The organism is Vibrio kasasachensis (assembly GCF_050337565.1).
Taxonomy (GTDB): Bacteria; Pseudomonadota; Gammaproteobacteria; order Enterobacterales; family Vibrionaceae; genus Vibrio; species Vibrio kasasachensis.
In genome coordinates, this window is sequence record NZ_JAKJTB010000010.1 from 1 (window position 1) to 57671 (window position 57671).

Genomic DNA, 57671 nt, shown 5'->3' on the forward strand with positions numbered 1-57671 from the left:
ATTTTGTAAGGCATGATTTCGATATCACGCTGAACTTCTTCGTCTTCGAAACGACGACCGATAAGACGCTTAATTGCATATAGCGTGTTAGTTGGGTTTGTCACTGCTTGGCGTTTAGCCGGTTGGCCTACTAGCGTTTCGCTGTCTGTGTAGGCTACAACAGATGCGGTTGTACGCTCGCCTTCCGCGTTTTCAATTACGCGTGGCTTGTTGCCGTCTAAAACAGCAACACAAGAGTTAGTAGTACCTAAGTCAATACCAATGATCTTACCCATCAGGCTATCTCCGAATAAATTCTAATTTTATTTTGCTCTATCCCATATGTGGGGGTAGAGCATTGGGTTTCAACCCTTGCTCACAAACAAACATTTTTATGTTTGCTTCTTGTATGCACCATAGATAAGGGCGCTAAATAACATTTCAAGGGAGTAAAACAAAAAAAATCGTTTTTTTCGCCATTATTTTATTTATGCGCCTATATTGAGATGACCCTCTCGCACTGAAAGCACGCGTCATTTCAATTTTTGCACTATCGCGGCAAAAAAAACGCCCCATCTAAAGACAGAGCGCTGCTTTCTCACACCCTAACAGGGACTGTCGCAATTACTTTGCAACCATCACCATCGCAGGGCGAATCACACGACCGTTTAGCTCATAACCTTTTTGCATTACGAACATCACAGTGTTTGATTCATGATCTGGGCTTTCTTGAATCGACATCGCCTGATGGAATTCAGGGTTGAACGCTTCACCCTCAGGGTTAATTTCTTTTAGACCGAATTTCGCAACTACGCTTGAGAACGTTTTGTGAGTCAACTCGACGCCTTCTAGAAGCGATTTCACAGCTTCGTTTTCGCCATCAGCCGCTGCAATTGCACGTTCTAGATTATCGATAACTGGCAGTAGCTCTTCCGCAAACTTGTTTAAAGCGTATTTACGCGCTTTATCAACTTCTTGCTCTGAACGACGACGCATGTTTTCTACTTCGGCTTTCGCTCGCAATACGCCCTCTTGCTGATCTTTGATTTTCGCTTCGCTTGAAAGTAGAGCCGCTTCTAATTGAGCAATCTTCGATTCTTGCTCATCACGTTCCATCTCTTCATTCCATTCAATATCAGCATCTGTCCCTACTGCTTCTACGTCAGACTCAACCACATTTTCTTGTGATTGCGGTTCTTCTTCTTGGATTTTTTTCTCTTCGTTACTCATGATGTCTCCAGAATTCACGTATTTGTGCCGTAAGCGTGTCACGAATACACGCTATAAATACACAAAAATTCGCATATTTAGCTAACTTGCCATTATTATGGGGATGAAGATTATCGATTCAAGCCTATTTCTGCCGGAAAAGCCATGAAAAAACCTTTTGAAGTGATCGCCATCATTGGTAAACCTCGTGATCAGCAAGCAATTCAAACTCACAAAGAGTTGTATATTTGGCTAATAGCCGAAGGTTACAGCGTGTATATCGACGATCGTTTAAGCGATATCCTCAACGATATCCCCAATGAACATTTTGCGAGCTTAATCCAACTTGGCAAAATTGCTGACCTAGCCATTGTCGTTGGCGGTGATGGCAATATGCTTGGCGCGGCGCGAGTACTCTCAAGATTCGACATTTCAGTGATTGGGGTAAACCGTGGCAATTTAGGCTTTCTAACCGATCTAGACCCTGAAGACTTCCAAACCACCCTAAAAGCAGTTCTTGATGGTGAATTTATCGAAGAGGAACGTTTTCTACTCGAAACTGAAATTCATCGCCACAAACAGATTAAAAGCCACAATACCGCACTAAACGAAGCCGTGCTGCACCCTGGACAAGTCGCCCGAATGATTGAATTCGAAGTGTATATTGATGATAGCTTTGCATTTTCTCAGCGTTCGGATGGGTTAATTATTTCAACGCCAACAGGCTCTACTGCGTATTCGCTATCTGGCGGCGGGCCTATTTTGTCGCCGAGCCTCAATGCTATCTCGCTTGTACCAATGTTCCCCCACACTCTTTCCAGCCGTCCTTTGGTCGTTGACAGCAAGCGCAGAATTAAACTACTCGTCTCGCCTGATAATCGCGGCACGCAAGAGGTAAGCTGTGATGGGCAAGTTTCTTTACCGGTTTCACCGGGAGATGAAATTCATATCTATCAAAGCCCGAATTTTTTGAAACTGATCCATCCGAAAGACTACAGCTACTACCACGTTTTAAGAAATAAACTTGGTTGGTCAAGCAAACTGTTTTAATGTTCGAGCTTAGTTGAAAAAGCAAAAGGGCTGATTTATATCAGCCTTTTCATGCTTAATTCGCTAAATTATCGCTCGCCTAGCACTTCAAAATCATCACTGACTAATCTAGCTTTACCATCATCGTCCACTTGCCATACTTCTTTATGTACAACACCAAAAGCTTGATTCATTGTCCACTTAGCAGAAAGGATATAAGCATTCTCTCCGTGTGCTAACCACTCCACGTCCGTATAGGCAACCTCTTTGAATCCCTTATCCATAATGCCTTGCCAAAATTCTTGGATATGCGCTCTGCCTTCAAATGTGCCGAACGGGCGAGCATGCATAACACAATCTGCGCTGTACTGCTCCGCGCATCCTTTAGTATCTTGATTATTAAATGCCGTTTTCCAATCTTCGATGCCTTTTTTACAAGCAATCAGCACTGCGTTATCTGACATGTTGAACTCCTACTATTTCTATCTGGAATGATGATTAGATTACGCATATTTATTACAATGAAATATAGAAATAATAGAACTCACTGTTTAGATAAAGAGAACAATAGATGAAGAGATTAAGGCAAATGTCGATCTTTGCTCACATTATTGAAGAGGGCTCAGTTTCGGCTGCTGCTGATAAGCTCGATCTATCCAAGTCTGTCGTCAGCCAACACTTAAAAACGCTTGAGCAAGATTTAGGCGTAACATTATTAAAAAGAACAACTCGACGCCAAACTCTCACTCAAATGGGCGAGCAATTTTACTTAAGTTGCAAAAATATCAACTCAATTGCTACTGTGGCATGGGAGACAGCACAACAAAACCAGGCTGAGCCCCAAGGGCGCATTCGAATTACTGCACCACACGCCTTAATGGACACATTAGTCGCTCCGGTCATTGCCGACTTGATGCGGCAATATCCCAAACTCCAACCAGAATTAATCAATGATGATCAACACCTCGACGTCATGGAGCATGATATTGATCTCGCCATCAGAGTTGGGGCATCACCCGATAGTAATTTAAAACAAAAACGTATTGGCGAGTTTCGTGATGTGCTCTGTGGCACCGCTGAAATGCAATATCACGACATCAGTTCGCTGCCCTATATTGCCAACTCATGGCAAGGAAAAAGCTTTGAACATAAGTTTCACTCAAACAATGGCTCGCAATTACTTTTTACTAGTGAAGCTAACTGCATCAGCAACTCTTTCCATAGTTGCTTAGCTCTCATTCAAGCAAGTGCGGGCATTGGCATAATCCCCGATTTCTATTTGGCACAAATGAGCCCGAAACTTATTAACTTGATGCCAGAAATGTCACTGCCACTTAATACCGTTTATGCACTGAATTCGTTTTCAAACCATCCGCCATTGGTGATTCAGATTTGTGTCGAAGCTCTAGCATTACGGCTAACAAACAACGACTTGCATCAATAATGTTCAATTTAGGCAATAACCTATGTAAGCAAAGCAGATAAAACTCAACTTTCCTCACAAAAATATTATCACCCACCTTTACTGTATAAAGAAACAGTATATACTGAATCTATATACAGTATTGTTCATTTAGACAGGTAATTAAAATGCTGGCTCATCTGAGTGTGAATAATTTCGCTATTGTTAAATCGTTGCAGCTCGAACTTTCCAAGGGTATGACCACCATAACCGGTGAAACAGGCGCTGGTAAGTCCATCGCTATTGATGCCCTTGGGCTATGTTTAGGCGGTCGCGCTGAAGCCTCGATGGTACGTCAAGGTGAAGAAAAAACCGAAGTGAGTGCCGCTTTTTCACTCGATAACAATATTCACGCCACTCGTTGGTTAGAAGATAACGACCTACTAGATAGCAATGACTGCATTTTGCGTCGCATCATTAGTAAAGACGGACGCTCGCGCGCCTTTATTAACGGTAGCCCCGTCCCCCTCTCACAACTCAAATCTTTGGGGCAACGGCTGATCAACATCCACGGCCAGCACGCACATCACCAGTTAATGAAAAGTGACTATCAGCTTGCGATGCTCGATCAATATGCTGGGCATCTCAACCTACTGAAAAACACTCGTAACGCTTACCAAACGTGGCGTCAAGCAGATAACAATCTAAAGCAGCTGCGAGAAAATAGCGCTCAGAATCAGGCACAAAAACAGCTATTGGAATACCAAATCAAAGAACTTAACGAACTTTCGCTTGGTGGGGAGGAGTATGAAGAACTCGAACAAGAGCACAAACGCCTGTCCAATAGCGGCGAGCTTGCCTCCACCTGCCAACAAGCTATCGAGCTTATTTACGAAGGTGAAGAAGTTAATGCGCTTGGTATTTTGCAATCAGCCAATAACTCCCTAATTCAACTCGCAGAATTAGACGATCAACTGACAGAACTGCCTAAGATGTTGGCAGAAGCCATCATTCAGATTGAAGAAGCGAATAATGAACTGCGCATTTATCTTGAGAATATCGACGTTGATCCTTCTCGAATGGCATTTGTAGAGGAGCGTTTTTCTAAAGTGATGGCAATCTCACGCAAGCATCAAGTGCTTCCTGAAGAGCTATACCAACATCACCAAGATTTGTTGGCACTGATTGAACAACTCGATTGCTCTGACGAAAAACTCGAAGAACTGGCACAAAGTGTTGAAGCAAATTATCAGGCATTTCTCGCGAGTGCAGAAAAACTGCACAAATCTCGTCAACGCTATGCGAAAGAGCTCAATAAATTGATCTCAGCCAGCATGCATGAATTAAGCATGGAAAAAGCACAATTCAGTATTGAAGTGAATAACGAAGGTACTCATCCATCACCATTGGGGGTAGATAGCGTGTGCTTTATGGTTTCAACCAATCCAGGCCAGCCAATGCAGCCAATTGCTAAAGTAGCGTCAGGTGGTGAACTATCTCGAATTTCTCTGGCTATTCAGGTAATCACAGCACAAAAAGTTGATACACCTAGCTTAATTTTCGATGAAGTTGACGTGGGCATCAGTGGACCAACAGCAGCCGTTGTTGGAAAAATGCTGCGCAAGCTTGGCGAATCAACTCAGGTATTGTGTGTCACGCATTTACCGCAAGTCGCAGGTTATGGGCATCAGCAGCTATTTGTAGCAAAACAAACCAAAGCAGGTAAAACCGAAACGCAAATGAACCAGCTCGGTGAAGACCAGCGCGTAGCAGAACTTGCTCGCCTACTTGGCGGTAGCCAGATAACGGAATCAACATTAGCCAATGCACGTGAACTGCTTGTTGCTGCATAAATACTTTTTTTTTGATAATTACGTATCGACTTTGCAACCTAATTCAAAATTCATGGTCTGAAATAATTCAAAACAAGATGAGCTTTTTACATTAGGCGCAAGCTTGTTTATTATCAGCTCAGTTTAAATGGACAGTTACAAGAATTTGAGTATGCAATTGAAAAAGTGGCTTATCGCAATACCACTCGCCATGACGATGCTGACAGGGTGTTCGTTAATAGAGAAGTTGGTGTATCGTATTGATATCAACCAAGGCAACTACGTCGAGCAGGAAGCCGTAAATAAGTTGAAGTTTGGTATGAGCAAAGAGCAAGTGCGCTTCGTACTGGGCTCGCCGATGTTAGTAGAAAATGGGTACCCAGATACTTGGTATTACATCTACCATCATACCGACGGTCACAAAGAATCAATTCAGCGTAACCTGATTGCAGACTTTGATGAACAAGATCGCTTGGTTGAAGTGACAGGTGACTACCCTTTAAGTGATGCCTTTTTTGAAAGCATCAATTAGTCTCCGTTCCTGCTATGAATCAAAAAGGCTCGCATAATGCGAGCCTTTCATATTTTTAAGCCAACTAACTAGCCATTTTTACGCATGGCATTGGGCTTACCACCGGTAACCGGATCAGCCCCGCCAGTTGCTTTTGCTTGTTCGGCGCGCTTACGGCGAATCTCTTTGGGATCAGCTAACAGCGGGCGATAGATTTCAATTCGGTCGCCATCACGAATCGTGGCGTCTAAACGCACATTGCGGCTATAAACCCCCACTTTATTCACTTTTAAATCAACTTCAGGGTACAGCTCTAGTACACCTGACTGCGCAATAATGGCTTCTACCGTCATCGCCTTATTCACGACCAAAGTAAACACTCGCTGCTCTAGTGGCAATGCATATACCACCTCAACATGAATCATATCCGACTCAATACTCATAACACTCGTACACCTGTTTCGCGCGTTTGGTAAAAGCGTTAACCATGTTGCCGGTCAACTCATGGAAAATTTTGCCAAAAGCCATTTCAATCATCTTGCTAGAAAATTCAAACTCCAACTTTAGCTCAACTTTACAAGCTTGCTCATCAAGTGCCGTGAAGAACCAACCGCCCCTTAGGGTTTTAAACGGACCATCGACAAGGCTCATTATAATCGCCTCCCCTTCTACCAATTCGTTTGATGTAGTAAAGGTCTTACTGATCCCGGCTTTAGAGACATCTACCGAAGCAACCATACCAGCCGCGCTCGCTTCAAGAACTCGCGAACCCGAACACCCAGGAAGAAATTCTGGATAACTGGCAACATCGTTAATTAGATCAAACATCTGCTCAGCACTAAATGACACCAACGCAGAACGAGTGACTTGCTTCATATATTCTCCTACTTCACCAACAACCTGGCACTTAACTTTATGCAATTTTACTTTTATTTGCGGTTAGCGCAAATAAAGGGATATGCTAACCCCATTGTGCACCGTATAATGTAGCGATTATGGCAAAGAAAAATTCAAAACAAAAAGCGGGTAGCAATACCATTGCGCTTAACAAGAAAGCTCGCCACGAATACTTCATTGATGATGAAATTGAAGCTGGCTTGGAGCTACAAGGCTGGGAAGTAAAAGCACTTCGCCAAGGAAAAGCTAATATCGCGGAAAGCTACGTGTTCATGCGAAACGGCGAAGCCTTTATCAGCGGAATGTCTATCATCCCTCTCAATCAGGCATCAACTCATGTTGTCGCTGACCCTACGCGTGTACGTAAGCTATTGATGAGCCGTCGTGAACTCGACAACCTAACAGGTCGTATTAACCGTGAAGGTATGACTCTGGCTGCTTTGGCGCTTTACTGGGTTAACTCTTGGGTAAAAATCAAAGTCGGCGTAGCAAAAGGTAAAAAACTGCACGACAAACGTACTGATCAGAAAGAAAAAGATTGGGCTCGTGAGAAATCTCGCGTAATGAAGAGCTCATTGCGTTAAACTTGACCACTTAGACGCAGAGTACTAGACAGGTTCAACTTTTCTGATACTATGCTCAAACACTTGGGGCTGATTCAGGATTCGACGGGAATTCAGAAGTCTGAGGTGCATGCCGAGGTGCGGTAGGCCTCGTTAATAAACCGCAAAAAAATAGTCGCAAACGACGAAAACTACGCACTAGCAGCTTAATAACCTGCCAAGAGCCTCTTTGCCCTAGCTTCCGCTTGTAAGACGGGGAACAACAAAGAGTCAAACCCAAACTAGCTAGATCGGATTCTCCCGCCTGAGAGATGAAGTTCGAATTATAATTCAGGATAGTCATTTACTAGCGTGTCGGTTCGCAGGTGGATGGTGAATTTAAAGATCGACTAAGCATGTAGTACCAATGATGAAAGGTTTTCGGACGCGGGTTCAACTCCCGCCAGCTCCACCAAACGTTTGGAAAAGGCGGTAAATCACTGATTTACCGCCTTTTTTATATTTTCAAGTTAGCTTTTTGACTGTTTGGTACTAAAACTAGGTACTAAAACATGCGTGGTCTAAAAATATCAAAGACTGGTAACTGGCTATTCAGATATCAAATTCCTCTACGCCATCGACACCTTTTCAACGACAAGTACGAAATTAAGCGCTCTCTTCGTACATCCGACAAACAAGTTGCATTAGTTAAAGCATTACAACTAGAGCTAGAAATCCGCATTTCGATACAGAACAGCACGCCTCTATCTACACCTAAAACAGAATCTCATATACCTGAGAGACCTGCATCACCTGCATTTTTAATTCCGAAAGCAAAAACAACATCACGAGACCCTTTCAAGTGTCTCGAAAAGTACAGAGATTCCAAACAAGACCTCGTTAACCCGAAAACAATTGATATGGCTTATGCGAAGTGTCATATCGTGCTGACACTACTCGGAACTAAGGGCATAAAAGATATCCGTCGACTTCAGGCGGAAGAAGCACGTACCTTACTGAGCCAATATCCGGTCAACGCGACCAAACATAAGCAATTTAGTGGGATGAAAGGTCAGCAGCTAATAGAAGCTAATAAAAAACATAAACTCCCAACCCTAAGCACTGAGAGCGTCAAAGATTACATACAAAAATGTTCGTCGTTTTTTGAGTGGTGTTTGCAGATGGAAATGACGGACATCAACCCATTTAAGGGAATGAGATTCAAGAAAACCCGCAAGGACAGCGAAGCCAAAAACGCCTATAGCCATACTGACCTTAAGAAACTGTTCAACACAGAGATCCATACCCAGAAGAAGTATAAACATCCTCATTACTACTGGCTGCCACTTCTGGGCTTATACACTGGCGCACGTTTGAACGAGCTCTGTCAGCTCTACCGCCAAGATATATGTAGCAAAGAGGGGGTATGGGTAATCAAGATTGACGATAAGCTTGAGGGTCAACGACTCAAAAACAACAGTAGCCGAAGATTGATCCCAATTCATCACAAGCTTTTAGAACTTGGTTTTATTGACTTCATCAACAGCGTACAACATGAACGTATCTTCCCTGCTTTGAAACAAGAACGTGATGGTTTTGGCACAGCAGCTTCCAAATGGTTTGGGCGCTTTAAAAGCAAGCTAGGATTTGAACGAGGGTATGACTTTCACTCATTTAGGCACACAGTCGCAACTCAACTAAAACATGCCGAAGTTTCTTCCGTTCTCGCTGGTGAGCTTCTAGGACATTCTCAAAACAACATCACTTATGATAGATATGGCAAAGGTATGAATCTTAAAAAATTAAAACAGGCAATTAACATGATTAGGATCCCAAATAACTAATTTTTTTGTCCATTTTGCATTATCGCCAATTATTGGCTCAATTGTAGTTGAACACGAAACATTCGCGATTCAAACGCTCCAACAAGTACCTCACTCGTATTCATAGATTTTTTAATATCAACTTTTGTGTGATTTAGAACGGTGCAGCCAAATATCAACTCATGCTATTATATATATATATAGTTGATTTTATTGATAATATTGATAATTACTCGAGTGAGTAAGCATCTTCTACAGGCCTACAGCTTAAAATAATAAAGGAAAAGAATGAGAGAACTTCTTGCTCACCCAAGTTCTGAAGAGTTTACTCAAGGCAGTATCTTTGAAGGTCTAAACCTAAACCAAGATCATTCACATGGCATAGTTGTCACAGCGAGATGTGACATCGCGAATGGTAAGGCAAGGAACATATTATGCTTACCTGTCTATAAAGCTGAAGATTGGATAAAGAATCAAGGCAATGAGATAATTTATAGAAAACTTGAGAATAAACTTGAAAATAAACTAAAAACTGAGTTTTCTAATTTTAAAATTTCTATTGAGCTCTTATCAACCTATCCGATAACAAGCATAAAAGGCGTTATCGATGATAATAAAGGAAAAAAAAGCACCGAAGATGTATATAAATTACTTGATATGTATGAGAAAAAATCTTGCGATTACTCTTTAAAGTTTGTTTCAGATGAGAGAAATAACCTTGTTTCATCCATAATAAAAAACCAAGAAGCATCTATTTACTTCTTAGAACAGATTGAATTAGATAAAGTTCTTGAACCTTATATTGTTGATCTATCAGATCCAGTTTCCATACCATTTCCTGTAGCAATAAAACTACTACGTGGCATAAATAAGAAGTCTATCGATAATACTATCAGTCAGTACTTAACTGTTTACAAAGGTGAAATCTCGTACATATCAGAATTGAAGTCACCATATATTGAGCATCTACTACAAAAATTTTCAACGTTCTATAGCCGAATCGGAACAGAAGATATAGAAAAAGACGCTGAACAAATTTTAAAGGAAAAATTAAATGACATATGATTTCATCTGCATTACACACAATGCAACAAAGTCAATTATTCAAGCTCGAGATCTACAGAGTGTAGACTTTGATAGTTCATCCTTTATTGTAGATATTGCAAATGGTGTTTTTCCTACGGTTATTGATGACAACTTACCTATATACTGTGTTATTGAAAATAAAGGCATCTATATTATCCATGACGAAGACACATATCTACCAGAAAGAAACACCGTCACTCTAGATTTCAAGACTCTTTCATTTAAAGACATAGATGACAATATGAAAATCACGTGCATTCAAAAAGCACTGAGATTTTGCATAAAATATTGGGATAATTTGTCTTATAGTTCATCAGAGATGATACCTCTAGATTCAACTAAAGGGGTAATTTTTCCATTCCCAACTAAGAATGGTAGTGCATACAAAATCATTGCTGAATTAGCACCTTTTAAAGACAAAGCTAATAAAGAGAAAAAATTTAAAGGCAAACATATTTGCTTCTATAAATTTGACCAAACCTCGGGGGCTAAACGAAGAGACGAATGCGAGGTTGGGAATCTTAAAAAAGCGTTGGATGGTATATTTAATGTAGGTACTTTCAAACAACTAAACAAAGAAAAAATTCAGAACAATATAGACAACATCGGGGCAATTGCTCTTGATGAAAAAGAATTAGTTAATACGACAGCACTATTAGGAAGAGAAAACCCGTTTGAGTACCTATCTGACAAGCAGCTATCTTTCGTCGAAGCGGATTGGAACCACCCAGCCAGAGTTCATGGTCCTGCAGGGACAGGAAAGACTATATGCTTAGTATTAAAAGCTCTAAAAACTGCATCTGAAGGTGGAGATAAGTTAAAAATACTCTTTATAGTGCCAAGTACATCGGTAAGAAATACAGTAGAGTACTTCCTAAAAGTAACTGCAAGTTCTTCTAAAATTTTTAGTACATCATCAATATCCAAAATAAAAGTAAGAACTATACAACAAGTCTGTATGGATTTGTTAGGTAGTGACATTAGTGATACTGAGCTACTCGATGAGGATAGCTATGAAGCTAAGCAAACTCAGTTAATTTATATTATGGAAATAGTTGATAATATAAAAACAAATCTAAAATCGCACAAACAACTGATATCTAGTGAGCTTTATTCAATATTTGAAAACGAGGATGTGCTAGCTCTTTCTGAATTGCTTATGCATGAGTTTGGCGTAGCAATAAAGGGAAGATGTAACAGTTTAAAAGATGAGTACATTAATAAGAAATGTGAACACTTCTGCCTGCCAACAAGTAATGACAATGACAAATACTTTATATTTAAATTATTTGAAGAATATCAATTAAAGTTAGATCAGCTTGGGCAATTTGATCCTGATGATATAGCCATTTCTGCAATTGGAAAGCTAGAGTCACCTCTTTGGAAAAGACGAAGAAATACCGAGGCCTACGATTTCATATGTGCTGACGAACTGCATTTATTAAATTTTAATGAGCTAAGTATTATTCACTTCCTAACAAAAAACGTGAATAGTGCTCCAATATCATTTGCGGTAGATGCTACGCAAGCAATTGGAGACATTGCTTGGAAAAATGAATCTATTCTGAGGTACTTAAGCATTGAAAAATTTTCTAACACAGAAGAACAAGCTAATCTTACAGCAGTATTCAGATGCTCAGCGAGCATTACAAGGTTAGCCTCAATGATTACAAGTTCTGGTACATCCCTATTTACAAACTTCATTGATCCATTAGCACACGCATCTGAAATCCAAAATGAGTTAGAGGAATATCATCCAGAATATATTTTATATGATGAGTCGAGTTTATCTTTGCATCACAAAGCTATTAATTTAGCAAATGGCATACAAAGTGAACTGAACTGTATGAAGCATAAAATTGTTATTATTTACTTTGACCGTTTACTTTTTGAAGAAGCTAAAGAAGAGTTTAATCGATGCAATAAAACCGTTAGCTGTTTGCTTGAGAGGGGAGACATTGAGGTCATCGAACAGGCAAAGAAAAAGAATGATTTTGTTATGGCAATGGCTGATTATGTCGGTGGTCTTGAGTTTGATGCGGTAGTCCTAGTTGGTGTCGACCAAGGGCGTTTGCCAAGAGAAGATCGTGCGGTTAGCAGTACTAGTAAAACTTTCCAGAACTATACTGCTCACAATAGAATGTATGTAGCAATCACTCGAGCAATGAAAGTTGTTAAAGTGTTAGGAGATTCACGCAGAGGTGAAAGCTCAATACTTTCTAGTGCTATCAAAGAAAATGTAATTACTGTGAGCAGTTAATTTTCTTTCTAGATGCCCGCATGTAGAAATGACAACGCCTGCGGCAGCTATATGAAACCTAACCCATCTTTCGATGGGTTAGATTAGCCCTAAAAACGTCTCAAATCTGGCTTTGGTGATGCAGCTACCAATTTGAGAACAATACTTTCTAGTATTTGTTTCGCTTTAGCCTCATTATCATCTTTTATCATTTCAGAATTCATAGGAATATCATTCCCGTCTATTTGATCCGTTAACATAATAGCTGTTAAATGAATATCAACCACCAGACACAACCACTTATATTTATTTGCCCGATCTTTTACATCTTGCTCATTAATAAAACCAACATTTTCACAGTGTTGAATAATTATTGATAATATATCTTTATAGCGGCGGTCCCTACGAGCTAATTCTTTAGCTTCATCTAACTTTACATCGTCGATGGTTGAATTTAACTTATCTAAAAAATTCATAATATTTATTCAGATAATAGTTATTCTAAAAGGCTAAATCAAGGGGCTTGGGGATATTTCCCCAACAAGTGGATCAATAGCGAAGCAATTGTCCTATCTTGAACTCTAGTGCAGTAGATATATTTGATTTTCATTTTCACAGTTAATATAACTAAAATAAAATCATGATAAAAAACTGGACAGTAGTCACTCAAGCTGTGAAGTATGGAAGTAAGGGTGTCGCTTGCAGAGAAAGATATATCACATCAACAAAACATCCAAATCATGCAAATACAACCGAAATATTTTCAATAATTGGGAATGAGCATACATCTAAGTATATAGCACTTATCGGTGAGCAATATCGATTGCGCCAGCAAATGGGTCATAAAGCGGGTCGTCACCTGTCATCATATGCCATGGAATACTGCTTAACTCTGCCTAAGGGCGTTGAACTATCCAACGAACAGTGGGGGGAAATCATCGCGTACTGTTGCAAATCAATATTTCAACTTTGTGATTTAACTAATGAAGACGAGTTTTATTTCAAGAAAAACATTAGAGCTGTTATACACCGACAAAACCAAGAAAACAAAATGGGGAGTGGTGATCATGTCCATTTAATTGTTGGGAAAGTTATAGCGGGGAGGAACACCAGAGTATTAAAAGAACTTCAACAGAAAAAAGCAACCAAAGTATTAAAGACCGCTTTCAACATCGCCGTATTAAAACATGCTGGATTAAATTGTCGTGATTACACTCCATCCGAAATGAATAAATCAAAAAAGCTTGAGACTTGGAAGTATCACTATAATAAAAACTTAGAAAATGAAAAAACGATCGTTAAGATGCAAAGCCAAATAGATAAATGGTTCATTGCCCACAATGAAAATAACAGTCGACAACTAAATCGCCAGTTTAATCGTATAACTAAAACCTATTTAACGTTAAATAAGTCAAACCTAGCTAACATAGTAAAAATAGAAGATAGCATTAGAACCATTGAAAAGATCTCTAATAGAAAAATAATTCACTAAATATAAACCTGCAACACCTGTATCAAGATCTTGCAGGTATTGCAGGTTGCTTTTGTTACTTAACAATACTCTGGATGAACTAGATATATTTTTCGAGGTTGTAAAACTAGCTTAATATACCCTTTATTTTCTAACTCCAGTAGAGCTCTATCACGATCATTCCGATTGGTCAGTCCTTTCCAGCATTTTTGACTCAACTGTTGCTTTGTAAACGATCCGTCAAACTTAGACAGGTTAGCTAGTAAGGAACTTACACTTGCATCGCCCTCTCCTTGGGTCAGTGAACGTATTTTACGGGAGTGTGATCTTAGATATCTCAACCACTTAAACGCCATTCTTAAGGCTTCTTGATCGACTAGTGATTTTCCAACTAACGATGCATCAGGGTCTTGTTCTCCATTGATGGCAACTTGAAGAACAAGAGCAATCTTAGCTACCATTGCAGGATACTTAATCTCAATTGATTGCTCTTCGCTTGAAAGCTCTCCCATCGACGAATAGAAGTTTTCAGACCATTTATCCCATAGTTCCTGAGCTTCTGGAGCAAAGTTGAAACAATGATGCTCATCTTCCGCTAACTTTGCCACACGAGAAAAAAGCTCATTTACAATATCTTTTGACTCTGGCGATACAGATAAATCTGTATATTCTGTTTGACCATCATCAGGCCAAACTGCAAGTTGAAATCTCTCAAACAGACCATCATCAACACGCCCGCTTTCCCGATCATGCAGAATAGGTAAAAGAACCTTAGGTTGAATAGCACCCAGAATATTTAAGTGTACACTTTCTAGTACTACTTTCTCTCTGCCGACTCTTTCTTGTGTGTATGGTGAACCTGAAGCATTAAATCCCTCAAGAAACAACGCTCGCTCTTGCTCTCGCCCTTGTTTATTCATCGAAGCAAAGAATCCTGATAGTTCATCTCTAAATTGCAGTACGCCTAAATTATTGTCCGCAAGCCTAATTAAGAGTGCTTCAGGTGTCGCATCATTAACGATCACATCTCGTTTCGCTATATTCATTCTAGTAAGTGACGCAATCTCTTCGATCAGCATTTCTGCTGTTTTTGAATCATTCTCTTCTAAAGCTTCACTAAGTTGAGCTTTTAAATTAGTTTCCTTTTTATCAACAATTTCATTCAATGCATCTTGCTTCTTTTGATTTTTTAAGTTTGTCACATTGATTACTTTTTGCTGAGCATAATACAAGGGCTCCATCCCCCTATTCATCATCGGTGTTTTATATCGAGATGGTCCACCAATAATCATCCCCCATAAAGTTGGCTTAACTTTCCAACCTTTATCATTTTTCTTTGGTGCAATAGACATTGTACCTCCAATTAAACTAGCTAAAGCGACAACCAAAGAAACAGCCAAATAATCTAATGGCGAGTTGTTCAACGATTTAGAAAATTCATGGATGTATTTCCATAGACTCGATGGAACCATTCCTTTATCAAACTCTATTGGTGAAAATCTCTTCAATGTAACGGGTTCAGGAGTATGCCATTCAACAATAGAATCTGGGCTATCATTTTGACAACTCCCCTGAACTGGCATAGACATAACACGTTTATTGAGATAGTTCATTTCTTCATATTCATATAACTCTTTCTGTTCTTGAGTATAATATCTCAGCATTTCTTCTTCTGGATATTCACATTTAACATCGCGTGTGATTTTTTCATTTTCTTCTGAATTTGTTTCACAAGGAATTACAGTCGTTGACTTTAAAATAAACGAATTACTGCCAGCAGTAAAAATTGAACCTTTTAGAAATTTAAAAATGTTAATAGCACACCTCATGTTTTAGTACGTAAAAATAACCATACAAATATTTAAACTCCTAGATTAACTATAAGCAATTAAGTTTTTAAATATATTGCAATGAAATTTTGGGTGTAATAATCCACAGGAGTTACACCCAAAAGAAATAAATTTAAATATTTATCGAGAGAGAATTTTGGTTAACTTTTTAAACCTGTATTTAATGACCATCTTTTTCACTGACTTAGAAGAATGCTTATCCATTAGATTTTTTACTGTCTTCACTGACATACTTCCCCCATAACGACCATAAGTTTCTTTTTCATATCCATGCCCAACAAGTTCAGCAGTAATGAATTCTTCAACTTTAGCTTGTTTCATTTTGTCGATGAAATAATGTCTAAATGAATGAAAGTCTCTATCTTTACCAAAGTCCCATTGTTTTTTATAGCCTGAAAACCATTTAGAAACATTTCTTGAATAACCATCCAATTCATAGTATTTCAACTCAGGAAATAAGCGCTCATTGCAAGATTCAACATACTCAATGAACCCTAGCTTAATCAACGTTTTCGGAATAGGAATAGTTCTAGGTGCATTTTTGTTTTTTAGCCTCTGGTCACTCCGATCACAAGACACGTCAATACACCAAACACCGTCATTTCTTACTATATTGCTTCGGTAAAGTTGAGAAATTTCATTCTGTCTCATTCCCATCTCAATCGCGATTAACACGATCCATTTTAAGTAGTTATGATTATCTTCAAATATGTCACTTCTTAAAACTTCCTTAATCTGCTTCTCACTAAAAGGAATTCGTTGCGCATTGTCCTTTACACCATTTTTTTTAGGTTTTAATTCTTTAAAGTAATCATGCTTAATTAAACCTTGTGAGTGCAACCACCCAGAAAAGTTCCTAATGCTTCTAACATATCTTTCAGCAGTTGATTCACTAATTCTATCCACTCCAAGTAAGTCCGCTTTTTCTAATAACTCTTTACCATTTAAACCATAGAACATTTTATTTTTCGTCAAATTTTTAGGTAATGAATAGATCGCATAATAAACTTCTCTACAGTCATTACTATTCCAAAGAAAGAAATTTTTTTTACTCAACCTAACTGCATTTCTTATTGCAGCCCCTAAAGAATTCACAGTCTTTTTATTTACACCTTGGAAATCTTTATAAGCTACAAAAATATCAAGGTACTCATCTATGTTTTTATTAATCATGTTCAATCATCCAATGTCTCTTGGGATGAAATAATACGTATCAAAGATTTATGCGCAAGCGTCAAAAATTCATAATATTGTACAAACAATGCGCAAATATCACATTTTCAATTCTTAACCCTCTATTTCGATAAGGAAAAATACATCTACTTTTCAAGGTGGAAACTTACCATAAATGTGATGCATATCACGTTCGATATTTCTATAACGCCATGAAAATCAACAACTTATTACCACAATGAACAAAATGGTAAACACTTTTTCTTTTCCTCGTTACTCTTTCATGTCTAAGTGCAAGATTTTCGTGAAACTCAAAACCATCAACCTGCATAACCTGCCACACAGGGAGTTGAACTGGCGTCGAGAGTTTTATTGAATGGGGTGGTATCGAAATACTTCATAGAGGCGTCGTATGACGCCTATCATTTGGTAGTTTGGGATTGTAGACTCTTGAAAACAGTGCTAGATTTAGGCACTAAATATGGCTTTACCATCCAGTTAAACCGTTGATTTAAAAACAATTTGCTAGAGATTGGCGACTCCCGCCAGCTCCACCAAACGTTTGGAAAGGACCAACTCGAAAGAGTTGGTCCTTTTTTATGCGTCATACCAAGCTGAACGCCATTTATTTCTCTTCAAACTCCCCCACGCAGAAAGTCGATGTATGATATTCATCACATAGAAAGCGTACCTCTCAATGGTAAAATACATAACGTCGAAAACAGGCTGTTTTTTACGCCTAGGATCATATCCACTGTCGCTGAGGGAGTTATATGGGAACCTATACAGAAGTACTTTTACGTACAAAGTTAAAATACAACCTCGAAAGTGATATCGAAAGCGTGTTCAATTTTTTGTTTAATAATGGTGATAAACCTACTGCCATACCAAATCACAGCTTCTTTGAGTGCAGGAATTGGCAGAGGTTTGGTCGATGCAGCTACTCTAATTTCCAAACATTTAGCTATATCAATGATGGGTATCTTTGTAGCAGATTTGACGTAAAAGTAGTCGCTCAAGATATACATAAATTTCTCGACTGGATCGAACCATACATTGATAAAAATGAACAAGATTATGTTTGTATTGGCTGGTACTGGTATGAGGAAGAACAGCAACCCGAGCTGGTTTTTGTATAAATGATGGTGCCCAAGTTACTTTACTAGTTTTAATATTAATCAAAGTAAATTGAAAACAATTGTCTCGACTACAACCGGGTAGCAAATGCAGCCTCGGTAGTCTCTCCTCCTCATCAACATTGCTTGAAAAAATCTAGCACTCACACATCACACAAAGTCGAGACAACTTAGGTAGCATTAGAACTACACTAGTTAAGACGCATTAAATTAATAAACCGAACTGGCTATCGGTAGCTCATCACAATCATTTCTAACAACATAAATTAGTAAAGGATGCCATTTTGCTAGAGCACCATATTCGCAATTATATTGCAGAGAAACTCTCAGACGTAGGCATTAGCAGCGATCCTTATGGTATTGAATTAACCAGTGTGTTTGTACTAGCAGTGCTGGCTATGGCTGCGGTGAGTTACTTCGTTGTTCACCATGTCATTGTTCGTTCCGTTAAGAACGTATTGCAGAAAACCAATAAGCCGTTGGCTGAAAGCTTAGCCAAATACGATTTATTGGGGAAAATATCATTGCTGGTTCCGGTGATGATATTGGATATAATGATCCCTATTGCCGTCGGGCATTACAGCTTACTGGCTAGTGTTCTTGATAGGCTATTAAGCATACTGATTTTATTTATGGTCACTTGGGTCATTTTTGCTCTTTTAGATGCGCTCAACGACATTGCCACGTTTAAAGGCATTACTCGTAAGATGCCAATTAAAAGCTTCGTACAGCTCATCAAATTGTTCACTTTCTTTATCGGCTTGGTCGTTTTCGTTTCTATCCTTGCCAACGAATCTCCTATTATTTTTCTATCTGGTCTTGGCGTTGCTACCGGTTTTGTCATGTTGGTATTTAAAGACACCATACTCGGATTTGTTGCTGGTATTCAGCTTTCTGCCAACCGAATGATCAGCCTTAACGACTGGATTCAAATGAGTGCTTATGGGGCGAACGGTACAGTAGAAGAAATATCTTTAACCACAGTTAAGGTAAGGAACTTTGACAATACGGTGAGTATGCTACCGGCCTATGCCTTAGTACAAAACGCCTTTATCAACTGGCAAGGCATGTCGGATTCAGGAGGGCGGCGCATTGAACGCTCGGTAAATATAGATGTAACGTCGATTCGTTTCTTAAGTGATGATGAAATTGAGTCGATGAAAAAAATCCGTATTCTTCGTGAGTATATCTACGAGAAATCACGCGAAATTAACGAATACAACGATGGACTAGAAGAAGGCGATTGTGAAATTGGTAACATTCGAAAAATGACCAATTTGGGGTTGTTCCGTGCTTATGTAAATGCCTATCTGCGCGCGAATAAAGACATTCATCAATATATGTTAATTATGGTTCGACAGTTGCAACCCACTGTCGAAGGTATCCCTCTGCAAGTTTATGCCTTTAGCAATAACGTTGATTGGGCTGTATATGAAGGCATACAAGCAGATCTGTTCGACCATATCTACTCAATGATGCCAATGTTTGGCTTACGCCCTTATCAAGCTCTAAGTAGCAACGACGCGATGAATATTGGATTCACTCGGTAACACAAAGCATTGATTTAATTCCCTTGAATTAGGAAACAAAGCCACATTAACCCGCAATGGTTACAGACAGAGCATACGCGACACAAAACGCCCAAAGTACAAATGTAACGGCCCAGCATTTTGCTACCGTACCACTAATAGTCGTTTTAAAATTTGGCGCTGCACGAAAGACACAGGTTGAGCTATATATGGCAAAAGTTGGCAATGCAATAATTTTGATCACCACACCGATTGTTTCCGGCCACAAATACTTGCTCGACTCCAAAGCAAATAATAAACCGTAGGTTCCGAACATCTGCAATAACAATACAGATTTCCACAGTTGAATTTCACCTCTAAACCATCGAACAAAGCAGTTAGAAGATTTCATCATTGAAGGGGTTGCCGTTGCGATTGTCATAACATGCCTCACATAGTCATAAAATGGCGCACCTTACTACAAGGTGCGCGACTATTGGCCACTTCATACGTCATGGCCCAATACTTAGTAACGTTACGCTGGTGCTAGTTCACCTTCTGGGTTTTCCAGCAGGTTGGCTATAAACTGAGCCTTAGCACCAAGGATAATTTGAACCCCATTGGAGCCGACCTTCACTATACCCATTACGCCTAGCTTCTTGATTTCCTCTTCATTAACCAGTGACATATCGTTCACTTCCAAGCGAAGACGAGTAATACAAGAGCCTATCGATGTAAGATTACCTCTCCCACCAACATGGCGAAGGATAGCAGCCGCCAAGCTTTCATCATCGAGTGTGATTTGCGCTGTTTCTTCTTCGCGACCTATCGTTTGGTAGTTGAACTTACGAATCACAACACGGAATACAGTGTAGTAAATTGCCGCATTCATCGGTCCCCAGATGAAGAGTTTCATCCAGTTTGTTTCGTAACCTTGTAACCCTGGTAACACTCCAAAAACTACATAATCAATAATACCCGCTGAGAATGTTTTACCCATCTGCATATCAAGAGCATAAGTCACCGAGTAAGAAACACCAGCCATGATGGCGTTGAACACATAAAGTACTGGTGCAGTAAAGACGAATGCGAACTCTACAGGCTCTGTAATACCGGTAACAAAAGAGGTTAGTGCGGCAGAGCCTAATAGACCAGCTGCAATTTTCTTGTTCTTAGTATGCGCTTCTTGGTACATAGCCAAACAAGCCGCAGGGAAAGCAAACATGTAGATAGCAAAGTTACCAGAAAGGTAAGCACCGGCATTACCGTAACCACCACCTTCAAATGAATGCACACCATCAGCAAACATACGGAACCAAATTGTATGAGCGCCATTTACGACTTCGCCATTAACCGCTGTATATTCAAAGAATGTGTACCAGTAAGGGTTGTAGAAGATGTGGTGCAAGCCTACTGGAATCAACGCACGTTCCATAAAGCCGTAGAAGAAGGTAGATACATACATATTGCCTTGGCTAAGAGTCGTTGATGCCGCAGCGATAGCTTCTTGTACGTAGTGCCAGAAATATGGCACAAGCAAACCCAAGCAGAACGCTGAAAATGCTGTCGCAATCGGTACAAACCGTTTACCTGCAAAGAAGCCTAAAAACTCAGGTAACTGAATGTTGTAAAAACGGTTGTACATATATGCAGCCAATAAGCCCATAATCATGCCGCCAAGAGGGCCCATTTGCATCGACTTAATCCCAAGCACTTCCACATAAGCATGAGAATTCGCCACCATTTCATCAGTTATGCCGTAGCTCAAGCCGATGGTCATGTGCATGACTAGAAAGCCAGCAACAGAAGCTAATGCTGCGGTTCCTGAATCTTTGGTTAAGCCAACCGCTACACCAATACAGAACAGTAAATGTAAGTTTTCAAAAAGGACTTGCCCAGCCATTTGCATTAATGGCCAATTAAGTTGGAAGCCAAATGCTAGCAATAAGCCAGCCGCTGGCAACATAGCGATAGGCAGCATTAGTGCTTTGCCTAGCACTTGTGCTTTGGTCATTGTGTTTTGTAAGAAACTCATATTGTTCTCTCAATTAAAATGTTAAGAAAAAGGTTAACTTCCATGAGATTTAGAAAGCTCATATAAGAGTTTAAAAAATTATCAGCATCTGAAGGTTACAAATTAAATGAGATTTGTAAGTGAAAACCCTCCTTTGTAAGCAAGCGGTTACATTCCAATTGAATGGCAGAAAAGCCCCATAAGGAGCTTTTTATTAGGAGGGGGGGAAAGGTGACTAACCTTAGATATATAGCGACCAAAATAGCGATATTACAGTTAGCCACTCTACTTCAATTATTGGGTGTGAACGTTACAAATTGCTATGTTTTTGTAACGACTCACTTACACTGCTCATCCATTATATCGCTGAAGCACTATTCGCTTACTCAAGGTGAGTAAAGTTAACCTAAGCACACCTATATTTGGCTAAACAGGAGAAATTTCAGACAGCGGTAAACGCCCTCGTCTTCACTTAATATCGAAGCAATGAAGCAATAAATATTGAGTTCAGTCAGTGCTGCGAGCGGTATGTGGTTTTCTAAAGGGATTCCGCAATTTTGCTTAACCAATACTGATACGCTATTTGTTTTGTTCTCTTGATTCCTTTCGAAACGTTAACGGCGTCAAACCATACTTTCGACGAAAGGCATCACAAAAATAGGCTGCGCTACTAAAACCCGTTCTTTGACTTACTACCGATATAGGCAAGTTACTGAAAGTTAGCAAATTCAATGCTAGCCCCATCCTAACCTCCAAAACTAAATGACTAAATACGACATCCTCTAACTTCAGCCTCCTACGTAACGTAGATTGGGTCGTAAACAGCAAGTTCGCCACCCTTTCAAGATCCCACTTCTTTTGCGGTTCATCCATGATTAAACGAGCGATAATCGGTCCCCATTCAGAATCAAACTCAACATTTAATAAACGGTGTAAGTCTATAAACTCTTGTGAAAAAGCCTGTAAAATAAAATAAAACGATTGATATAAGATTTGTCCATCCAATTTTAATGACTGATCGTTTTTTATACATTTCAACATATAAAAATTTGAAGCTACCGACTTCGGAGTTGTAATACCAAAATAACTATCGGTATGATATTCACTCACTGGAGGGGGGCTGAGTTCTGAGAGAGCTTGACTACATTCATTAAAGGTAAAAGTAATAATATCAACAATCAGGGTCTTGCCATTACTTGATTCTATATGACAAGACAAAGTATTCATCCTGGGAATAATTATCGTTTCATCACCCTGAATATCAAATTTTTTACCATTCACATATACTGAACCAGTTCCGTTGACAATTCGAACCAGCATATTAAAATCAGTATGAAATGTTTTCAAAACAAGAGACTTTCTTGGTCTTAGACAACTATACTTCACGATCCCCTCGATAATTAACATCAACTATTGAACATAATTACATCAACATTATGTAAAAAGCTAGCAACAACATAAAACCTATACGATATGAGCAGTAATCTAAACTACTCACATAATTTAGAATCAATTATTTTTTGATCCCAGATATTTGCCCAATCAGATAGCGATAAAATATGCATCGGCTTTGCTATATAATATCCTTGCCCCAATTGGCACCCCATCGAGCGAAGTTGATACCAAGAATCTTTTGTTTCAATACCCTCGGCGATAGTTCCGATAGAAAGCCTATTACCGAGTAGCAGGCAGGCTTCGATTATTGCCAAAGATTTTTCGTGTTTTATGTTTTTAACAAAACCTTTATCTATTTTCAAAGACTTAAACGGCAATTGGTCCAACTGTTTAAATGAAGAGTGTCCTGTACCAAAATCATCTATAGACAAGTCAATACCGTGCATTGAAAATCTTGACGCTACTTCTAATGCTTTTCCTACCTCACCAATGATGTCAGATTCAGTAATTTCGAAATACAATATAGAAAACACGTTTTTTTTGTCTAATATTAATTTTTCTATATGTCTGATAAATTCAAGATCAACTAATGTGTTGGCACTAATATTCAACGCTACCCTACAGCCTTTGAATGAAGATAGATTATCTACGATAAAGTTAACATTACTAATCGCTAATTTTGTAGACAATCCAAGACATTCAATATGCTCAATATAATCTCCTGGCATTACTATCCCTAGCTTAGGGTGGGGCAAACGGCTCAAAGCCTCGTAGCCAAAAACAGCCCCATTATCAATAGCGACGATGGGTTGGAAATGTAATATGAAGCTTCCATTTTCTAAACAAGAAATTATCTCATTTTTATCAATGAAACATTTCAGTGATGTATTCTCTGAGATATTGCTTTTATTTCTATTTTGCTTTCTCTTCGTATCTAACAACAATCCGAATTCAGTCAAGCAGAACGGCTTAGGAAGTATTCCCAAAAGATCAATTTTGTAGGAGTTACACATTTCCCGTACAGTATCAAGAACAGCTACTGAAGTGGCACTCACTATAATAACACTAGGTGAGCTATCGATTTCAGACAAATGAGATAAAAATGAAATCCCATCCATTTTAGGCATATACAAATCACAAATAATAAGCTCTGGAACAGAATCCTTAATTTTCTCTAATGCTTCATTTCCGTCACAAGCCAACATAATATCATAGTCATTATGTTTTAAAATTAGCTTTGACATATAGCTTCTTTGAAAGCTCTGATCTTCTATTATTAGAACCTTCACTCGTAACCCTCTATCTCAAGTTTTAGTTGTTCCAATTGTCTAGAAATTTCAATACAACTCTCTTTCATGTCTATATGTCCATTCTCAGAGTAGATGTCTTCGTAATATGCCAATAATGTTGATAGCTGATTAAACTCTACCATTCTCGACGCACCTTTCATTTTGTGAACTATCATAAAAAACTCGTCTATATCATGCTCAGTATTTGCTGCTTGTAGATCGTTGAAATCTAATAATGTTGAGGATAAATACTCATTCACTAAGCCAATACACTCTTCTTCGCTGCCGAATATCTCTTTCAATTCATCGATGTCGATCAATCTAACGTGCGCAGTACTTTCACTGTCAGTTGAGGAAATGTATTTATCAATCACAGTAGCTAAATGATCTGCTCGAATCGGCTTAGTTAAAAAGTCATCCATCCCTAGTTCCAAGCAACGCTCTCTTTCTCCTGATAGCGCATTAGCAGTCAACGCAACGATTGGCAGACGAGTGTCTGTACTTTGTTTCTTCTCTTTCTGACGAATGGCTTTAACTAATCCATATCCATCCAAGTTTTTCATATGACAGTCAGTAATCAACAAGGCATATTGTTTGTTCTCAAGAGCTCGAAGAGCAAGTAGTCCATCGCTTACTACATCAACTTTGTAGCCCAATCTTTTAATTTGCTCTCGTATTATCTTTTGATTTATAACGTGGTCTTCAGCTACCAAAATAGACTCATTTCGTGTAATGATTTCTATTTTTTTATTTGGATTGACTGCATAGCTTTCCGACGCTATTTGGGACATATCATCACGATCATAAGTAAAACATTTATATAGTAATTCAGGGTTTAGTGCATTTACTGAAATGGTAACGTATGATGGTGAAACTTCGTTAGATAATAATGTTCTCGTTGTTGTTTTAATCAACTTCAAATCGGAAAATTCGTCAACCAATGATAAGTTGGTTTCTTTTGCCCAATTGTCATCAACAATGACAGTATCAACATTGCTAGATCTAACAACTGTCAGAACATCTTCTGCGCAATACGCATTGACAAACAATGTATTCACTCCCCAAAAATCAAGGTAAGAAGAGAGTGCTATATCATTTTTTAAACTAGAATTAACTACCAAGCATTTGGTATGTAATTTAGCAGGGTTATACGGTTTGCAAACTTGTAACGATAAAGAAAAAGAGAATTCAGAACCTTTTCCTAGTTTGCTGGTTACCGATATTTTGCCCCCCATAACATTCACAATTTGTTGGCAAACTGATAAACCAAGTCCAGTTCCACCAAACCTTCTATCTGAATTAGAATCAAACTGCTCAAATGGTGTAAAAAGAGACTGTAAAAAATCTTCTTCGATTCCAATTCCGGTGTCAGATAAAGAGAACACAATCGATTGATAGCCATCGCATTCACTATCAAGTTCAACCTTTAGCGTAATCAAACCTATTTCTGTAAATTTAATTGCATTATTTACTAGATTATTAAGCACTTGCTTAATTCTTAGGTCATCAACTAACAGTATTGATGCTATGTTGGGATCTATATAGATATTCATCATGACACCCGTAGAACTCATATGTATGATGTGAGGTTGGGTTAGGTCTAAAATCAAAGTTCTTAGGTTTGTTTCAACATTCTCTAGTTTGAGTTTCCCAGCTTCAAGCTTAGAAAAATCAAGAACATCATTTACGATTGTGAGTAAGTTTTCCCCAGATCTGTTTAAACTTTCGAATATATCCGTTGCGTCCTTACTTTTCATATACGGCTTGAGCAAATCGATCAAACTAATTATTCCACTTAATGGCGTTCTAATCTCATGGCTCATCATCGCTAAGAATCTAGATTTAGTCTCAATAGCTGCAAGTGCATCTTTTTTTGTTTCATCAATATTTATTTCGTAATATTTTATTTTTGTTATATCTATAACCAATGTATTCCAAATATAATGGTCATCTACTTTAGATATCTGACTCCTTATCTGGAACCATTGAGTTTTTTCCTTCTCTTTATTTATTTCTAAATCGTAAATAAATGTACCATTGTCCAAAGCTGAATTTATGCTTCCTAAAATATCTTCGACATCATCTCTTCTACAAATTTCTCTTTTTAATAACTTCGCGTTTGAAATGATATTGCTTACTTCAATTTCACAGAATCGATCGATACTATCACTTACAAATAGCACTTCAATATCAAAAGGGTCAGATGACAATTGTTTATGTTGTATCAAAACACCATCGAAATTATTTGTGATATAGTTAATAATTCGATGATGCTCAATTGCATCACCTTCTTTCTGCATTTGTTCAGATACATCTTTGAATGTAGTTAGCACTTCAAAATTGCAACTATTACACCTTGATATTCTACTTTTCGTTACCAATATCGTTGATCGCTTACCTCCGCAGTCCATTTTAATCAATTCAGACTGTTGACTATCACCCAACAATATCCTTTCAAACATTGAATCCATCAATGCTCTACCATCATAATTTAGTATCTGATGTAATTCAAAATTTACATCTTCACCACTAGCATGCCTGTCTATGCCACTAAACATATTAACTAAATTTTCATTAAAATTAATTACCATACCTTTTTGGTTTCTTATCAATACACCTTCTGGAAGCAAGTCGATTATGTTACTTTCTATTTTACGAATTGATTCAGTTTCAACATCCCTAAGCGATGGATATTTTTTTCTTTTTCTTACACCTATAATGACAGACAAAAGCATAGCAATTAGCACAAAGCATAAAAATGCAATTAGATATATAACACCTGAATCTACAGTCAGTTTTTCTCGGAAATTAATGGTTCTCCATCTATCTCCAACCAAACCTAATTCATACTCAGAGTAACTATTAATCATCTTGACAATAATTGAAGATAACTCAACATTATCTTTGTCTGTCGCAAACGAAACCAATTGAGGTAAATTCGATAAGTCTTTATTTAGTATGGCTATTTTTCCAAGAAACTTCGATTCAAGATCCCTTGATACCGCATTAGTTGATACAATACCTACATCTATATCATTAGTTACAATCGCATACATGATGTCATCTAAATTATCAAATAGTTTAACAAAGCTATCTGGATAATAAATATTGGTTAGAATTTCTCCATAACCACCATTAATGGTAGCAACCTTCAGATCTTTATTAAATATATCTCCAATCAAATTTGTATCATAACGTTCACTATTGACAGCAATAACCCAGCGATCCAAACTATATGCAGGAGAACATACTAAAGAAACACTATCTTGTAATCCACAAGTAACACCAGATATGACACTAATTTTATTTTCAGACAATTTATTTCTAGCATCCTTAATGCTATCTGTATTAGTAATATCAAAATTCACATCAAACTTACTAGACATGCTATTGATCAAATCTATCGTAATCCCTCTAATTTGACCATCTTCATCAATAAACTCTATAGGATAGTTTGATCCTGTTACTCCAATATTGAGGATAGGATTGGCAAACAGCCAATCATTCTCTCGCTCAGAAAACCTATTATCGAATACTTTAATTCCGTCATCATCGATGTTAGCATTTATGGCGGTTATACTCTTAAATACACTACCAAGTAACGCTTCATTTTTTGATATCAAAACATAAGATATCATAGGTATTGCTTTTATTTTATGAATGACATATGAAGGCAATTTATCGCGTGTGTTCTTTTCATAAATAGATTCAAACACGACAGCTGAAATATCATTCTCTTTTATCTTGCTTAAAGAGTCCGAATATGGAATCAACAGTATCTCAATATTCGGGTATAAACTATGGATCTTATTTTTTATATATACATCTGTCACAGCAATTTTAGATTTATTGTAATTTAAGTATTTTAGTGTAACATTTGTTTTGCTGACCATGCTTATATACGATGAAAACACTGTCTTCTTATGTATTCCCTCCATGTCATAAGTGTCATTATCTCGTATCAACAAAAGATCTAATAAACCTTTGTTTATTGAATTCTTTGTTTCGTTAATTTTTGAAGAGCAATATGGCTCTGCCTGTACAGTATTAATGCTAGAAAAATACAAGCTAGAAGCCGTCTTTTCGTCACATAGAGAACTAGCAGAAAATGATTTATAATTGATAAAACCAATATCAATTTCACTATTTGCCTTTGTCGGTAATGCCACTAACAGGAGAAACATTATCAAGTATTTTACTGTAAATTCCATCACAAGCTCTTCTTAAAAAAATCTTTCACCAACAAATTTGATTTACTTTTAATATCATCATACCAGTATGGTGTATCTTTAACTTGATCCAAATAATCCTTTACAAATAGCACCACCTTCAATTTGTCTTTATCAATTACTATCAATTTATTTACATAGAGTTCTATGATCTCTCGACAAAATTTCAAGTCAAACTTGTTATATCTCCATTGTTCGAACAGCACTTTACTTGCCATTACATATTTTTTAGTTTTGATAAGTCTATCAATATCAGATTGCTTTATTAGAGCAGTCGAATCAATCTGTGATATTGCAATATGAATTAGTGAGTAAATAGTTTGGCTTGCTACATCATTTTGTAGTGTGTGGTCGTTTTCTAACTTCTTAAATGTGATCAAAGCATCTGGATACATACCAATAGAATAGAGTAAAAAACCATAGATAACTCTTTCATGTGAAGTTAAGGTTTCAACATCAATACTATCAATGGCTATATATGATTTAATCAAGTCCCCCTTTGAATACTCTAGCCACGCATCAATTAATACGCTTTTATACAATTCATTACTCTGAAAATGGATCTTCTTTCTATATAATTCAATAGTTGCATCGCTATTATTAGCATTCATTGTGATGGTAAGTGCAGAGCAGACAATCAACAAGAATATCGATTCGTTACTATAATTAATTTCTCCACGACACAAGCAAAGTTCTTTCAAATACCTATCGATAGATTCACTTCTAATATGAAGCATTTCCATCCACACAAGTTTGATTAAATTTACTTTATTAGCGGAATTGAGACGATAAGATTTAGACAAGTAGCTATAAGCGGAAATCACATCATTATTTATAAAGTCAATTTCTCCACGTAGATCTAGAGATTTGATATGATTATCTCTTTTCTTAAATATCTTGTTTAGTGTTTTTTTAGCTAATTCCAATTGCCCTCTAGAAAACTCAATATTAGCTTTTGAAAACAGTAATGGTAGATACTCTAGCGATAACGTTAGTTGACTAGATAAATAATAAGCGTCATCGTATTTATTTTCTTCTATAAGATATTCAACAAATCGCCATACTAATGATTTTTTTGACCTAACTTCTGACGAAGTATTAATTATAAACTCAGCCGTTTCTAAACCGTCCATATGATAAGACGCAATTATTCGCTCCAAACTCTTTTTTTGTTCAAGAGATAATATCAACCGCTCAACCAACATTTTCATTCTTAACGGCTTAATGAGATAGTCGTATGGGCTGTATTCATTAAACCCCATAAATACCGATGCGGAATCTTCAGCAGTGACTATAAAGACAATGGGGCGATGTCTCATAAGAGATTGTTTATATAGCCTTTCTAATAGTTTTAATCCGTTTGAACCGGATCCAAGATTATAGTCTATTAGCAGTACATCATAGTTTTGGCTTTCACACTCTTTTACTGCGTCACTTGAATTACTGACTGATACTAATTTTTTGTCGTCAAACCCTGCCTTTTGCAGAATCAACTTTGTAGCTCGCTGTATTATCTGACTATCATCAATAATCAGAACACTAAGATCACTGTTCATAGAATGTAAAACGTAATTATGGACACAATATAATAATGAATAAACAGAGCCTTAAAAGAACCATTATCACTATCTATACAATATGAATCACATTCTAAATTTGTTCTTTTCTGAACAAACTATACAGAATTATTTGAACTCAAATCGAAATGAATGAAATTATGATTTTGTATATAGTGCTCGTTATTTCATTAAATTCTGGAGTAACCATGCTATCGCCTATTAACGCAGTTAAGAAGCACCATTTAGTCATTGCGACCATAGTTTTGAACATTTTCCTATACGTCGGATTTACTATTGTAATGGTAGATAGGTTTGAATCTGTTATATATGGCTTCCAAATTGAATTGAAAGAAAGATTATTAAATTTAGCCAAATTTAATAAGCAAAAAGCAAGCGCACTAACTTCTAAGTTCGCAAATAGCGATGTAAATACAGATATAAAACCACATGTAAAACTGGAATACTATAAGGTGTTTGATGAATTCGGATTCAACCGAACACAAAAATCAAAGCTAAATAATAATAGAAGCATGATGGGGCTTGGATTACCGACAGATGAAGTTATACAAGATTTAAAATCGATTAATATAATAAATAATTTTTTTGTAGACAAACCAATTACTGTTAACGAAGGGTTTGTATCTTATACAAATAGGTATATTTACATATACCCGACAGTAAATATAACCGACTATTCTTTGCCAAAAGATTATTTCACTAATGCACGATATGCTCATGACCGATTGAACGAAAAGATATATAACGGAACGAATAATGGAATTTATTTCACAGAACCATATTTAGACACTCTAACAAGCAAAAAGATATTCACTATAAAATCACCTGTTTATCTATATGACTCAATAGTTGGTGAGTATTTTACTGATATAGAACTGTATCCATTCATTATTCGTCACTTTGGTAAATCTAATTTTGTTTACTTCTCTCGTATAAATATCTCAATTTTTAGTACTGACTACAACCTATCCACACCGTTATTTTATAACAATAATAAATCTAAATTTACTCTCAAACCGATTGTATTGGACAATAACATAAATCTTGTTGCAAGCTACTCTATGTATGATATTTTTAATTTTATTATTGAAAAATATATATTTACATTATTTTTGATTATTTCTATAACTCTGTTGTCTATTTATTCTTGTAATGTCACCTTACAATTAAACAAGTCTCTTTCTTGTTCACTTCAAGATTGCCTTACTGGTCTTTATAATAGAAAGGTATTATCTAAAAGAATCGATCAACAAGTTAAAACCGCGCACAATAGAAGAATACCAATATCTATTATTATGATTGACGCTGACAAATTGAAATATATTAATGATACTTATGGGCATGAAGCTGGCGATCATGCAATAAAGCATATCGCGAAATATTTGAAAGTTAGAAGCCGCTCTACTGATACATGTATACGACTGGGTGGGGATGAATTTTGTATGGTTTTATTTAATACAAACAGAGCTCAAGCTTCCGAGCTCGCAGAGCGAATCTACCAAGCAATTACAAGTAATCCTGTAGTAGGACTAGAGAGCCCAGTATCAATAACAACAAGTACCATTCAGCTTAAACTTCATGAAAGTTTGGAATCAGCATTTAGACGTGCTGATATAAAACTATACATCAATAAATCTTCTGAATAGGTTCGTTTGAGGGAGACTTGACTCTCTCGATAGCGTAAATTCTCAATTTACGCTATCGAAGGATATCTTTGTATTTGCTAGTGTCCGGTATGCTCTATTGTTTCCCAGAATACAAATCGAAATCATCCTTGTAATTCAAACCTCAGGAATTCGCTGTCTTCATAGAGCACGCTATGGCTGAACTGGGTAAATTTGCAGACAGTGGACAGAACAGCGGCGCGTTCATACACAGTCGCTTTGACTAAGAATGTAATCGGGGCAAGCATGCTTCCTTCTGCCGAGAAGTGGCTATTGAGATCCGTCGCGAGTACACAAATGAAATTTTCCCCTTCGGCGTAACCTAAATCTACGTCTTTTGGAGAAGAGAGCAGCACCGTTAAGCCTAAATCTTTCTCAATTGAACGGACCAACAACAAATACTCTTCCAACGCAGTCAGTACTACGGTTTCATTGAAATGAATTAACTCAAGGAACATCGCTTCTAAGTTATAGCTGTTTCCCTTCGAGTGCTGGATCAGTATCTTAATCTTCTTTTTGAGAAGCTTATAGCGAAGCGAGGAAGATTGCTTCTTCAACCAAAGACGAAAAAGAGAATTTTTATCCGCTAGGTTTAAAGGTCTGCCTTTATCGAGCTGATGAAATTCTAGGTGCAACAAAGCACTAAGCGCTAGCTCTTTAAGCGACAGGTGGGTTCGTTCTTGTTGTGATAAAAGAGGTTTCAAATTAATTGATAACTACGGTAACGAGAGAAGGACTCACAGCCTAATTTCTAGGCACTAGCCTTTGGCTAGTTCAATGACCAATTTAGCCATTGGGCGTATTGGTTATGAGTAACGATTTTGGGCTTGTTTTCACAAGATGCAAGAGCATAACTAAATATAAAATGCTTGTACAGCGGGATGGCAATGCAAGCAAGCTATGATTTGCTATCTCCATCCCAAACTAAAAAATAGTTAATTCGTTTTGTCGTCAGTTCGACTGAATACCCCATATTTGCTAGCTAACATCATGATGCAACTGCAAAAAAAATAGCTGGCCTTATGTACAGTAAATTGTTACACTATGCGCAATCTATCACCAGTAAATGATACATAAATAACTATGCAAGTTGTCTCTTTTTTTGCCGGAGCAGGCGGTCTCGATTTAGGTTTCGAACAAGCAGGCTTCAACGTTGTTTGGGCGAACGAATACGATAAAGATATTTGGGCTACCTATAAAAAAAATCACCCTCATACCGTTCTTGATCAACGCAGCATTACAGAGATAGATGCGAGTGACGTACCAGAATGTGACGGCATCATTGGCGGTCCTCCATGCCAAAGCTGGAGTGAAGCCGGCGCACAACGTGGTATTGAAGATAAACGCGGTCAGTTGTTCTTTGACTTCATCCGAATTTTGGAAGCGAAAAAACCAAAATTCTTCTTAGCTGAAAACGTCAGTGGCATGCAACACACCCGCCATGCCAACGCCTTAAATAACATTAAGGAGATGTTTAAAAACGCTGGGTATGATCTGTTTTATCAAATGATGAATGCCGTCGACCATGGTGCAGCCCAAGATCGTAAACGTGTAATCTTTATTGGTTTTAGAAGTGATCTCAGCGTAGATTACAAATTCCCTGAGCCGATAGATAAGACTGAGCAAAAAGCACTAAAAGATATCTTATTGGATCTCAATGGCTCAGCAGCGCCTGCATTAGAGAAACAAAAACCCAACCCAGATGTGACGATCTTAAATCACGAATATATGATTGGTGGCTTCTCTACTATGTATATGTCTCGTAACCGAGTAAGAACATGGGATGAGCCTTCATTCACTATTCAGGCTGGTGGCAGGCATGCCCCTATCCACCCAAGCGCGCCAAAGATGGAAAAGGTAGAGAAAGATCTGTTCAAATTTGTTGAAGGTCATGAGTATCGCCGTTTAAGTGTACGCGAATGTGCACGTATCCAAGGCTTCCCTGATGACTTTGAATTTGTGTACAACAATGTTGCTGCTGGCTACAAAATGATTGGTAACGCAGTTGCGGTACCATTCGCTAAAGCCGTTGCACTAAGCATTCAAGAACATCTGGCATTGGCAAAATCTCAGCAAGCGGCTTAAGTATAATCTTCGAAATTATCAATAGAAATGGCGCCTAATAAGGCGCTGTTTTTTGTGTTACTCAAAAGCTTAGGTATTTAATAAAGCCCTATTAGAGAAAAAAGCTACCCACTGTTTCTGATATTAAACGTGTATCAAACTTCTGGTTGATCGTTTTGCCTACCGAGAAACGACTGCTTGCCGTATGCAGCCTCATATCAAACGTAAAGCCGTTATCAAAATCTAACTGGATATGGTTATAGCTGGTCTTCTTCGCCGTTAACAACCGCGGCTTAATGATGTTACTAAACTGCATCACTTTAATGTTATCACTACTAATGATCACTTTATCAAAGTTGCAGTTGCCCACTAAGAAGTCAAAAGCTTGTTCAGCGCTGACCGGTTGATCATTAATCGTCGCAGCCACCAAGTCACACATCTCATCATAAAAGCTTAAGATAATGCCTTCATCATAGCTTTTAACCACATTGAATAGGTCAGTATTGTATTGACTAGCTCTGGCAAAAAATCGATTTGAAACCGCTGTAATTTCTGAGCGATAGCGCTTCTCTTCTACTTTATTATGTATACCTAGTTGAGAAAAAAGATTGCCAGGTCTTTGGTGTTTAACTGCATTGTTATTGTGCTTGAGTGATAGGTTATATAGGTGACTTGTCGAAACAATGCGTATATCAGTTACATCACCTTTCACTGCGTCTTTATCCGATATGCGGATAATCTCAACAGTCCCTTCATTTGGTACTCTGTTTTCAATCACCCACAGCACATAGGTTTCACAATGCCGACGATAGTATTTTTTCATTTCAACTGGCAAGCTTTCATAGTGCTCGCGATCTCGACGCTGATCACGCTCAGTTTGAACCGTTAGAGTGGGATCTGAATAATGTCGTTTAAATGTTTCAACCAATAGATATTCTAACGCTCGACCATTTCTATTTGATTTCATTTTTGTGTCAGCCAACTTTTCAACACACTAGCAAGACGGGCATGATAATGTAAATGCACCATGAAAACACGCTCAATGCACAGTGCAGCCCAAGTAACACTTATCTTCCCTTCCTCGGCAACATAAAGATCCTTTCAAAAGCTTCAAACAAAATAAAAACCTTGCCAACATATAATGTGTTTTGCGGTATTGCTGGGTTAACAACTGGCTGTTTGCCTTAGATCAATCTTCGTCATTATTTCACTCATTATTCGAATTCAATTGACTACACTCATAGAACATTTTCTGTAGCTAGGAGGCCACCATGATCGCCATTCATCGAAAATATTGTCTATCCAACCGTCCAAATTTACACGCTCGATTTGAAGTAAACCCTATCGGCAGGCTGGAAGTTGAAATTGTCGAACTGCATGAACGCCACAGCACTGAGTTTGAAGACCTTAGCTTTAAATCGAGAGGCAATACCATTGAAGTATGTGGTAGAGAAGAGCGCGTACCATGGCAGTGCGGCTTAGCGGTGACAGACGCACAAGAACTGTCATCACTGGTTGAAGAAGCAAATGAAGAATATGAAGTACTAATGCGTGATTTAATGTAACGCTTTAGAAGGCTTATATCGACGCTAAACCTCCTTCGGGAGGTTTGCCACTGCAACCATTTCTGCGTCAAATAACTAGGAAATAGATGGCTATTCCGCGTCGTTATTTTCCTTGAACTGGTACCAGTGACCAGACTCTGAATCCTGCATCTTGAAGTCACTTAGGGTTAAGGATGTACAAAAATTCTTGTCGTCTCCAATCAAAAACCTTTGTGTTCCACGTTGAAACTGTGAGTACTTGATATATTTGCCTTATTTAAATTCTGGCATTCTCAACCATACTTGATGAAATGGTGAAAAAAGGACAAGCGGAATATGGATGGTAATACACCAAAACTTTCTCTACGCACGATAGAACCGACTGACTACCCAGAGTTAGCAATGTTGATGGATTTGGTTTTTCATGATGTGGGGGGCTCTTGGCCACGGCTAACCATTATGGATCTCATCCACCAATTCCCTGATGGGCAAATTTGTATTGAAGACAATGGCAAAATCGTTGGCGCGGCTCTGACAATTAAAGTGAATTACAACCGCTTCTCCCTACCGCACCTTTATACCGACATCATCACCGAAAATAATGTGATTCAAAATCAAGTCACTGGCGATGCCATGTACGGCTTAGATGTATTCGTCCACCCTGATTATCGTGGATTGCGTTTAGGTCGTCGATTGTATGACGCACGTAAAGAGCTGTGCCGAAGCAAAAACTTTAAGGCGATATTAGCAGGTGGACGTATTCCGAATTACCAGCAGCATGCAGATAAGCTCACCGTAGCGGAGTACATCAACAAAATAAAACGTCGAGAACTGCACGACCCTATCCTTTCTTTCCAACTAGCCAACGACTTTGATGTAAAGCGTATTATGCGCGGTTACTTACCGGAAGATGATGCATCGCAAGGCTACGCCACGTTATTGGAATGGGACAACTTCTTTTACGAAGAAGATATTGAATCTATTCATGATGTAGAGAAAACTTTAGTCCGTATCGGTGTCGTTCAATGGCAAATGCGTGCGATGAACGATTTGGAAGATTTACTCGATCAAGCCGAGTTCTTTATTTCTTCACTCGCCAATTACAAGGCAGACTTTGCCCTCTTCCCTGAGTTTTTTAATGCACCACTGATGGGGCTAAAAAAAGAACAAAACTCAGTGGAAGCTATCCGTTTTTTAGCGAGCTTCACAGAAGAAATCAAAAACCGTTTTTCACAAATGGCGGTAACGTACAACATCAATATTATTGCTGGAAGCATGCCAGAAATAAAAGACGGCAAACTCTATAACGTCGCGTATCTACTTCAACGAGATGGGCAAATTAACGCACAATACAAAATTCACATCACACCACATGAACAAAAAGACTGGGTAATTGACGGCGGTGATAAAATAAGCGTGTTTGAAACAGACGCGGGTAAAATCGGCATATTGATCTGTTACGATAGCGAGTTCCCTGAGCTAGGTCGAATCATGGCTGAAGAAGGGGCACAAATAATCTTTGTACCATTCTGGACAGACACCAAAAATGGCTATCAACGCGTTAGAATATGCTCGCAAGCAAGAGCAATAGAAAATGAATGCTACGTTGCGATTGGCGGCAGTGTGGGTAACTTGCCTCGAGTCGACAATGTTGATATTCAATACGCACAATCAGCGGTTTTCTCTCCTTCCGATATTTATTTCCCGCACGATGCGACATTAACTGAAGCAAGTGCTAATACTGAAATGATCATCTTTGCTGATGTTGACTTGACCAAGCTCAAACAGCTCAACACTGAAGGTTCGGTAACCAACTTGCGTCATCGCAGGCTTGATATCTATGGGGGCTTTACTAAAAGCAACGAATAGAGCGCTAACCTCACCACTTCTGCCGCTAGTTAATCGACTAGCGGCAGATTTACAATATCAAATAGATGATAGGTTCATATTTCTAATACGTTTTTATTCTCTCACTGGTTAAGAACAAATGCTCCCTCACAGTTACTTTTTAAACAGTTGAGTAATGTATGTCTATAAGGCGAGTCCGTAGACAAGGAAGCACAACATGAAATTAATACATCATGGGGGTAAACATACCGTCACTGGCTCATGCCATGAGCTTCAAGTTGATGGGCAATCAATCCTCATTGACTGCGGTTTGTTTCAAGGCGCTGATGAACGCCCGCTCGAAATAGACTTTGAAACCGAGCATCTTACTGCGCTTGTGTTAACTCATGCCCATATTGATCATATTGGTCGTGTGCCATGGCTAGTCGGTAACGGTTTTAATCAGCCCATTTTCTGTACACAAGCCACAGCGGAGCTGGTACCATTAATGCTTGAGGATGGCTTAAAATTGCAACTTGGGCTATCCAATAAAGAAGTGCAATATGTGCTTAATCAAATCGATTGCTTGCTGCGCCCACAAGCTTACAATCAATGGTTTACTCTGCCATCAAAAACAGGAACGCCACTAAAAGCCCGCTTCCAACACGCCGGACACATCCTCGGTTCTGCTTATGTTGAAGTGCAACTCGCCAACGATGAGATTGTGGTCTTTTCTGGTGATCTTGGCCCTGCTAATACGCCATTGCTCCCCGACCCTATCTCACCCGAACGTGCTGACTACTTACTGATTGAAACCACTTACGGCAATAAACTGCATGAGGAAATTCAAACTCGTGGTCAGCGATTAAGAACCATTATTGATCGATCTCTTGCTGATGGAGGAGCCATCTTAATACCTGCCTTTAGTGTCGGTAGAACCCAAGAACTCTTATTTGATATTGAACAGCTAATTTACCAGCAGCAGATTAATGCCAATTTACCGATAATTTTAGATTCTCCTATGGCACAAAAAGTCACGGAATCTTATCGCCGCTTTAAGATACTTTGGGGGCAAGAAGCCAAACAGAGGCTTGCGGAACATCGGCATCCATTGGCATTTGAGCAGTGCATAACAGTCGACGATCATCGTTCCCATTTGCGGCTGGTTAATCGGCTAAAATCCACAGGGGAACCAGCCATCGTAGTCGCAGCCTCTGGTATGTGCCAAGGTGGACGAATTATGGATTATTTAAAAGCATTATTGCCTGATGAGAGAACAGATATATTACTGGCAGGTTATCAAGCACAAGGTACGTTGGGCAGAGCTATCCAAAACGGGGACATGCAAGTCGAGATCGACAATGAGGAGATTGAGGTAAAGGCACAAATTCATACTATGTCAGGCTATTCAGCCCATGCAGATAAAGCGGATCTACTGCATTTTGTTGAGGGTATTACGCACAAACCCAAGGTCATCCACCTCATTCATGGCGAAGCGGAAAGCAAAGCCAACTTTGCTAGCGAATTACGCTCTAAGGGTTATAGCATCGTCGAATAGTAAAGAGCGCCATTGCAATAGAAATGACTTCCCACTTTTGTGAATACAGGTGGCTTTAGGAGCATCATGATCTAATTGCTTGATAAAGGTTGATGACACCCAAAAGAATAAAACCACTGACCAGACCAATAACACCATTGCCAACCGTAGCGTAAGTAGCAGACACATACGGAATAACCGGTAGTAAACTAACCGTACTATCTAAGGCATGATGAATAAATGGCAAGCTATGAACTACGATGCCCCCACCGACTAAAAACATGGCGATAGTGCCCACAACCGTCAGCAGCTTCATTAATTTAGGCGCAGTGGCGACCAAGCCATTGCCAATCGAACCCAACGCTCCTTTACCTTCGCTTCTACGCTGTAGATAAAAACCTAAATCATCCATTTTGACTATGCCAGCCACCAAACCATAAACCCCAATCGTCATCAAAATAGCAATTAAGCTCATCACCAAGACTTGAGTAATAAATGGATGTCCCTGCACAGTACCCAAAGCAATCACAATGATTTCAGCAGAAAGAATAAAATCGGTACGAATCGCACCCTTGATTTTTCTTTGTTCGTAATCTGATAGATCGTCTGACGATTGCTCCACTTTTTGAGCACTCTGGGTTTTAGTGTCATTACTCCTCGAAGCATCATTAGCCGAATGGTGATGAAAAAACTTTTCATGAATTTTCTCAGCACCTTCAAAACACAAAAATAAACCACCAATCAACAACAGCGGTGTAATCAACCAAGGCGCAACAGAACTGATCAGTAAAGCGGCGGGAACCAAAATCAACTTATTCTTAAATGAGCCTTTTGCTACACCCCAAACTACAGGGATTTCACGCTCGGCGCGCACCCCGGATACCTGTTGAGCATTGAGTGCTAAATCATCCCCCAGCACACCAGCTGTCTTTTTAGCCGCGACTTTTGACATCAGTGCGACATCATCAAGCACTGAGGCAATATCATCTAAAAGCGTTAATAAACTTAATCCAGCCATCATTTTGCCCTTGTATATCTAAAGATCGCGATGTATTGAACGCGTTTATACCCGTCATACTTGAAGTTGCAGCGGTGTTGGCTGTGTTCGTGCACCCCAATCACATAGTTCACCTATGCTCAGGGGACTTTCTTACTTGCCGCCTACCTGCACCTTCAAGTTAATTGGGTATAGATCATCATAAGCCAAAAACTCAAAATTAGGTTCAGTGTTAGTAAGAACGAAGTAAATTAAAATAAAGGCGCCCGATTGGACGCCTAGAAATGTCGAACTATTAAACGAGCAGTGAAAGCCTTACGCTTGCAGTGCTTGGTGTAAATCTTGCAAAATATCGTCAATATGTTCAATGCCCACAGACAGACGAATCATCTCTGGTGATACTCCTGCTTGAGCCTGCTCAGTTTCACTCATCTGACGGTGAGTGGTTGATGCAGGATGACAAGCCAGCGATTTCGCATCACCGATATTCACTAAGCGCTTAAATATCTGCAGCGCATCATAAAAACGAACTCCAGCATCATAGCCACCTTTTAAGCCAAACGACAAAATCGCTGAAGGCTTACCTTGCATGTATTTCTCAGCCAACGGATAAAACGATGAATCAGCCAAACCGGCATAACTTACCCAGCTCACTTGTTCATGCTGCTTTAAGTATTCGGCAACTTTTAATGCATTTTCTGTATGTCGCTCCATACGTAGCGACAACGTCTCTAGCCCTTGCATCAACATAAAGGCATTCATCGGTGATAGCGCGGCGCCAGTGTTACGCAGTGGTACCGTACGTGCTCGCCCAATAAACGCGGCCTCCCCAAAGGCTTCGGTATATACCACACCATGGTATGAAGGTTCTGGTTGGTTAAAAACAGGGAAGCGGTCTTTATGTTCAGCCCACGGGAACTTACCCGAATCGACGATCACACCACCCAAGGTTGTACCATGCCCACCAACATACTTAGTCAAGGAATGCACAACGATGTCGGCACCAAATTCAATCGGTTTACACAATGCTGGTGTCGCGACTGTGTTGTCCACAATAACTGGCACACCTTGGGCGTGCGCAAGTTCAGCGACACGTTCCAGATCGATAATATTACCAGCAGGGTTACCAATGCTTTCGCAATACACCCCTTTGGTATTCTCATCAATCAATTCTGCCAAGCTTTCTGGTTTATCGTCCTTAGCAAAGCGAACTTCAATACCTTGCTTAGGTAACATATGTGCAAATAATGTGTAGGTGCCGCCGTATAGCTGTGGCGTTGAAACAATATTGTCCCCCGCCTCGGCTAAGGTAAGAATGGCATAATTAATTGCCGCACTTCCCGCACTCACGACTAATCCAGCAATTCCCCCTTCTAGAGCAGCCATGCGCTTTTCCAACACATCGTTAGTCGGGTTCATTATACGGGAGTAGATATTGCCGGGAACTTCGAGGTTAAACAGATCTGCGCCATGCTGAGCGCTATCAAACTCATAGGCTACCGTTTGGTAGATAGGGGTTGCCGCTGATTTCGTTGTAGGGTCGGTTTCGTAACCGAAATGAATCGCTAAGGTTTCGTCTTTCATAATTCATCCATGATGTTTTTATTTTCCGTCACCTAGAATGCCTAATTTTTCACCGTAGGACTAGCGATATAAGACACAAAAACGGCACGTTGACTATTACTTTATGAAAACGCTATGTCGGTTGTAACTTAGTAAAGCACTTCAGATGCTTATTTTACGGATGGTTTTATTTTAAGCATAAAAAACAGATAAATTTTCACCTACGCACAACAATTTACTCCAATATTAAAATATCTTTATTCCCCTAAATTCTATAAAAGTATCAATATCCCATACTACATTCTGCGCATATTCACCTATACAGAGTTACGAGCTCAACATCACAGAGATCACATCAACAAAACAATTTATTTAACAATCATGCTACATAAAGGTTAATATTCGAGCACACAATAAACACAACATCACTATCACTACCATCACTAACAGGGAAAATGCTTATGCAGTCTTTAGTTGATTTTCTGAATGGAATCATTTGGAGCCCCGTGCTGATTTATCTATGCCTTGGCGCAGGCTTATTTTATTCAGTCATTACACGTTTTGTTCAAATCCGTCATTTTTTCGAAATGTGGCGACTGCTCTTATCAGGAAAAAGCTCTGAAAAAGGTATCTCCTCTTTCCAAGCTCTTGCAGTTTCACTTTCTGGTCGTGTTGGTACCGGTAACATTGCCGGTGTTGCAGCAGCCATAGGATTCGGTGGTCCTGGTGCTGTATTTTGGATGTGGACGGTTGCATTTTTTGGCGCAGCGACGGCTTATGCTGAATCGACACTAGCGCAAATCTACAAAGAAGAAGATGAAGGTCAATTCCGTGGTGGACCTGCTTACTACATTGAAAAAGCGATGGGTCAAAAATGGTATGCATGGATCTTTGCCATTGCGACTATTTTTGCTTGTGGTGTTTTACTGCCGGGTGTTCAATCAAATAGTATTGGTAACGCCGTTGAAGCTGCATTTGGCTCAGGCGAGATGATTGAAACGGCTATCGGTACATTCAGTTTTGCTAAAATCTTTACTGGCACCGTTGTCTCTATCATCCTTGCGTTCATCATCTTCGGTGGTGTTAAGCGTATCGCCCATTTTACTCAGGTTGTTGTTCCCTTTATGGCACTGGCGTACATCGTCACGGCATTTATCATCATCTTGCTTAACATCAACGCTGTCCCAACTATCTTTGCCATGATCCTCAATGATGCCTTTACACCTATGGCTGGCTTTGGTGCTGCTATTGGTTGGGGCGTTAAGCGTGGAGTTTACTCAAACGAAGCTGGGCAAGGGACAGGACCGCACGCAGCGGCAGCAGCGAATGTTGATCACCCGGCACAACAAGGCTTAGTTCAATCATTTTCCATCTATATCGATACGCTGCTGGTTTGTTCGGCAACGGCGTTTATGATCCTTATTACGGGTGCATATAATGTTCATGGCGGCGGTGAAGGAGCGTTCTTAGTACAAAATCTTTCCGAAAGCATCAGTGCCAACGGACCTATATTTACTCAGTTAGCGATTGAAAGTGCTCTACCGGGCATTGGTAAGCCATTTATTGCGGTGGCATTGTTCTTCTTCGCTTTCACCACTATTTTGGCGTACTACTACATTGCTGAGACCAACATTGCCTACATTCGTCGTACTTTTAAAATTAGCGGTCTAATGTTCATTCTCAAGCTTGTACTTATCTCTGCGGTATTTTACGGAACGGTAAAGACAGCCAACTTAGCGTGGGCAATGGGTGATGTTGGCGTGGGCTTAATGGCGTGGCTAAATATCGTTGGTATTTTGATTATATTCTTCCTTTCTAAACCAGCAATTAAAGCGCTAAATGACTACGAAGAGCAACAAAAACGAGGCGTAAAAGTGTACACCTTTAACCCCGTGAAGCTTGGAATTAAAGGCGCAGACTACTGGGAAGAGAGATATCGTCGTGAATCCGGTGATCCTAAAAAAGCGAATGATAACGATATTGACGTAGAAGTGGTAAACAACACTTCATTATAAGAAAAGCAGTGGTATTACTGTAAGTTAAAAGGGGTTAACCAAATGGTTAGCCCCTTTCTTTTTAAGCCTAGCATTACTCATCACTCGCAATATTGCGAGTGATCTAACCTTTCTTGAAATCTAACATTGAGTTAGACCATGCTCTAACCTTTACGTTTCCTACCAAGCATTCAGCTTTTATGACAATTAAGGATTCAATAATGCAGAAACGTATACTAGGCAAATCAGATCTAGATATTTCAGTTTTAGGGCTTGGTAGCTGGGCGATTGGTGGCAATATTGGCGATTGGGGATGGGGAGAACAAAGTATACAAGACTCCATCAATACCATTCACGCCGCATTAGACAACGGCATTAACTGGATAGACACCGCACCCGCTTATGGTTTAGGCAATTCAGAACGAGTGATTGCTAAAGCACTGAAGCAATCTAGCCATCGCCCTTATATCTTTACCAAGTGTGGATTTCGTTGGAATGAAGGCGAATCAGAGCTACTCTCTGATTTAAGCAGTGATTCGATCAGAGAAGAGATTGAACTGAGCTTAGCTCGGCTAAATGTTGACTGTATCGATCTCTATCAGATTCACAAACCAAACCAAGACCATTTGCTTGAGCAAGCTTGGGAAACACTCTCACGGCTAAAAAAAGAAGGGAAAGTTCGCCATATTGGTGTTTCAAACTTTTCCGTTGCACAACTAGAGCGCGTCAATAGCATTACGCCAATCACCTCTTTGCAGCCTCCTTACTCATTGATAAACAGAGAAATAGAGCAAGATGTGCTTCCTTGGTGCCTGAACAATCAAGTCGGTACAATACATCATTCAGCGATGTCGCATGGTTTACTCACTGGCACTTGGGATCATCATCGTCTTCATCATTTAGACGCTCAAGATTGGCGAAGAAAGAGCGCACAGTTTCAGGAGCCTGCGTTTAGCCAACGTATAAAATTTGTCGATTTCCTTAAAGAGCTGGCTGACAAAAAACAATGCACTGTTGCCCAATTAAGTATTGCTTGGACCTTAGCGCACCCTGCAACTACCGGAACAATTATCGGAGCACGGACAAGTTTACAATTGAAAGAGCTCTTGCCTGCAGCAGAGGTCATACTCTCAAGCGATGAGTTAAAACAAATCGATAATTTCCGCCATTCATAATAACAAAACGGGGTATACCCAAGTGACTTCAAGAGGCAGGATTCAGAGCCTTGTCACTGGCTCCATTTCAAGGAAAACAACGACGTGGAATAGCCATCTATTTCCTAGTTGTTTGACGAAAAGATGGTTCCAGTGACAGGCTCCCGAAGGGCGAGTTTGTTGGGTTCGCAGACTAGGTTATTAATTCTTAATTTAGAGCGACTAGATTTTCAAATCGATGCCTTGCCTGCAAACCCAGCAACTCTCGCTGAACTAAGCATCTTGAGGTTACTTGGGTATATATACCCCGTTCTACAGTTTCACACTAGCGTCGTATAGTGTTCTATCTTCCAGTTGATGTGTCCTAAGCACTCATCAATCTCTAGCCGATTTTGTTGCAGTCTTTGTTTATGCTGCTGCAAAATATCCAATAGAAAATCTGTTTGCTTTTCCTCTGATTCCATTATGGCTGCGTATGCTCGTATATCCTTTAACGGCATACCAGTCATCTTTAAACACAGAACAAAATGAAGCCAGTGGATATCTTGTTTACGATAAAATCGATGACCCGACTCATCTCTAGGAACCGGGTAAATCAAGCCCTGTTTCTCGTAATACCTCAGCGTATGCAGACTCAAACCAGTTTGAATAGATGCCTCTTGAATTCTCATTGAATCCTCATGATAAGTTGATTGCTGAGCAAAACTTACCACTCTTTCAGCTGGATGCTATGCAGAGGATATTAAGACGCGACCCTTACCTAATTAAAAGCACTCCCCTCTTGTTCTACGTCGGTAAATACGTTTAAGAACTTTGGTTGTGAGGACTGGCATGAAAATACAAAAGCGACAAATAAAAAAAGAGGATTAGCTAATGGCTAACCCTCTTCTCAATAATAAAGCTTGTAACTAGTGCGAACGATTATGCCGCAACTTGCTCTGCCGCCGCAACACGGTGTACACGTACTGGACCAACTGGTAAAACAACACGACCGTATTCAGCGTTTAGTACTTGTGCCATAGCAAAGTAAATCGCGCTTGCACCAACGAAGATGCCTTCGATACCAGCGATAGTACCGATTACTGTGCTACCAGTGAAATCACGTGCAGCAAGTAGGAAGAATAGAATCGTAAGCGAGCCGAAGATTACTTGCTTAGCTAGTGGGTAGCAAAGTGAACCAACAAACATGAAGCCAGTGAAGATACCCCAAAGAGTTAGGTACCAACCCATGAAGCCGTGTGGGCTTGCCGACGCTAGACCCATTTCAGGCATAACAAGTAAACCAACTAGAGTTAGCCAGAATAGACCGTAAGAAGTGAATGCAGTCGTACCAAACGTATCACCACGTTTAAAGCACATCATGCCTACAAGAACTTGACCTAAACCACCGTAAAAGATGCCCATAGATAGAATCATAGAATCAATTGGGAAAAAACCTGCATTGTGGATATTAAGCAGGATAGTTGTCATACCGAAACCCATTAGGCCTAGTGGGGCTGGGTTAGCCAGTTTAGTCGACATTGGCGCATACCTTTCAAAAATGTTTATAAAAATTACGCGCGAATTTTAATGTACGCCGGAACAAACACAAGAAGCTAGCAATGAAAACTTAGATTGCACAAATAAGAACCAGCCTAATACCCTTACATAATTAAGTTAAACCTTATTCATACAACAAATAAAGCCCATATTTAAATATTTATCACTTAAAAGTGGGCAATAATTCGCCATTTATACCAATTTACTGTTTCGCAAAATTAGGGCGTTGGCAATACGGAGATAAACAACCAAGGATCGCCTTTACCCGGCTCATCACCTTGTGACCACCACTTCGCTTCATAAAGTGCATTTTGATGGCTTACTTGATCACCACCTTGATAAACATTATTGGCATCCCAAGCAGGTGCTCCACCTGGCGGATCCACTGGTAACGGATCAAGCTTATCAACCACACGCACTTCAGGCCAACTCGTATGCGATTGATAGAAATTAGTCACACATTTCTCATAATCACCTTTTACTAAAGCAGAATATGCCGTTTGATAACCGACAAGCTGACACTCAAAAGAATATCCTTCTGGACGATCTGCAAAATACGTCCAATTGCCTTCCCAGTTGGAGTAAAGCACATCGGTTGCTCCTTCAAGGTTAATGCTGCCATACGGTGTTTGCTGCCAACAAGTGTTCACTTCGTCAGCTTCAATCGGTATTTGATAATGCGCAGAGAGCCCTTCCCAATATTTAATACGATTAACAGGCTGCCCTTTATTTTTATTCTGCTCACCGCACTCAATACCACCATTGATGATATTGATCGTGGTGCCAAAACCGTAACCTATACCAGCATCGATCTCTCGCTGTGAGGGTGCCCATGTTCTATCTATCACGTGCAGCATCGCAGGTTTCGGAGCCTGGGGTGTTAAGAAAAACCAAATAGCCGAAGCCAAATTCAACCATGTATCTGCAACCAGAGCTGGGTTATTTAGTAACGCCGTTGCGTCACCACCGTACATCACTTCTGAAAACGCACCGTAATTAAAATGGTAAGACAGCTGTTTAGCACCACGCCCAAAATATCCTTGCCCAGGCGAGCACGGCCATTTTCTGTTTTGCCAATCATTTTGACCACAGCCCGTCGTGTACCCTTCTTGCCCTTCAGACCACCCCATTTCACGCACGTGCACTAAACCTTGCTGCCACTCTTCTAATCCTAGAGGATTATCCCAATAATTATCTTTGGCTATGTGACCGCCTGTTTCCTGAGCAAAATGGGCAAATGCCGTAACAATGGATTTTTTACAGATGGCATCTGAATCGCGCCCATCGGTATATTCAGCACAAAATGCGGGGAACTTGCCAATGGCTTGCAAAAACTTTTGATAACTGTATTCGGGGGCTGCCATGTGAGTAAGATAATCCCACTCTGCGAGTGGAAAAACACGCTCCGCGCGTTTTACATTATCAGGGTTGCTTGCCAATCCGGGCTCAATCGCATCGACGATAAGATTACTTTCCGTCGCTAGTGCTTTTGACCAAATCGCATACATCGGATTACTCGTTTTACTTGCCTCTATCGCTTCGATATCACCACGAGCCACCACATATCCGGTCGGATTTAATGGATCAGGTTGAATGTTCATGCTCGCTAAAACGGCCGGTGCACCCACCAACGTTAGTGCAGCCATAGCACCTGTGATCGTTTTCATTTTTGGAGTCCTCTGTGTTAAACGTCCAAAAGAATCCTAGAAGAGCAATATGCTTCTATTGTAATAAAAACAAAAAAACCTTTTAATTTGCGGCCAATTTAAAAGGGTTTTATATTGATAAACATCACTTTTAAGCTTGTCTTTTGATAACCATTCCAATCCAAAAACAGAAAGTATGAATCGCGATAAGGAAATTTAGACACAAAAAAACCAGCCCGAAGGCTGGTCTCAATAATCTACATTACCCGGAGATAATTATTCCCACTCAATAGTCGCTGGTGGCTTACCAGAGATATCGTATACAACGCGAGAAATACCTTCGACTTCGTTAATGATACGGTTAGAAACCTTACCTAGGAAGTCATATGGTAGGTGAGCCCAATGTGCTGTCATAAAGTCAATTGTTTCTACCGCACGCAGCGATACAACCCAATCGTATTTACGACCATCACCCATTACGCCTACAGAACGAACTGGCAGGAATACAGTGAAGGCTTGAGAGACTTTATTGTATAAGTCCGCAGCATGTAGCTCTTCAATGAAGATAGCGTCAGCACGACGTAGCAAGTCACAGTACTCTTTCTTCACTTCACCAAGAACACGAACACCAAGACCAGGTCCAGGGAATGGGTGGCGGTATAACATGTTATAAGGTAGACCGAGTTCTAAACCAATCTTACGCACTTCATCTTTAAACAATTCACGTAATGGTTCAACCAAGCCCATTTCCATATCGTCTGGCAAACCGCCAACGTTATGGTGAGATTTGATTACATGCGCTTTACCCGTTTTTGATGCCGCTGATTCGATAACATCTGGATAAATCGTACCTTGTGCCAACCATTTCGCGTTAGTCAGTTTCTTTGATTCTTCATCAAAAATATCGACAAACACATGACCAATGATCTTACGTTTAGTTTCTGGATCTGACTCGCCTTTAAGTGCATCAAGGAAGCGATTTTCTGCATCCACTTTAATGATGTTTAGACCAAACTGATCACCAAACATCTCCATCACTTGTTGCGCTTCGTTTAAACGAAGTAAGCCATTATCAACAAAAACACAGGTCAATTTATCGCCAATCGCACGATGTGCTAGCATCGCTACTACCGATGAATCTACACCACCAGAAAGACCTAAGATCACTTCATCGTCGCCCACTTGCTCTTTAATACGAGCAACCGCATCTTCAATGATTGATTCAGAGGTCCAAAGACGCTCACAACCACATACGCCAAGAACAAAGTTCTCAAGCATTTGTTGGCCGCCTTTAGTATGTGTTACTTCTGGGTGGAACTGAACACCGTAGTATTTCTTTTCTTCGTTCGCCATAGCAGCGTAAGGGCAAGTCTCTGTCTCGCCAACCTTTACGAAGTCGGCAGGGATTTCTACAACTTTATCGCCGTGGCTCATCCAAACATCTTGAGTAAGTTCAAGATCTTTAAAGATTGCAGACTCGCCAGAAACTTTAACTTGTGCATAGCCAAATTCACGTTCAGTTGAGCCAGCTACTTTACCACCTAGCTGTTCAGCCATAGTTTGCATGCCGTAACATACACCTAGTACTGGTACGCCAGAGTCAAATACGTATTGAGGAGCGCGAGGAGAATTATCTTCCGTTACACTTTCCGGGCCACCAGATAGGATAATACCGTCTGGGTTGAATTCACGAATATCCGATTCTTCTACATCCCAGCTCCATAGTTCGCAGTAAACACCGATTTCACGAACACGGCGTGCAACTAGCTGAGTGTATTGAGAACCGAAGTCCAAGATCAGAATACGTTGGTCATGAATATTTTTAGTCATTTTGGGCAGTCTTATAAGCTAGGTTATGAAAACGAGGCGAGTTTACCCGCCTCTTATCAATGCTTCAAGGAAAAAAGCAAACGTTTACGTCGAGGTTCTTTTACCAAAAAAAGATTAACCAAGACGATAGTTTGGCGCTTCCTTAGTGATTTGAACGTCGTGTACGTGAGACTCTTTCATACCTGCACCTGAGATACGAACGAATTCAGCTTTAGTACGCATATCTTCAATTGTCGCTGAGCCAGTTAGACCCATGCTTGAACGAAGACCACCCATTTGTTGGTGAACGATCTCTTTTAGAAGACCTTTGTATGCGATGCGACCTTCAATACCTTCTGGTACCAGCTTGTCTGCTGCATTATCAGATTGGAAGTAACGGTCAGAAGAACCTTGAGACATTGCGCCTAGTGAACCCATGCCACGGTAAGACTTGTAAGAGCGGCCGTTGTAAAGAATCACTTCACCCGGTGCTTCTTCAGTACCAGCGAACATTGAACCAACCATCACACAAGATGCACCTGCCGCGATTGCTTTACAAATATCGCCGGAGAAACGAATACCACCATCAGCAATAACTGGAATACCGTATTCGTTTGCAACTTCAGCGGCATCTGCAATCGCGGTAACTTGTGGTACACCCACACCAGTTACGATACGTGTAGTACAGATAGAACCAGGGCCGATTCCTACTTTTACTGCACTTACACCAGCTTCGATCAACGCTTTTGCGCCTGCGCCAGTAGCAACGTTACCACCCACGATATCTAGGTCAGGGAAAGCAGCACGAGTTTCGCGGATACGGTTTAGAACACCTTCAGAGTGACCGTGTGAAGAATCGATAAGTAGTACGTCAACACCAGCTTCAACCAATGCTTTAACACGCTCTTCATTACCGCCACCCGCACCAACTGCAGCACCTACACGTAGACGCCCCTGCGCATCTTTACATGCGTTTGGTTTGGTTTCCGCTTTATGGAAGTCTTTTGCGGTGATCATACCGGTTAGTTGGAATTCATCATTCACAACCAGTACTTTTTCGACACGAGCTTTGTGCATTTTTTCTTGCACTTCTTCGCGACATGCACCTTCTTTAACTGAGGCTAAGCGCTCTTTAGACGTCATAACGTCGGAGACTTTCTTATTTAAATCAGTCACAAATCGAACGTCGCGACCAGTAATGATACCAACAAGCTCGTTGTTTTCAGCGACAACAGGAAAACCTGCGAAACCGTGTTTTTTGGTCAATTCAACCACATCTGCGATGGTCGCATGAGGGTGAACGGTTACTGGATTGGTCACAACACCAGCTTCAAAGATTTTCACTTGGTGAACCATCTCTGCTTGCTGTTCGATAGACATATTCTTGTGGATAAAACCGATGCCGCCTTCTTGAGCCAGTGCGATAGCCAAACGAGCTTCGGTCACTGTGTCCATAGACGCAGACATCATAGGGATGTTCAAAGAAATGTTTTTCGTCAGCTGAGTGCGAAGATCAGCTGTGTTTGGGAGAACAGTGGAGTGAGCTGGCACAAGTAGTACGTCATCGAATGTCAGCGCTTCTTTGGCAATTCTTAGCATTTGCAATATCTCTCAATAGAAAGGTAAAAAAGGAAATCCAACCTCATCGTTTCGCATAATGAGTGCCGCAAGTTTCGTTAACTTTGCTGCATTTGGATTAGATATTGCGGAGGGAGTATACGGTGAAGAGCAACACTTGACCACAAATATTTAAAATTTTTTTCTTGCATTCAACCCCTTGCTATGTATTATATTGCCGCTAATTTCCATAATCATGCCCACGAGATTAGCTGTGTCATCTCTGACCAATCAAAATATCTTTACAGTTTCTAGACTTAACGCAGAAGTTCGCCTTTTGCTTGAGAATGAAATGGGGATTGTTTGGTTAATTGGTGAAATATCTAACTTCTCTGCACCTGTCTCTGGTCACTGGTACTTCACGCTTAAAGACGCTCGCGCTCAAGTCAAATGTGCCATGTTCCGTGGTAACAATCGTCATGTTTCCTTCAAGCCTACCAATGGCAACCAAGTGTTAGTTAAAGCACGCCTGTCTCTGTATGAGCCACGTGGTGACTATCAGTTGATCATTGAAAGCATGCAACCTGAAGGTGATGGTCGACTGCAACAGCAATTCGACGAGCTTAAGATGAAGCTTGCTGCGGAAGGACTATTTGCTCAAACCAGCAAACAACTTCTGCCAGAGCATCCTAAATGTGTCGGTGTGGTGACATCTAAAACTGGCGCAGCACTGTTTGATATTCTTGATGTGCTTAAACGCCGTGACCCTTCGCTACCCGTGATTGTCTATCCAACCATGGTGCAAGGTGAAGGTGCTGCGATTCAAATCGCTCAAGCGATCGGTTGTGCCAATAGCCGTAATGAGTGTGATGTGCTGATTGTCGGTCGTGGTGGTGGTTCATTGGAAGACCTCTGGTGCTTTAACAACGAGATCTTGGCTCGCACTATTGCATCTAGTCAGATCCCGATTATCAGTGCTGTTGGGCATGAGATCGATGTTACCATCGCGGATTTTGTCGCAGATATGCGCGCGCCCACCCCATCGGCGGCGGCTGAACTCGTAAGTCGCGACAATAGTCATAAGACACAAGGGTTAGCTGCGCACGAGCAAAAGCTATTTTCCGCTCTTCGTTACTATTTTACCGAGCAAAAACAGGCTTTACGTCAACTTCAGCACCGGCTTGAGAAGCAGCATCCAAATCAGCAACTACAACGCCAAAGCCAACAGCTGGATGAATTAGATGGCCGGCTAAAGCGTGCCATGCAAAAATTCGTCACTCAGCACCAACAAAAGCTCGAACGACAACTGCATCGTATTCAGATCCATTCACCCGCAAGGCGATTAAGTGCCCAACAAGCCAGTTTGGCGCGTGCTGAACAAAAATTGCTGGATGCTATGGATAGAAAGCTGCTCAAATCTCGTCATCAGTTAGCGCTTGCGGCTGAAAAACTGGATACCGTCAGCCCTTTAGCCACTCTTAAACGGGGCTATTCAATTACGCAAACCGAACAAGGTGGTGTGGTTCACTCCACTCAAGACGTAAAAAAGGGCGATACATTGATCACCCGTTTGGCAGATGGCGAACTCCGCTCTACCGTCAACTAATCTTGTTGCTTCAATACCCACTCAAAGCGAATACGCGATTTCGATTTTAGTTCGTTGCAACTATTACAAAAGTAATTCGCCGCCCCACAAGCTTGAAGTTTCTCTAACTCGGCTTGGCATTCTGGGCAAAAACCTAACTTAACAAAATCTTTCATACACGAAGTACAGTGATAGTGACCTTGCCAATCCAACTCTTGTTGGCACTGCGGGCATTGGTTGTCATTCATTTTATATCCCTCAAAAAATCAATCGATCTTATTTTGACGATCAGTCCAGTATTCAACCTTGATCTTCATCACTTCACATTGACGCAATCGTTTTATTGACCAGAAAGCAATCAATCTGCCAATATGATCTTCATAAGATCTTCTGCTTAATCCATTTTGATCAGCGATCTACCCCAAAAAGAACATTTATATAACCACACACCGAAAGCATAAGTTACATATCCTGTTTTTGGATTTTAAATGATATTTTAATCTAGTTAACTATGTGAAAATACATGTTTTTAGTTTTTAATAAAAGAATCGCATTGGAACCTTGCTGCAATTACATCGGTCTGCATTTCAATGTAATTCAATTCACTTTCTCGTAAAGTAACCATGATACTTTGTAGCTCATCTAGCGAACTAATATGGGTACCACCACAAGGAATCTCTACGATTACGCTCTCGCCTAAATCAGATTGCCAATAACGTGAATCGGTTAAATGCTCTCCTTGGCACCTCATCAAAACGTTCGTTCCTAACGCTAACCAAGAAATAAGCTGCTGATTTACTGCACTTTCTACTACAGCAAGGTTTTCGAGCATCTCAGCACTATTTAGCCCTCGCTTTCGCAACGTTTTCCCCAGTCGATAGCTGTCGATGCACTTATCTTCTGTCACATAGCTCGTTTCTTGAGCATAACTATTAAAATCATAGTGACCGAGAGCATCTTTACGGTCGGCGTCTTTTCGCCAGTAGCCTTGCTGCGTCAGTACTTTGTTTAGAGCCAGAAAGGCCAAATGCCCGGCACTGTGACCACGGCTTAATGCTTGCTGATAAGTTTTATCTACTGACAAGATGACATTTTCACCTACCACTAGCTGCTGTGGTTCGATGTCCACACAGTGCACTACCACAAACACCCAACCTGGTTGATCACGTTTAACAGGGATCGCCTGATCGACATAAAGGGTATGGCTTGCCAACTCGACCGCACCAACTAAACAGTTTATGACTGAATACTCTGTGCCATTTGCAATTACACTTCCCCTATCTGCCGGATGATCTGGCCAAATATGGCTAACTGGATGGAATGGTGTTTTATCCACTACAAGATAAATCATATCTTCAGCTTGCTGAACCAATTGAATGTTTGCGTCTAGCTGCCACGTATGGTGACAAAATTGAGTAATCGTTTGAGTTATATTCATCAGGATTTCGATTCTAATAGGTATAAAAAAAGCGCCTAAATTGTAGGCGCTTTTTCAAAACTAAGGGTTATTTTTTGCGGTTTTTAACCATGCTCATCATACGTTTTCGACCACGCTCTTGAGAAAGAGTCATCTTGGTCGGTTTACATTCAAACGGGTTTTCACTGTTTTGGAATTGAATCCGAATTGGTGTTCCCATAATTTCTAATGCTTTACGGTAGTAATTCATTAAGAAACGTTTGTATGAATCAGGTAATTCTTTTACTTGGTTACCGTGAATAACAATGATCGGTGGATTATAACCACCAGCGTGCGCGTATTTCAGTTTCACACGACGACCGCGTACCATTGGCGGTTGGTGATCATCGGTAGCCATCTTCATAATACGAGTTAGTACTGACGTACCTACACGTGTTGTCGCTGACTTGTAAGCTTCTTGTACAGATTCAAACAAGTGGCCAACACCAGTGCCGTGAAGTGCAGAGATAAAATGAATACGAGCAAAGTCAACGAAACCTAGACGACGGTCTAGCTCTTTCTTCACTTGTTCTTTCACTTCGTTATCCAGACCATCCCACTTGTTTACTGCAAGTACGATTGAACGACCAGCATTTAGGGCAAAGCCTAATAGACTTAGATCTTGATCTGAGATGTTTTCGCGCGCATCGATAACCAGTAGAACAACGTTAGCATCTTCAATTGCTTTCAATGTTTTAACAACAGAGAATTTTTCAACGGTTTCGTTAATACGTGTACGACGACGTACACCAGCAGTATCAATCAGAACGTATTCACGACCATCACGCTCCATTGGAATATAAATAGAGTCACGCGTTGTACCCGGTGCATCGTATACAACGACACGCTCTTCACCAAGAATACGGTTTGTCAGCGTTGATTTACCAACGTTAGGACGACCAATGATCGCCATTTTGATTGGCTGGTCTTGAAGACGCTTATAAAGCTCTTCCGCTTCTTCTTCAGTGTAATCTAGCTTTTCGTCTTCATCTTGATCTTCGAATCCAGTCAAATCTGAGATTTCACCTTGTGTTTCTTCAATCAATTTCTCGGCAAATGGATTCAGCGCTAGATCAATAAGAGTGGCGACACCACGACCGTGTGCAGCCGCAATTTGATACATATCTTCCATACCAAGTTGCCAAAACTCAGCACTAGCAGCATCCGGATCTACACCATCAATCTTATTAACAACCAGCATCGCTGGCTTTTCAAGCTTGCGTAAGTGTTGAGCAATGGCTTCATCTGAAGGCGTTAAACCTGCGCGGCCATCTACCATGAATAGAACCACATCGGCTTCATCAATCGCGGCTAGCGACTGCTGTACCATTTTGGTTTCTACACCATCTTCCGAGCCGTCAATACCGCCGGTATCGATTACGATAAATTCATGTTCACCAAGCTTCGCTTGGCCATATTTACGGTCACGAGTTAAGCCAGGGAAGTCCGCCACAAGCGCATCACGTGTGCGAGTTAAGCGGTTAAACAACGTAGACTTGCCTACGTTCGGACGCCCTACTAGAGCAACAACAGGTACCATAACAACCTCTACAATATTCTATTCTTATGTAGTTATAGGTAACGACTGACAAGTTTGCCTCTTGCCAAATGGTTACCTATAGCAACACTATTTAAGTTAAATTCTTGTTTTACATAAACAAAACGACTCCTAGCTGTCACCAGCAAGGAGCCGAATGTGAATTGTATCACGAAATTATTGACTGAGCGTTAGTTTCTTTACATTGCCATTTCGAGTTGTAACAACAAAACCATCATTCAATTGAATCGGAGCAACGGCAAAACCACCGCTGCCTTCTTCTTGCATTGCAACAAACTCGCCAGAACTGCGGTCAACCCAGTATAGATAACCTTCACTATCACCAACAACTAGGTAGTCACCAATCACTTTTGGCGCAGTGACTAATCGATGTTCAAGCTGCTTGTTACTCCATAGCTCGGTACCACTTCGTGCATCAACAGCAACTAAGTGATCTTTCTCCGTGACTAAGAAAATACGACTACCGTCATTGGCGAGATCAGTTGCAGAAGAATACGTACGTTTCCAAGCGGGTTGGCCTGAACGTAAATCAATTGCGGTTAACTGACCATTGTATCCAACCACATATAATGTGCTGCCCATCAACATTGGTGATGCGTCTACATCAACGATACGGTCAATCTCAGTTGCACCTTTTGGTGTCCCGATTGGCTGTTGCCAAATTAACTGACCACGTTGAACAACCGCAGCCGCTAAACGACCGTTTGCCGTGCCCCAAAAAACACCGCCAGAAACTGCTACTGGTGCACTGGTGCCACGTAATGTCAAAGTGGGTACTTCGGTACTGATTGCCCACTTCTGCTCACCGCTTTGTTGACTGAGAGCAACAAGTACGCCTTCACTGGTGTGTGCCATCACTAGATTTTCATCAGTAGCAGGCGTAGAAAGAACTTCCCCTTGAACTGGCGTACGCCATAATAGCTCACCCGTTTCTTGGTTCAGCGCAATAATTTCGCCATTCTCGCTACCAATAAACAGCTTATCGTATGCTGCAGCAATACCACCAGATAAACGTGCCGATACGTCTTGTTCTAAATCAATCGCCCAAAGCTCGTCGCCATTTTCAGGATCAAGCGCTTTCACTTCACCATTTCGGCTGGCAACAAATACTTTGCCATACGCATATTGAGGCGAAAGTTTTGAAAAGTACTGCTCGACACCACTACCAACAGAACGACTCCATACTGATGAAGCAGTAAACTCACTATCAACTTGTGGCACAGGAGCCATGACAATGGTGTCTTCTTCACTCGCACAGCCAGCCAACACGCTAATAACAGCGACTGTCGTCAATGCCTTGTTCAGCAATTTCTTCATGCAACGTGCCCTTACTTGGCTAGATCATCCAATTTCATTTGCAATGCTTCGCTCGCGTCACCGGATTGTTGTGCTTCGGTGTAAGCTGCGTATGCTGCTTCTGCATCGCCTTTGCGCAGTAAGATGTCGCCTTTCAGCTCATCAACACGACCTTGCCAACCTTCATCGGTAATATTGTCTAGTTGAGCTAACGAACCGTCAAAATTGCCTTGCTCTGCTTGTAGGCGAGCGAGTCGATAGTGAATCACAGCTAGTAAAGCTTGATCTTTTGATGCTGTCGTTGCCCATTGAAGTTGTTCAATAGCAGCGTCTAATTGATTCGCTTCAACTTGAACCTTCGCCAATTGAAGTGCTGCTAACACGGCATACTCAGTGTCACCATTCGCGTCAATAAAGCTTTGAGTTTGCAGCTCAGCTTGCGCACCTGTAGCGGCCAAGCTTTCGACTGCCTTGGTGTAGCTTTCAGAAGCAGCTTCTTGAGCGGCAATAGTTGAATCTTGGTAGTAACGCCAGCCAAATAGACCGCCTAAACCAATCACTGCGCCGAAAATAACGGCTTTGCCGTTCTCTTTCCACCAGTCTTTAATCGCTTCAACTTGTTGTTCTTCAGTATCGTAGAGTTCCACTTCCTGTCCTCTTAACATCATAAAAGTGGCGATTCACATCACC

General features: G+C 40.1%; 46 protein-coding genes, 1 other RNA gene and 1 pseudogene. 20 read left to right on the forward strand and 28 right to left on the reverse strand.

From position 1 onward, the window contains the following. Both L4C38_RS04940 and grpE read right to left on the reverse strand, forming a co-directional pair. Nucleotides 1-275: Hsp70 family protein (locus L4C38_RS04940; RefSeq protein ID WP_428796432.1), on the reverse strand; the 275-nt coding region annotated here is incomplete at its 3' end. Nucleotides 276-603: 328 nt separating this feature from the next. After that, nucleotides 604-1209: a nucleotide exchange factor GrpE gene (grpE, locus tag L4C38_RS04945; protein WP_428796433.1), complete on the reverse strand. Its 606-nt coding sequence runs from the start codon at nucleotides 1207-1209 to the stop codon at nucleotides 604-606. Nucleotides 1210-1353: 144 nt separating this feature from the next. Here grpE and nadK point away from each other — a divergent pair, with 144 nt between their 5' ends. After that, nucleotides 1354-2238 carry an NAD(+) kinase gene (gene nadK, locus L4C38_RS04950; protein WP_428796434.1) on the forward strand — a complete coding sequence of 295 codons (885 nt, stop codon included), beginning with the start codon at nucleotides 1354-1356 and terminating at the stop codon, nucleotides 2236-2238. A gap of 68 nt (nucleotides 2239-2306) precedes the next feature. Here the strand turns inward: nadK and L4C38_RS04955 are convergent, their stop codons facing one another. Further along, nucleotides 2307-2681, reverse strand: a complete 375-nt coding sequence (locus L4C38_RS04955; protein ID WP_428796435.1) for a YybH family protein — start codon at nucleotides 2679-2681, stop codon at nucleotides 2307-2309. A gap of 107 nt (nucleotides 2682-2788) precedes the next feature. On the opposite strand from L4C38_RS04955, the gene L4C38_RS04960 reads away from it, so the two are divergent. The 3 genes from L4C38_RS04960 (at nucleotide 2789) to bamE (ending at nucleotide 5983) form a co-directional block, all read left to right on the forward strand. Continuing rightward, a complete protein-coding gene (locus L4C38_RS04960; RefSeq protein ID WP_428796436.1) occupies nucleotides 2789-3661 on the forward strand; it encodes a LysR family transcriptional regulator in 873 nt (290 codons plus the stop codon). A gap of 146 nt (nucleotides 3662-3807) precedes the next feature. Further along, nucleotides 3808-5472, forward strand: coding sequence for a DNA repair protein RecN (gene recN, locus L4C38_RS04965; protein ID WP_428796437.1), 1665 nt, complete (start codon nucleotides 3808-3810; stop codon nucleotides 5470-5472). 151 nt (nucleotides 5473-5623) lie between these two features. Beyond that, nucleotides 5624-5983: an outer membrane protein assembly factor BamE gene (gene bamE, locus L4C38_RS04970; protein ID WP_428796438.1), complete on the forward strand. Its 360-nt coding sequence runs from the start codon at nucleotides 5624-5626 to the stop codon at nucleotides 5981-5983. Between the two features lie 68 nt (nucleotides 5984-6051). On the opposite strand, the gene L4C38_RS04975 is transcribed toward bamE, so the two are convergent. Together L4C38_RS04975 and L4C38_RS04980 are read right to left on the reverse strand one after the other, a co-directional pair. Further along, a complete protein-coding gene (locus L4C38_RS04975; RefSeq protein ID WP_428796439.1) occupies nucleotides 6052-6405 on the reverse strand; it encodes an RnfH family protein in 354 nt (117 codons plus the stop codon). After that, the gene (locus tag L4C38_RS04980) at nucleotides 6395-6838 is read right to left on the reverse strand and encodes an SRPBCC family protein (protein ID WP_428796440.1); all 444 of its coding nucleotides are present in this window, start codon (nucleotides 6836-6838) and stop codon (nucleotides 6395-6397) included. The genes L4C38_RS04975 and L4C38_RS04980 overlap by 11 nt, the downstream gene beginning before the upstream one ends. Nucleotides 6839-6957: 119 nt before the next feature. Here L4C38_RS04980 and smpB point away from each other — a divergent pair, with 119 nt between their 5' ends. The 5 genes from smpB (at nucleotide 6958) to L4C38_RS05005 (ending at nucleotide 12570) form a co-directional block, all read left to right on the forward strand. Next, nucleotides 6958-7443, forward strand: coding sequence for an SsrA-binding protein SmpB (gene smpB, locus L4C38_RS04985; RefSeq protein WP_428796441.1), 486 nt, complete (start codon nucleotides 6958-6960; stop codon nucleotides 7441-7443). A 65-nt stretch (nucleotides 7444-7508) separates the two neighbouring features. After that, nucleotides 7509-7876, forward strand: a transfer-messenger RNA (tmRNA) gene (gene ssrA / locus L4C38_RS04990). A gap of 97 nt (nucleotides 7877-7973) precedes the next feature. Continuing rightward, complete coding sequence (locus tag L4C38_RS04995; RefSeq protein ID WP_428796442.1) at nucleotides 7974-9245, forward strand: tyrosine-type recombinase/integrase; 1272 nt, start codon at nucleotides 7974-7976, stop codon at nucleotides 9243-9245. A gap of 267 nt (nucleotides 9246-9512) precedes the next feature. Further along, nucleotides 9513-10289: a hypothetical protein gene (locus tag L4C38_RS05000; protein ID WP_428796443.1), complete on the forward strand. Its 777-nt coding sequence runs from the start codon at nucleotides 9513-9515 to the stop codon at nucleotides 10287-10289. Continuing rightward, nucleotides 10279-12570, forward strand: a complete 2292-nt coding sequence (locus L4C38_RS05005) for a UvrD-helicase domain-containing protein (protein WP_428796444.1) — start codon at nucleotides 10279-10281, stop codon at nucleotides 12568-12570. The genes L4C38_RS05000 and L4C38_RS05005 overlap by 11 nt, the downstream gene beginning before the upstream one ends. 89 nt (nucleotides 12571-12659) lie before the next feature. Here L4C38_RS05005 and L4C38_RS05010 read toward each other — a convergent pair whose 3' ends face one another. Next, nucleotides 12660-13025, reverse strand: coding sequence for a hypothetical protein (locus tag L4C38_RS05010; RefSeq protein ID WP_428796445.1), 366 nt, complete (start codon nucleotides 13023-13025; stop codon nucleotides 12660-12662). 164 nt (nucleotides 13026-13189) lie between these two features. Here L4C38_RS05010 and L4C38_RS05015 point away from each other — a divergent pair, with 164 nt between their 5' ends. Further along, nucleotides 13190-14041 (forward strand): hypothetical protein, encoded by an 852-nt coding sequence (locus tag L4C38_RS05015; RefSeq protein ID WP_428796446.1) that lies wholly within the window; start codon nucleotides 13190-13192, stop codon nucleotides 14039-14041. Nucleotides 14042-14100: 59 nt separating this feature from the next. Here L4C38_RS05015 and L4C38_RS05020 read toward each other — a convergent pair whose 3' ends face one another. Continuing rightward, on the reverse strand, nucleotides 14101-15849 hold the full coding sequence (locus L4C38_RS05020) for a DUF3987 domain-containing protein (protein ID WP_428796447.1): 1749 nt from the start codon (nucleotides 15847-15849) through the stop codon (nucleotides 14101-14103). A 141-nt stretch (nucleotides 15850-15990) separates the two neighbouring features. Beyond that, entirely contained in the window at nucleotides 15991-17043 is a 1053-nt protein-coding gene (locus tag L4C38_RS05025) for a site-specific integrase (RefSeq protein ID WP_428796448.1), read from the reverse strand. A 773-nt stretch (nucleotides 17044-17816) separates the two neighbouring features. On the opposite strand from L4C38_RS05025, the gene L4C38_RS05030 reads away from it, so the two are divergent. Together L4C38_RS05030 and L4C38_RS05035 are read left to right on the forward strand one after the other, a co-directional pair. Next, on the forward strand, nucleotides 17817-18182 hold the full coding sequence (locus L4C38_RS05030) for a hypothetical protein (protein WP_428796449.1): 366 nt from the start codon (nucleotides 17817-17819) through the stop codon (nucleotides 18180-18182). Nucleotides 18183-18463: 281 nt separating this feature from the next. Next, entirely contained in the window at nucleotides 18464-19729 is a 1266-nt protein-coding gene (locus L4C38_RS05035) for a mechanosensitive ion channel family protein (protein ID WP_428796450.1), read from the forward strand. Nucleotides 19730-19775: 46 nt separating this feature from the next. On the opposite strand, the gene L4C38_RS05040 is transcribed toward L4C38_RS05035, so the two are convergent. The 6 genes from L4C38_RS05040 to L4C38_RS05065 form a co-directional block, all read right to left on the reverse strand. Further along, entirely contained in the window at nucleotides 19776-20129 is a 354-nt protein-coding gene (locus L4C38_RS05040; RefSeq protein WP_428796451.1) for a hypothetical protein, read from the reverse strand. A gap of 93 nt (nucleotides 20130-20222) precedes the next feature. Then, a complete protein-coding gene (locus L4C38_RS05045) occupies nucleotides 20223-21722 on the reverse strand; it encodes a PTS transporter subunit EIIC (RefSeq protein ID WP_428796452.1) in 1500 nt (499 codons plus the stop codon). Nucleotides 21723-22280: 558 nt separating this feature from the next. Next, complete coding sequence (locus L4C38_RS05050) at nucleotides 22281-23048, reverse strand: helix-turn-helix transcriptional regulator (protein WP_428796453.1); 768 nt, start codon at nucleotides 23046-23048, stop codon at nucleotides 22281-22283. Nucleotides 23049-23191: 143 nt separating this feature from the next. Then, a complete protein-coding gene (locus L4C38_RS05055) occupies nucleotides 23192-24385 on the reverse strand; it encodes an EAL domain-containing response regulator (RefSeq protein WP_428796454.1) in 1194 nt (397 codons plus the stop codon). Next, nucleotides 24382-28596, reverse strand: coding sequence for an ATP-binding protein (locus L4C38_RS05060; protein WP_428796455.1), 4215 nt, complete (start codon nucleotides 28594-28596; stop codon nucleotides 24382-24384). Before L4C38_RS05060 ends, L4C38_RS05055 begins: the two co-directional genes overlap by 4 nt. After that, complete coding sequence (locus tag L4C38_RS05065) at nucleotides 28596-30170, reverse strand: response regulator (protein ID WP_428796456.1); 1575 nt, start codon at nucleotides 30168-30170, stop codon at nucleotides 28596-28598. The genes L4C38_RS05060 and L4C38_RS05065 overlap by 1 nt, the downstream gene beginning before the upstream one ends. A 209-nt stretch (nucleotides 30171-30379) precedes the next feature. Here L4C38_RS05065 and L4C38_RS05070 point away from each other — a divergent pair, with 209 nt between their 5' ends. Next, nucleotides 30380-31837, forward strand: coding sequence for a diguanylate cyclase (locus L4C38_RS05070; protein ID WP_428796457.1), 1458 nt, complete (start codon nucleotides 30380-30382; stop codon nucleotides 31835-31837). Nucleotides 31838-31959: 122 nt separating this feature from the next. Here the strand turns inward: L4C38_RS05070 and L4C38_RS05075 are convergent, their stop codons facing one another. Next, the gene (locus L4C38_RS05075) at nucleotides 31960-32559 is read right to left on the reverse strand and encodes a DUF2913 family protein (RefSeq protein ID WP_428796458.1); all 600 of its coding nucleotides are present in this window, start codon (nucleotides 32557-32559) and stop codon (nucleotides 31960-31962) included. A 379-nt stretch (nucleotides 32560-32938) separates the two neighbouring features. On the opposite strand from L4C38_RS05075, the gene L4C38_RS05080 reads away from it, so the two are divergent. Next, the gene (locus tag L4C38_RS05080) at nucleotides 32939-33940 is read left to right on the forward strand and encodes a DNA cytosine methyltransferase (RefSeq protein ID WP_428796459.1); all 1002 of its coding nucleotides are present in this window, start codon (nucleotides 32939-32941) and stop codon (nucleotides 33938-33940) included. Nucleotides 33941-34031: 91 nt separating this feature from the next. Here the strand turns inward: L4C38_RS05080 and L4C38_RS05085 are convergent, their stop codons facing one another. Continuing rightward, nucleotides 34032-34886, reverse strand: coding sequence for a HaeIII family restriction endonuclease (locus L4C38_RS05085; protein ID WP_428796460.1), 855 nt, complete (start codon nucleotides 34884-34886; stop codon nucleotides 34032-34034). A 304-nt stretch (nucleotides 34887-35190) separates the two neighbouring features. On the opposite strand from L4C38_RS05085, the gene L4C38_RS05090 reads away from it, so the two are divergent. The 3 genes from L4C38_RS05090 to L4C38_RS05100 all read left to right on the forward strand — a co-directional run bounded on the left by L4C38_RS05090 (nucleotide 35191) and on the right by L4C38_RS05100 (nucleotide 38848). Continuing rightward, the gene (locus tag L4C38_RS05090; protein ID WP_428796461.1) at nucleotides 35191-35484 is read left to right on the forward strand and encodes a hypothetical protein; all 294 of its coding nucleotides are present in this window, start codon (nucleotides 35191-35193) and stop codon (nucleotides 35482-35484) included. A gap of 315 nt (nucleotides 35485-35799) precedes the next feature. Next, entirely contained in the window at nucleotides 35800-37332 is a 1533-nt protein-coding gene (locus tag L4C38_RS05095; protein WP_428796462.1) for a GNAT family N-acetyltransferase, read from the forward strand. 196 nt (nucleotides 37333-37528) lie between these two features. Next, complete coding sequence (locus L4C38_RS05100; RefSeq protein ID WP_428796463.1) at nucleotides 37529-38848, forward strand: MBL fold metallo-hydrolase RNA specificity domain-containing protein; 1320 nt, start codon at nucleotides 37529-37531, stop codon at nucleotides 38846-38848. Between the two features lie 64 nt (nucleotides 38849-38912). Here L4C38_RS05100 and L4C38_RS05105 read toward each other — a convergent pair whose 3' ends face one another. Together L4C38_RS05105 and L4C38_RS05110 are read right to left on the reverse strand one after the other, a co-directional pair. Continuing rightward, the gene (locus L4C38_RS05105; RefSeq protein ID WP_428796464.1) at nucleotides 38913-39845 is read right to left on the reverse strand and encodes a DUF808 domain-containing protein; all 933 of its coding nucleotides are present in this window, start codon (nucleotides 39843-39845) and stop codon (nucleotides 38913-38915) included. Between the two features lie 294 nt (nucleotides 39846-40139). Next, entirely contained in the window at nucleotides 40140-41408 is a 1269-nt protein-coding gene (locus tag L4C38_RS05110; protein WP_428796465.1) for an O-acetylhomoserine aminocarboxypropyltransferase/cysteine synthase family protein, read from the reverse strand. Nucleotides 41409-41848: 440 nt separating this feature from the next. On the opposite strand from L4C38_RS05110, the gene L4C38_RS05115 reads away from it, so the two are divergent. Continuing rightward, nucleotides 41849-43402, forward strand: a complete 1554-nt coding sequence (locus L4C38_RS05115; protein WP_428796466.1) for an alanine/glycine:cation symporter family protein — start codon at nucleotides 41849-41851, stop codon at nucleotides 43400-43402. 200 nt (nucleotides 43403-43602) lie between these two features. Continuing rightward, the gene (locus L4C38_RS05120) at nucleotides 43603-44556 is read left to right on the forward strand and encodes an aldo/keto reductase (protein WP_428796467.1); all 954 of its coding nucleotides are present in this window, start codon (nucleotides 43603-43605) and stop codon (nucleotides 44554-44556) included. Nucleotides 44557-44855: 299 nt separating this feature from the next. Here the strand turns inward: L4C38_RS05120 and L4C38_RS05125 are convergent, their stop codons facing one another. The 5 genes and pseudogenes from L4C38_RS05125 to guaB form a co-directional block, all read right to left on the reverse strand. Further along, complete coding sequence (locus tag L4C38_RS05125) at nucleotides 44856-45206, reverse strand: MerR family transcriptional regulator (protein ID WP_428796468.1); 351 nt, start codon at nucleotides 45204-45206, stop codon at nucleotides 44856-44858. Between the two features lie 250 nt (nucleotides 45207-45456). After that, nucleotides 45457-46056, reverse strand: coding sequence for an acetate uptake transporter (locus tag L4C38_RS05130; RefSeq protein WP_428796469.1), 600 nt, complete (start codon nucleotides 46054-46056; stop codon nucleotides 45457-45459). Between the two features lie 239 nt (nucleotides 46057-46295). Next, nucleotides 46296-47741 (reverse strand): annotated as a pseudogene (locus L4C38_RS05135) (chitinase); the annotation flags it as partial. 255 nt (nucleotides 47742-47996) lie between these two features. Beyond that, entirely contained in the window at nucleotides 47997-49550 is a 1554-nt protein-coding gene (gene guaA, locus L4C38_RS05140) for a glutamine-hydrolyzing GMP synthase (protein ID WP_428796470.1), read from the reverse strand. A gap of 114 nt (nucleotides 49551-49664) precedes the next feature. Next, nucleotides 49665-51128: an IMP dehydrogenase gene (gene guaB, locus L4C38_RS05145; protein WP_428796471.1), complete on the reverse strand. Its 1464-nt coding sequence runs from the start codon at nucleotides 51126-51128 to the stop codon at nucleotides 49665-49667. Nucleotides 51129-51360: 232 nt separating this feature from the next. Here guaB and xseA point away from each other — a divergent pair, with 232 nt between their 5' ends. After that, nucleotides 51361-52692 (forward strand): exodeoxyribonuclease VII large subunit, encoded by a 1332-nt coding sequence (xseA, locus tag L4C38_RS05150; protein WP_428796472.1) that lies wholly within the window; start codon nucleotides 51361-51363, stop codon nucleotides 52690-52692. On the opposite strand, the gene L4C38_RS05155 is transcribed toward xseA, so the two are convergent. The 5 genes from L4C38_RS05155 to L4C38_RS05175 form a co-directional block, all read right to left on the reverse strand. After that, on the reverse strand, nucleotides 52689-52919 hold the full coding sequence (locus L4C38_RS05155; protein WP_428796473.1) for a zinc ribbon domain-containing protein: 231 nt from the start codon (nucleotides 52917-52919) through the stop codon (nucleotides 52689-52691). The genes xseA and L4C38_RS05155 overlap by 4 nt on opposite strands. Nucleotides 52920-53200: 281 nt before the next feature. Next, entirely contained in the window at nucleotides 53201-54109 is a 909-nt protein-coding gene (locus L4C38_RS05160) for an alanyl-tRNA editing protein (protein WP_428796474.1), read from the reverse strand. Between the two features lie 67 nt (nucleotides 54110-54176). Continuing rightward, nucleotides 54177-55667, reverse strand: coding sequence for a ribosome biogenesis GTPase Der (gene der, locus L4C38_RS05165; protein ID WP_428796475.1), 1491 nt, complete (start codon nucleotides 55665-55667; stop codon nucleotides 54177-54179). A 174-nt stretch (nucleotides 55668-55841) separates the two neighbouring features. Continuing rightward, nucleotides 55842-57002, reverse strand: coding sequence for an outer membrane protein assembly factor BamB (gene bamB, locus L4C38_RS05170; RefSeq protein WP_428796476.1), 1161 nt, complete (start codon nucleotides 57000-57002; stop codon nucleotides 55842-55844). Nucleotides 57003-57013: 11 nt separating this feature from the next. Next, nucleotides 57014-57628, reverse strand: coding sequence for a YfgM family protein (locus L4C38_RS05175; protein WP_428796477.1), 615 nt, complete (start codon nucleotides 57626-57628; stop codon nucleotides 57014-57016). Nucleotides 57629-57671: the final 43 nt, after the last annotated feature.

Bases quoted from the DNA above. Each gene is read 5' to 3' on its own strand.
- L4C38_RS05080 (WP_428796459.1), top strand. From the start codon at position 32,939: ATGCAAGTTGTCTCTTTTTTTGCCGGAGCAGGCGGTCTCGATTTAGGT.
- L4C38_RS05085 (WP_428796460.1), bottom strand. From the start codon at position 34,886: ATGAAATCAAATAGAAATGGTCGAGCGTTAGAATATCTATTGGTTGAA.
- L4C38_RS04975 (WP_428796439.1), bottom strand. From the start codon at position 6,405: ATGAGTATTGAGTCGGATATGATTCATGTTGAGGTGGTATATGCATTG.
- L4C38_RS05155 (WP_428796473.1), bottom strand. From the start codon at position 52,919: ATGAATGACAACCAATGCCCGCAGTGCCAACAAGAGTTGGATTGGCAA.
- L4C38_RS05030 (WP_428796449.1), top strand. From the start codon at position 17,817: ATGGGAACCTATACAGAAGTACTTTTACGTACAAAGTTAAAATACAAC.
- L4C38_RS05120 (WP_428796467.1), top strand. From the start codon at position 43,603: ATGCAGAAACGTATACTAGGCAAATCAGATCTAGATATTTCAGTTTTA.
- bamB (WP_428796476.1), bottom strand. From the start codon at position 57,002: ATGAAGAAATTGCTGAACAAGGCATTGACGACAGTCGCTGTTATTAGC.
- L4C38_RS05100 (WP_428796463.1), top strand. From the start codon at position 37,529: ATGAAATTAATACATCATGGGGGTAAACATACCGTCACTGGCTCATGC.
- L4C38_RS05070 (WP_428796457.1), top strand. From the start codon at position 30,380: ATGCTATCGCCTATTAACGCAGTTAAGAAGCACCATTTAGTCATTGCG.
- L4C38_RS05090 (WP_428796461.1), top strand. From the start codon at position 35,191: ATGATCGCCATTCATCGAAAATATTGTCTATCCAACCGTCCAAATTTA.
- L4C38_RS04980 (WP_428796440.1), bottom strand. From the start codon at position 6,838: ATGAAGCAAGTCACTCGTTCTGCGTTGGTGTCATTTAGTGCTGAGCAG.
- L4C38_RS05110 (WP_428796465.1), bottom strand. From the start codon at position 41,408: ATGAAAGACGAAACCTTAGCGATTCATTTCGGTTACGAAACCGACCCT.
- guaB (WP_428796471.1), bottom strand. From the start codon at position 51,128: ATGCTAAGAATTGCCAAAGAAGCGCTGACATTCGATGACGTACTACTT.
- guaA (WP_428796470.1), bottom strand. From the start codon at position 49,550: ATGACTAAAAATATTCATGACCAACGTATTCTGATCTTGGACTTCGGT.
- L4C38_RS04995 (WP_428796442.1), top strand. From the start codon at position 7,974: ATGCGTGGTCTAAAAATATCAAAGACTGGTAACTGGCTATTCAGATAT.
- L4C38_RS05040 (WP_428796451.1), bottom strand. From the start codon at position 20,129: ATGACAATCGCAACGGCAACCCCTTCAATGATGAAATCTTCTAACTGC.
- L4C38_RS05045 (WP_428796452.1), bottom strand. From the start codon at position 21,722: ATGAGTTTCTTACAAAACACAATGACCAAAGCACAAGTGCTAGGCAAA.
- L4C38_RS05095 (WP_428796462.1), top strand. From the start codon at position 35,800: ATGGATGGTAATACACCAAAACTTTCTCTACGCACGATAGAACCGACT.
- der (WP_428796475.1), bottom strand. From the start codon at position 55,667: ATGGTACCTGTTGTTGCTCTAGTAGGGCGTCCGAACGTAGGCAAGTCT.
- nadK (WP_428796434.1), top strand. From the start codon at position 1,354: ATGAAAAAACCTTTTGAAGTGATCGCCATCATTGGTAAACCTCGTGAT.
- recN (WP_428796437.1), top strand. From the start codon at position 3,808: ATGCTGGCTCATCTGAGTGTGAATAATTTCGCTATTGTTAAATCGTTG.
- L4C38_RS05160 (WP_428796474.1), bottom strand. From the start codon at position 54,109: ATGAATATAACTCAAACGATTACTCAATTTTGTCACCATACGTGGCAG.
- L4C38_RS04960 (WP_428796436.1), top strand. From the start codon at position 2,789: ATGAAGAGATTAAGGCAAATGTCGATCTTTGCTCACATTATTGAAGAG.
- L4C38_RS05060 (WP_428796455.1), bottom strand. From the start codon at position 28,596: ATGGAATTTACAGTAAAATACTTGATAATGTTTCTCCTGTTAGTGGCA.
- smpB (WP_428796441.1), top strand. From the start codon at position 6,958: ATGGCAAAGAAAAATTCAAAACAAAAAGCGGGTAGCAATACCATTGCG.
- grpE (WP_428796433.1), bottom strand. From the start codon at position 1,209: ATGAGTAACGAAGAGAAAAAAATCCAAGAAGAAGAACCGCAATCACAA.
- L4C38_RS05125 (WP_428796468.1), bottom strand. From the start codon at position 45,206: ATGAGAATTCAAGAGGCATCTATTCAAACTGGTTTGAGTCTGCATACG.
- L4C38_RS05000 (WP_428796443.1), top strand. From the start codon at position 9,513: ATGAGAGAACTTCTTGCTCACCCAAGTTCTGAAGAGTTTACTCAAGGC.
- L4C38_RS05105 (WP_428796464.1), bottom strand. From the start codon at position 39,845: ATGGCTGGATTAAGTTTATTAACGCTTTTAGATGATATTGCCTCAGTG.
- L4C38_RS05065 (WP_428796456.1), bottom strand. From the start codon at position 30,170: ATGAACAGTGATCTTAGTGTTCTGATTATTGATGATAGTCAGATAATA.
- L4C38_RS05005 (WP_428796444.1), top strand. From the start codon at position 10,279: ATGACATATGATTTCATCTGCATTACACACAATGCAACAAAGTCAATT.
- L4C38_RS05010 (WP_428796445.1), bottom strand. From the start codon at position 13,025: ATGAATTTTTTAGATAAGTTAAATTCAACCATCGACGATGTAAAGTTA.
- bamE (WP_428796438.1), top strand. From the start codon at position 5,624: ATGCAATTGAAAAAGTGGCTTATCGCAATACCACTCGCCATGACGATG.
- L4C38_RS05015 (WP_428796446.1), top strand. From the start codon at position 13,190: ATGATAAAAAACTGGACAGTAGTCACTCAAGCTGTGAAGTATGGAAGT.
- L4C38_RS05020 (WP_428796447.1), bottom strand. From the start codon at position 15,849: ATGAGGTGTGCTATTAACATTTTTAAATTTCTAAAAGGTTCAATTTTT.
- L4C38_RS05130 (WP_428796469.1), bottom strand. From the start codon at position 46,056: ATGTCGACTAAACTGGCTAACCCAGCCCCACTAGGCCTAATGGGTTTC.
- L4C38_RS05115 (WP_428796466.1), top strand. From the start codon at position 41,849: ATGCAGTCTTTAGTTGATTTTCTGAATGGAATCATTTGGAGCCCCGTG.
- L4C38_RS05025 (WP_428796448.1), bottom strand. From the start codon at position 17,043: ATGATTAATAAAAACATAGATGAGTACCTTGATATTTTTGTAGCTTAT.
- L4C38_RS04955 (WP_428796435.1), bottom strand. From the start codon at position 2,681: ATGTCAGATAACGCAGTGCTGATTGCTTGTAAAAAAGGCATCGAAGAT.